Source organism: Methylosinus trichosporium OB3b, assembly GCF_002752655.1.
Classification (GTDB): Bacteria; Pseudomonadota; Alphaproteobacteria; order Rhizobiales; family Beijerinckiaceae; genus Methylosinus; species Methylosinus trichosporium.
This window is the reverse complement of sequence record NZ_CP023737.1, coordinates 2,458,016-2,511,939: the sequence shown is the minus strand read 5'-3', so window position 1 is coordinate 2,511,939 and position 53,924 is coordinate 2,458,016. Positions and strand designations below refer to the sequence as shown.

Genomic DNA, 53,924 nt, shown 5'->3' with positions numbered 1-53,924 from the left:
TGGCCATCAGATGGGCGCGATGCGCCTCCACCGTGCGCACGCTGGCGCCGATCTCGAAGGCGATGATCTTGTTCGAGCGGCCGCCGAGAATGCCTTCGAGCACCTCGCGCTCGCGCATCGTCAGCGTCGCGAGGCGCTCGCGCGCCGCGACCGCCTCGGCGGTCGGCTTGCCATGCCGGGCCAGCGCCCGGCGGACGGCTCCGAGCAGCGCCTCGTCGTCGAATGGCTTTTCCAGCAGGTCGAGCGCTCCGGCCTTCATCGCCCGGACGGCGAGCGGCACATCGGCATGGGCGGTGATGACGATGACCGGCAGGCTCAAGCGCCGCGCCTTCATCTCGGCCAGCAGATCGAAGCCGCTCGCCTCGGGCATGCGGACATCGGTGACGACGCAGCCGGTTTCGTCCGGCGCGACGACGGCGAAGAAATCGCGCACGCCGGCATGGGCGCGCGCCTCTATGTCCTCGGTCAACAGCAGCAGCCTCAGGGAGTCGCGGACCGCGGGATCGTCGTCGACGATATGGACGATCGCCGCGTCGGTCATCGTTCGGGCTCCCTCAAAAGGCGAATGCGGGCGACGACATGGCTCCCCGACGCGCGACCCCGGCCGGAGTCGCGCGCGCGGCGATGCCGCCGGGTCGCCGGGCGATAGGGGCGCCACGATGCGGTTCCGCTTGTTCGAGGCCGCGCCGCGCTCCGGGCGGGCGCCGAATAGTGGATTCGGGCGCGGCCATTGGCAATAGGCGCGTTCGAGCTCGCCAGGCCGGCGCTTCGCGGCAGGGCTCCGAATTCGGGTTAACGGCGGTTAACGGATGGGCTCAGGCGTGATTCCCTATCGGCGGAGTGATTCTGGAGCCGCCGTGATGAGCCTCGCCTTCGCAGTTTTCAAAGAGAAGTCGCGTCTGAAAGCGCTTCTCGACCATTTCTCGATCATTGACGACCCGCGCGAGCCCTGGCGCGTCGCGCATCCGCTTCGCGAGGTGCTGCTGCTCGTCGTCTGCGCCTCCATGGCCGATTGCGATCACTTCGACGCTATTGCATCTTGGGGCAAGGCCAACATCGGCTTCCTGCGCCGCTATTTGCCTTATGAGCACGGCGTGCCGGGCGGACGCTGGCTCACCCTGCTCATGAACCGCGTCGATCCGGCGCTGTTCTCGGCGGCCTTCACTGGCTGGGTGCGCGAGACCTGGCCGGAGCGACCCGAGCTCATCGCCATCGACGGGAAGACCTCGCGTCGCAGCCATGATCGCGCCGAGGACAAAGCCCCGCTGCATCTCGTTTCCGCCTTCGCCACCACGAGCCGCCTCGTGCTCGGCCAGGAGGCGGTCGAGGGCAAGAGCAATGAACTATCGGCCATTCCCGTCCTGCTCGATCGCCTTTCCGAAGGCGGCTCGCTGAAAGGCGCGCTCGTCTCCATCGACGCCATCGCCACCAACGCCAGGATCGCCCAGGCGATCGTGGACAAGGGCGCCGATTATCTGCTGGCGGTCAAAGCCAATCAGCCGACCCTGCGCGCCGAGATCGAGAGCGCTTTTTCCGCCGCGACGCGGATCGACACATGCGTCGATTTCGACAAGGGCCATGGCCGCATCGAGCAGCGCAGCGTGAGCGTCATCACCGAGATCGACTGGCTGAACGGCGAGCGCCGCTTTCCGGGCGAGCTGCGCCTGCCGAACGCCGCGACGATCATTCGCGTCAAATCGCAGGCCGAACTTGCCGACCGCGGCCGCTTCGAGACGCGCTATTACATCTCCTCGGCCCTTCTCCCAGCGAAGCGGGCGGGCGAGGCCGTGCGCGGCCATTGGGGCATAGAGAACCAGCTGCATTGGGTGCTCGACGTCGTCTTCGCCGAAGACCAATCCCGCTTGCGCAAGGGCCATGGCGCGAGAAACATGGCCGTCGTCAGGCATTTCGCCATCAATATGATCCGCACCGCCCCCGAGCCCGAGAACAAGCCCATGAAACCGCAGCGCAAGGCCACAAAGCCCACACGCACCAGCATCAAGCTCCGCAGAAAAATCGCCAGCTGGCGCGAGGATTATCTCGCCATCGCCTTGGAAGCCTCAGCCCGTTAACCCGGATTCAGAGCCCTGCGCTTCGCGGCGGCGATATTGCTTCGCGGGATGAAACCTGTTTAGTCCTGCGGAGAACCCTGAAAGGTGCCCGAGGCGAGGAGCCGCCGGAATTTTTAAAATTCGGGCGAGGAAGATCGGGCCGAGGAAATCCGGGAATGACCGATTCACAGCGGCGGCCGGCGACCGGCGGAGCCGCCCCGGCGTCCGCCGACGCTTCAGCGCCCGTCGATCTCGATCCGCCGGATTGGGAGCGGTTCCGGGCCGAGAGCCATCGCGCGCTCGACCATATGATCGATTATCTCGCCGCTGTGCGGGAGCGCCCCGTCTGGCGCGAGCCGTCTCCACAGGCGCGCGAGCGTTTTCGACGGCCGCTGCCCGCCGAGGGCCGCGGACTAGCGGCCGCGCTCGAGGATTTCGAGCGCTTCGTCGAGCCCTACGCCAATGGCAATATTCACCCTTTGTTCATGGGGTGGGCGCAGGGCGCCGGCACGCCGGCCGGCATGGTGGCGGAGATGCTGGCCGCCGGGCTCAACTCCAATTGCGGCGGCCGCAATCACATCGCCATCGACGTGGAGCGGCAGATCGCCGCCTGGATGGCGGAGGTCTTCGGCTTTCCGGCCGAGGCCAGCGGCATTTTCGTCACCGGAACGTCGATAGCGAATTTCCTGTCGCTGCTGATCGCGCGCGAGCATGCGCTCGGCGAGCGCAATGTGCGCAAGAACGGGCTGCGGGCGCTCGAGCATCAGCTCGTCGCTTATGCCTCGCGCGAGGCGCATAATTGCGTGCGTCAGGCGATGGAGCTCGCCGGCGTCGGCGCGCGCCATCTGCGCCTCATCGAATCCGATGCGGGTCGCGCGCTGCGGCTCGATGCGCTCATCGACGCCATAGCGGATGATCGCGCCGCCGGGCTGCATCCCTTCCTCGTCGTCGGCACGGCGGGCTCGGTCGACACCGGCGCGATCGACGATCTCGACGCGCTCGCCGACATCGCCGAGCGCGAGGATTTGTGGTTCCACATCGACGGCGCCTTCGGGGCGCTCGCCGCTCTGTCGCCGGCGCTGCGGCCGCTGGTGAAGGGGCTCGAGCGCGCCGATTCGGTCGCCTTCGACTTCCACAAATGGCTCCATGTTCCCTATGACGCCGGCTTCTTTCTGGCGCGCGATCCGGATGCGCATCGGCGCGCCTTCGCCGCCAACGCCGCTTACCTCACGCGCGCGCCGCGCGGGCTCGCCGCGGGAGAGACTTGGCCCTGCGATCTCGGCGCCGATCTCTCGCGCGGCTTTCGCGCGCTGAAGACCTGGTTCACGATAGAGGTGTTCGGGACCGAGCGGCTCGCCGCCTGCATCGAGAAGAGCTGCCGGCTGGCGCGGCGGCTCGAGGGGCTGATCGCGGCCTCCGCCAATTTCGAGATGCGCGCGCCGGTGACGCTCAACATCGTCTGCTTCGGCGTCAAGGACGACCCCGGCGGGCAGCTCAATCGCGAGATCGTGATGGAGCTGCACGAGAGCGGCGAGGCGGCGCCCTCGCTCACTGTGCTCGACGGCGTTCCGACCATTCGCGCGGCGATCTTCAATCACCGCACCCGCGAAGCCGACATCGACGCCTTCATCGGCATGCTGGAGCGCGCCGCGCAGCGCGCCCGCGGCGAGCCGCCGCTGGAGCCGCTCGCGTCGCCGCGCGAGGATGGCGAGCCGCTGTCGCTGGACTGACGCGCATCTGCGTGGTCGACGCAATTGCGGCGTGAATCTCACGCTCGCACTCTTCCCGAACGAGCGAATCGACAAGGAGCGAATCGACTCGGCGCATCACGGGGAGAACCGATGAAGCTGACCGCCGCTGTGGCCGCATTGTCCATCGTCGCCGTCGTCGCTCCGGCGCTCGCGGCGGATCTCGGCTCCGCGCCGGTCGTTCTGCCGCCCGCTCCGCCTCCACCGCCGCCCTCCTCCTGGGCGGGCCTTTATGTCGGCCTCAACGCCGGCTGGGCGTGGGGCGGGACGAGCGAGGCGCGCACCTATGGCTATTCCGTCTATGATTGGGCCTCCGGCGCGCTCGGCATGCCCTTCGGTTTCTCGTCGCCCTATGTCTCCGGCCTCGCCTCGTTGCAGCAGGACGGGTTCATCGGCGGCGCGCAGATCGGCTATAATCATGTGGGACCGGCCGGCTTTTTGTTCGGCGTCGAGACCGATTTCGACGGCTCGACGCTGCGTGGCTCGGGCGCTTCCAACGGCTTCGCCTCGCAGGTCGACGCGCACGGGCTGCTGCATCTGCAAGCGGGCCGCGCCGATGTGCGCGCCGGCCTCGGCTGGCTCGGCTCGGTGCGCGGCCGCTTCGGTTACTTCTTCAATCCTGCGCTGCTGTTCTACGGCACGGGCGGCCTCGCCTATGGCGGAACCTTCGGCTCCATCTCGACGCTCGGATTTCATTGGCATCCGCAGGACCCGATCGGCCATCCGGACAATCCGGTGCTGCCGGCCTGGGGAAGTTTCGACGCGGCGCGGGTCGGCTGGATCGCCGGCGGCGGCTTCGAATGGAGCTTCGCGCCGCAATGGAGCGTCAAGACCGAGGCGCTCTATTATGATCTCGGCAGCCGGCGCGTCTCGACGTTCCCGAGCGCGCTCGTCAATCCGGCTGCGCCGTCCTCGATCGCCGTGCTGAATGTCGCGACCACGCGCTTTCGCTATGACGGCGTGATCGCGCGCCTCGGCGTCAATTATCACTTCGCCGCGCCGATGCTCTCGGCGATCGTCGCCAAATATTGAGACGGCCGCGACGGGGCGGCGCGAAGATGCTATGGTCGACGGCATTGTCACGAGTTTCATTGAACGCCGATGTCGCAGACCGCGAATTTGATCGATCGGATTTACGAGGCCGCCGCTGATCCGGAGCTGTGGCCGCGGGTGCTGGAGGATGTCGGCGCCGCCGCCGACGCCGCGGGCGGCGTGATCCTCGCGCGGCGATCGGACGCTTGGCTCGGCTGGCGCTGTTCGGCGGCTCTCGCGCCGGGGCTCGATGATTGGCTTTGCGGCTCCGGACCCGGGCGCAGCCAGGCCACCACGCGTCTCCTCGGCTTCGCCGGCGCGCGCTTCGGCTTCGCCGATTCGATGGAAGCCTTCTCCGAGGAAGAATGGTTCGCCGATCCGCTGATGGCGGAATGGGGCGCGCCGGCCGGACTCGGCCTCGCCGCGGCCACCTGCATCGACACGCCGAGCGGGGACATGGTGATCGTGCACATGAACCGTCGCGTTGGCCAGCCGCGATTTGGGCCGGACGCCATTGCGCGTCTCGACGCGTTTCGGCCGCATCTGGCGCGGGCCGGAATGCTGGCGGCGCGCTGGCGGCTCGCGCAGCTGCGCGCCGCGGCGGAGGCTCTGGCGCTGCTGGGGCTTCCGGCCGCCATCGTCGATCTTTCCGGCCGTGTGCTGGCGGCCAATGCGCTGATCGAGGGCTCGGCGCATGTGCGATGGCTGCCCGGCGACCGCCTCGCGCTCGGCGACGCCGCCGCCAATGCGCTGCTGAAACGCGCCGTCGCCGAGCTGCGCGATCCCGCGGCGGCGGCGGTGCGCTCCTTTCCGGCGAGAGGCGCGGCGGACGAGAAGCTCATCGTCCATCTCGTGCCGGCGACCGGGCGCGCGCGCGATTTGTTCGACGGCGGCTTCGGCGTCGCCATTGTCGCGCCGATCGCCGCGCCCTGCGCGCCCGATGGGGATCTGATCCGCGCATTGTTCGATCTCACCGCGGCCGAGGCGCGGGTGGCGAGCGGCATAGCGGAAGGCGCCACCATGGAGCAGATCGCGGAACAGCGTGGGGGGGCGGTCGAAACCGTTCGCGCCCAGCTCAAATGCGTGTTCGCCAAGACCGGCGTCCGCCGTCAGGCGCAGCTCGCGACGCTGCTGGCGTCGCCGTCGCTGCGCAAGGGCTTCATATTTCCCTCGACATGATCTAAGACCGGCGGCTCGGACAAGAGCCGAGGCTCGTCGGCGCGCGATTCGCGCGGGCGGGAAGATAAGCAAAAAAGCAGAGAGAAAAGATGCGCGCCGAGCCGCTTGCGCTGAAAGAACAGATCGAGCAGTCCATGGGACTGCTGAGGAGGCATCTTTGACGTCGAGACCGCAACGCGCCGTCTCGCCGAGCTGAACGCCCGCGTCGAGGACCCCACCCTCTGGAACGACGCCGACGCCGCGCAGAAGATCATGCGCGAGCGCACGCAGATCGAGGATCAGCTCGGCGCCATCGCGCGCCTCGAGCGCGACCTCGACGACGCGCTGACGCTGGTCGAGCTCGGCGAATCGGAGAATGACGCCGACACCGAGAAGGAAGGGATCGCCCAGCTTGAGGCGCTGCTGAAGGATGCGCGCGAGCGCCAGATCGAGGCGCTGTTCTCGGGCGAGGCCGACGGCAACGACACCTATATCGAGGTGCATTCGGGCGCCGGCGGCACCGAGAGCTGCGACTGGGCGCGCATGCTGTTCCGCATGTACGCCCGCTGGGCCGAGCGCAAGAAATTCAAGGTCGAGGTGATCGAGGAGACGTCCGGCGACGAGGCCGGCATCAAATCGGCCACGCTGCTCATCAAGGGCATGAACGCCCATGGCTGGGCCAAGACCGAGTCCGGCGTGCATCGCCTCGTGCGCATCTCGCCCTTCGACTCCAATGCGCGGCGGCACACGAGCTTCGCCTCGGTCTGGGTCTATCCGGTCGTCGACGACAAGATCGATATCCAGGTCAATGAATCCGATTGCCGCATCGACACCTATCGCTCCTCGGGCGCGGGCGGCCAGCACGTCAACACGACGGACTCGGCGATCCGCATCACCCATATTCCGAGCGGCATCGTCGTCGCCTGTCAGGCCGAGCGCTCTCAGCACAAGAACCGCGCCACCGCCTGGAACATGCTGCGCGCGCGCCTCTATGAGATGGAGCTGAAGAAGCGCGAGGCGGAGGCCAACGCCGTCGAGGCGTCGAAGACCGACATCGGCTGGGGTCATCAGATCCGCAGCTATGTGCTGCAGCCCTATCAGCTGGTGAAGGATCTGCGCACCGGCCACACCTCCGGCACCCCGTCCGAGGTTCTGGACGGCGAGCTCGACGATTTCATGCAGGCCTCGCTGGCGCAGCGCGTGCTCGGCGGCGGACCGGAGAAGGTGGAGGATGTGGAGTAGGGGCTGCGTCGCCGCCTCTCTGCCGACCTGTGGTTGTCGGGCGACCTGAGTCGGTAAAATGTGCGCCGACTCTCGACGCGCGTCCCTTCTCCCGCTTGCGGGAGAAGGGACGCGCGTCAGCGAGGGTCGGATGAGGGTCCTTGAGGTTTCACCCAGGTTTTCGTCGCTTCACATTGACTTCGATCGGGGTTTTCCGGCGCGGACCCTCATCCGACCCGACTTCGTCGGGCCAGCTTCTCCCGCGAGCGGGAGAAGGGAGCGCCCTTTTCGTCGATCGGTCGGCCGTGCGTGAAGTCGGTCTCGATGCGCTTCGACGAGTTACTACCCGGATGGACGTTCGATGTGCAAGCCAAAGATCATAACCACCGAGAATGAGTTTGCGATCGTCACGTCCGAAGGAACCGAGAAAATCTCACTCGATGAGGTGAGCGTCGTCGTCGCCTACAAGATAGACGAACTCACCACCGATCTCGTCTGCTGCGACATCGTGGCAGGGCCTGAGGGCGACGAGCAAATCCGAACTATTCATGAGGAAATTTCAGGCTTTGAGAACCTCATGACGCGCCTCGAGGCCCTACCGGGCTTCGATCGAAAGTGGCGGGAGGCCGTCATCCTCCCACCCTTCGCCGAAAATCGTACGATCATCTATAAACGCCGCGACAACATCTTCTGACACATTCTCGAACGCCCTCTCCTCACCCCTCTTCCTGCTCCCGCGGCGCCGGCAGGTTCGCCCGCCGTTTCTTCAGCTTCTTCAGCTTCACCGAGGCGCGGTCGGTGTGCTTGCGGCGCGCCTCCTCGCCTTTGGGCTGCAGCAGCTTGCGGAACTCGTCCTTCTCGTGGATCGCAGCGGTGCTGCCGGCGCGATCAGGCGGCGGTCCAATCGGTCATGACGAGACCGGGCACGCGGTCGAACTCGCGGCGGTTGCCGGTAACGAGCGCAATACGCCGGCGTCGCGCCTGGGCGGCGATCAACACGTCATAGGGGCCGATCGGCGTTCCTTTCGCTTCGAGAAATGCTCGGATGTCGCCGGCTTCGCGCGCGTCCTCGACGTCGAGTGGAACGATAGCCGCGACGCTGACGAGGAAATCTCCGATCCGCGCGAGGTTTCGCTCGGGATGAGCGCTCTTGCACGCCCCATATTCGAGTTCATAGAGAACGATCGTCGACAGCAGCAACGGCGTCCCGTGCGCGAGTTCGGCCTCGATGCGCGCCACGAGATGGGGCGCGCGGCGCGTCATGACTGCGATCACGACATTCGTATCGAGAAAAAACATCGGCGAGGTCAGTCGAAAGTGACGTCTTCGTCGGGTTCGAGCGGCGGAATCCTTTCGATCTCGGGAAAATCAATGTCCAGATAGGCGTCGAGCTTCGCGCGCCACGCCTTCACGTCGAAGGGCGGCTTTTCCATGGGCTCCAAAATCACCTTGTCGCCGATCCGGCTCACCCGCACCTGGCTGCCCTCGAAGCGGAACTCCTTGGGCAGACGCACGGCCTGACTGCGGCCGTGCATGAACAGCTTGGCCGTCGCTTTGTTCTGCTCGTGCATAACCGTCCCCATTGATAGCTATCAATAATAGATATCACGGAAGGCCGGCGCCGTGCAGCAATTAATTTGCAGCTACGTCCCCTCCCCCTGCTCCCGCGGCGTCGCCGCCGGCAGCCCCGCACGCCGCTTCTTCAGTTCCTTCAGCTTCACCGAGGCGCGGGCGGCGTGCTTGCGGCGGGCGTCCTCGCCGGTCGGCTGCAGCAGCTTGCGGAATTCGTCGCGCTTCTCGTGGATCGAGGCGATCACATAGCCCATGGGCACGCCGACATCGACCAGCACGGTCTCGGCGAGCTGCAGGCTCGCCTCGATCGTCTCGGGGATCGCGTCGGTGGCGCCGAGCTCGTAGAGATGCGTCGCGTGAGAGGCGTCGCGAGCGCGCGCGACGATCGGCATGTCGCCGCGCGCCTCATGGGCGACGCGGACGATCTCCTCCGCCGCCTCGGGCTTCTCCACCGTCACCACCAGCGCGCGCGCCTGGGCGACGCCCGAGCGCAGCAGAAACTCGCGCCGCATGCAATTGCCCCAGAAGATGTCGACGCCGGCGTCGCGCTTCTCGGCGACGAGCGTCACCGAATTGTCGATGGCGACGAAGGGAATCTCGTGACGGCTCAGCATCTCGCCGATCAGCGTCCCGACACGCCCATAGCCGACGATGACGACGCGGCCCGCGGCGACTTCGCCCTCGGGCGCGAGATGGCCGTATTCGGCCTCGATATCCTGCTTGCGCTTGCCGGGGTTCAGCCATTCGCCGAGCCGGCCCAGCGCCGGCACGACGAACATGCCGAGCGTCACCGCCAGCATGGCGTCGCTGCCGAGCCGCTGCGGCACGAGGCCGCCGGCGATGGCGCCCGTCAGAAGAATGAAGGCGAACTCGCCGCCGGGCGCGATCAGCAGCGCCGTCTCCGCCGCGACCGGCGCCTCGAGGCGGAAGGCGCGGCCGAGGCCGAAGGTGATCGCCGCCTTGACCACGATCAGCCCGCCGGCGATGGCGAGCACGGGAACGGGATCGGCCACGAGACGCCCGAGATCGAGACCGGCGCCGACCGACACGAAGAAGAGGCCGAGCAGAAGGCCCTTGAACGGTTCGGTCGTCACCTCGATCTCGCGGCGGAACTCGGTCTCGGCGAGCAGCAGGCCGGCGATGAAGGCGCCGAGGCCCATGGAGAAGCCGTCCGCCGCGCTGGCGACGCCCGAGCCGATGATCACCAGCAGGCAGGCGGCCATGAAGAGTTCGGTCGAATCCGCCGCCGCCACCAGCCGGAACAGCGGCCGCAGCAGCAGGCGTCCGGCGACGATGAGCAGTCCCATGGCGGCGAGCGCCGGCAGAAAGGCCAGCAGCGAGCCGATCCCCTGTCGGCTCGTCTCCGGATCGGCGAGGAAGGAGACGAGGAACAGCAGCGGCGCGACCATCAGGTCCTGCATCAGCAGCACCGCGAAGGAGGCGCGCCCCGCCGCGCGGTTGAGCCGCCGCCGCTCGGCGAGCACCGGAATGACGATCGCGGTCGAAGACATGGCCAGCGCCGCGCCGAGGATGATGGCGGGCGCCGCGCCGAGGCCGCCCGCATAAACCGAGATGGCCGAGAGCGCCGCGCCGCAGGCGAGGACCTGCGCCAGCCCCAGGCCGAACACCAGGACGCGCATGCGCGCGAGGCGCTCCCAGGAGAGCTCCAGCCCGATCGTGAACAACAAGAAGACGAGGCCGAATTCGGCGATCCGTGAAATGCTCTCGACGTCGCTCAGCGTGAAGGCCGCGAGGAACTCATGCTCATGCGCCAAGCGGCCGAGGCCGAACGGACCGAGGGCGGCGCCGGCGGCGAGAAAGCCGAGGATCGGGCTGATGCGCAGACGATGAAACAGCGGCGCGATGATCCCGCCCGTCGCGAGAAACAACAGCGCCTCTCGATACCCCTCCCAGTGGAACGATTCCATTATTGCTCCCGTCTCGGCCAATTTTTTCGAGTCGAGGCCAGCATAGGACAAGGACGGGGAAGATTCCCAATGTAAAACGCGCGGACGCCATCCTTTCCCGAGCGGGAGGGGAGAGCCGCGCTATTGTCGATCCTCCTCGAAGCCTTCGCAGCCTTCGTCGAAGGCGTCGAGGCCGGCTTCGAGATAGCTGGCCAGCAGCGGAATGCCGATCAGATAGCGGGAGGTCGGCCCCTTGCGCCGCTCCTTGGCCTCGATGACCGCCGTGTCCCATTCCTCGGCGGAGAAATCGCCGCGGCCGACCCAGGCGAGCGCCACCAGCTCCGCCTGCTCGTCGACATCCATCGCCTCGATGAATTCGGCGAGCTCGCGCCGGTTCGGCGAATAGCCCGCCTCGGTGAGCACGCTCACGAATTTATCGTCCGACGGATTGGAGGCGTCCGGCTGCATTCCCTCGTCCTCCGCCTCGATCTCCCGCGCCTTGACGATGACGAAACAGACCTTGTCCGTGTTGATCTCCGGCATAGCGTCCTCGCATGTTGGCCCCGACGAAGCGAGCCCGGAGGCTCGCGGTCCACACCGCGCCTGATATGGGGCGCTCTCACGCCTCGATCACCATCACCCCGGCCGCGCGCATCTCCGCGCGCGCACGCGCGCCGCCTTCGGGCGTCACCGGCCGCGTCGCGGCGCGCAGCACATGGGTGGCGAAGCCGAGTCGCGCGGCGTCGATCGCGCTCGCCTTCACGCAGACGTCCTCGGCGAGGCCGACGATGAAGATGCGCTCGACGGAGCGCCGGCGCAGCTCTTCGGCGAGGCCGGTCGCGTCGAAGGTGGAGGCTTGCTCGCGCTCGGCGCGCCGCGCCTTGGCGACGAACAGCGCGCCCTCGGGCAGATGCAAGCCGGGATGCAGCTCCGCCCCGCGCGTGCCGCGCACGCAATGCTGCGGCCAATCGCCGCCGAAAGCGGCGAAGCTCAGATGATCGGCCGGATGCAGATCGCGCGAGACGACGATGAGCGCGCCTCGCGCATGCGCCTCCGCGGCGAGCGCATTGACGATCGGCACGATCTCCTCGGCGCCCGGAACCTCGAGCTTGCCGCCGGCGCAAAAGTCGCGCTGCAGATCGACGATCAATAGAGCGTCGCTCATGCGCAGCCCTATCTTCGATTGCGTCATCACCTCAGCCTCCCGCGGAGCCATGTCCTCGAGCCAGAACAGAGCCGGACTTGCCGATGTCGCGATTGCCGACAAAATTCGGCGCCTCGCGCAGCCTTCGGCCTATGCGCCCGTCCCCGCGCGCGTCGACGTCATGGAGACACATATGTCCTATGTGTTCCTCGCGGGAGAGCGCGTCTATAAGCTGAAGAAGCCAGTGCGCTTCACTTTCCTCGATTTTTCGACGGTTCCTGCGCGCGCGGCCGATTGTCGCGAGGAGCTGCGCCTCAACCGCCGCCTCGCGCCCGGCGTCTATCTCGATGTTATTCCGCTGACGCTCGCGCCATCCGGCGATCTGGCGCTGCGCGGCGAGGGCGCCGTCGTCGACTGGCTCGTCGAGATGCGGCGCCTTCCGGAACGGCTCATGCTCGATCGTCTCATCGTCGAGGGTCGGCTCGAGACAGGGCAGATCGCCGCGCTCGCTGAAACGCTGGCGAGCTTCTACGCCTGCGCGGAACGCACGACGATGACGCCAGCAGAATATGTCGCGAGATTTTTTCGCGAGCACGAGGAGACGCGGCGTGTGCTGACGCTCTGCGAGCCTTCGAGCCCTGCTCTGCTCGATCGTCTGCACGCCATGCTCGCAGCATTCACGCCGACGCTCGAGCAGCGCGTGCGCGCGGGCCGCGTCATCGACGGACATGGCGATCTGCGTCCCGAGCATATTTGCTTCACCGACCCCATCGCCATATTCGATTGTCTCGAGTTCAATCACGACCTGCGTCAGGTCGATCCTTTCGACGAGCTGGCTTTTCTCGACTTGGAATGCGCGCTGCTCGGCGCTGGCGATCTGGGGCCGCGGCTCCTGGAGGCGACGTCGGCGCGGCTCGGCGATGCGCCGGCGCCGGCGCTGGTCGCGCTCTATGGCGCCTGCCGCGCCATGTTGCGCGCGCGGCTCGCGCTCGCGCATCTCTTCGATCCGCATCCGCGCCAAAAAGAGAAATGGGCGCCGCTCGCCGCCCGCTATCTGCAGCTCGCCGCAACCCGCATGGCCGCGATCGGCTGAGAGGATGCGGCGATCTTCGACATCACCTCGCGTTCGTAGCGCGCCAGCGCGCCGCTGATGGTGACCGGATAGGACGAAGGCGAGAGCGCGCGGCAGCCGGCGGGAAGAGTGGCGATCGCCTCGCGCGCATGGGTGCGGATCTGCTCGAGGCTGGGCGACGGCTCCAGCGCTTCGCCCGCGCGCATCGCCTCGCGCAATAGAGCGACGCCGCTCGAGCTCTCGCCTTCACGGGCGATCACGTCGAAAGCGGCGACGCCGTCGTGAAAGCCGCGAAACACCTGCTTGCGGCCGGGCAGGCTGCGCTTGCCCGGCGACAGCTTCATGCAGCCGCGCCCTTCGAATTCCACGAGCTTATAGGCGATGTCGAGCGCCGGCGCGTCGCCCGAGACCGACATGTCTGTGCCGACGCCGAACATGTCGATCGGCGCATTCGCCGCGGCCAGGCGCTCGATGCGCGCTTCATCGAGACCGCCGCTCGCGACGATGCGAATATGCGCGAGGCCAGCGTCGTCGAGCAGCCGGCGCGCCTGCCGCGACAAGGCGTCGAGATCGCCGGAATCGAGGCGGATGGCGCCGATGTCGAAATCCGCGCCCATCTCGCTTGCGAGCGCGATCACGTCGCGCACGCCGCCGATCGTGTCGTAAGTGTCGACGAGCAGAGTCGTGCGCGGAAAGAGCCGCGCATAGGCGCGGAACGCTTCGCTTTGCGACGCGCAGGCTTCGATGAAGCTGTGCGCCATCGTGCCGGCGACGGGAATGTCATGAGCGCGGCCGGCGGCGAGCAGAGAGGTCGCCGCCACTCCGGCGATGTAGAAGGCGCGTGCGCCGTCCAGCGCCGCATCGAAACCCTGCGCGCGGCGTGCGCCGAAATCGACGACCGCGCGGCCGCGCGCCGCCGCGACGACGCGCGCGGCTTTCGAGGCGAGCATCGTCTGCAGGCCGATGCGATTGATGATCAATGTCTCCAGCGCCTGCGCCTGCGCTATGGGCGCCGTCACCTCGACGATCGGCTCTTCGGCGAAGACGGGCGCGCCCTCCGGCATGGCGCGAATATCGCCGGTGAAGCGCAGACGTGCGAGGAAGTTGAGAAAATCATGAGGGAAACCGAGCGAGGCGAGATAGCGCAGCTGCGCGTCGTCATAGCGAAAAGCGGCGATGTCGCGCAGAAGATCGGCGAGGCCGCAGGCGAGAAGGAAGTTGCGCGACGGCGGCAGGCGACGCACGAACAGGCTGAAGGTCGCTGGCCGCTCGGCCATGCCGAGCTCGAAATAGCCGCGCAGCATGGCGATTTCATAGAGATCGATGAACAGCGCACCGGCGCGCGTCACATTGCGCATCATGGTCCTCGCTCCAGCAGATCGTCGATCGAGCCGCCGCCATGCAGCCGTTCGATCGCTCGCGCGAGCAGCGGAGCGACGCCGAGCACGGTGAGCTTCGCGCCGAAAGCCGTCGCGACATCGGCGGCGATCGGAACGCAATCGGTGACGACGATCTCGTCGACCTCGACATCGCGCAGCGTCGCGCCGCCGCGCGCGAACAGGCCATGCGTCGCGGCGAGCAGGATGCGCGCGGCGCCATTGGCGCGGCAGGCGGCGGCCGCGCGCGCCATGGTGCCGCCGCCGCTGATGAGATCGTCGAGAACAATGGCGGTTCGTCCGGCGACGTCGCCGGCGAAAATCTCGCCGCTCACTTGGCCCATGCTGCGATGCTTGTCCATGAAGGCCTTGGCGATCGGGCGCCCGAGCGTCGCCTCGAGCCGCAGGCGGAACAGCTCGGCGCGCTTCTCGCCGCCGAGATCGGGCGAGACGACGGCGGCCGGCGCATCGCCGATGCGTTGAACGAAATGCCGCGCCAGCAGCGCCTGCGCGTCGAGCGCCACGGCCTCGATGCGAAAGGCGTTCTCGAAGGCGGCGACATTATGCGCGTCGATGGTGACGACCGCATCGGCGCCGATCGCCTCGAGCAATTGCGCGACCATGCGCGTCGTGACCGGATCGCGCGGCTTGGTGCGGCGGTCCTTGCGCGCATAGCAGAGATAGGGCGTGATCGCCGTCGTCTTGGCCGCGCCGGCGTCGCGCAAGGCGCCGATGAAGAAGAGGAGACGCAGCAGCTTGTCGGCGCCGGTCTCGCCGGCTTCGCCATGCAGGCTCGTCACGATCTGCACATCGCGGCCGCGCACGTCGGCGAGCGGACGGATCTTGCGCTCGCCGTCCTCGAAGCGCCGCTCCTCATGCGGCGACAGCTCGATTCCAATCTCGCGCGCGACCTGCTCGCCGAGAGTTGCGCTGGAGCCGAGCGCGAACAGAACGAGGCCCGGCTGCGCAGGCGCGCGCATCGGCCGCGCCGGCGCCGGGAAAATAAAGCGGCTGACCGACAGCGCGCCGGCGACGGCGCCGAGCGCGCCATCGGCGAGCGCCAGCGGCGCCGCGATCAGCTCGACGCTGGCTATGTCGCGTCCCTGCTCGACGAGCGTGAAGATGGCGAGCACGGGCTCGCCGATGCGCAGCGCTTCATCGAAGAGACGGCGCAGACGGACGGCGGCGCGGCGATCGGCGCAAGCAGAAAGCCGCGCGCTTTCGCTCGACGACAGCAGCGGCGCCAGCGCCTCCGCGCCGCTCAGCAGCTCATAGTCGCGCTGGCCCTCTCTTTTGCGGAAGACGAAGCCGCCGCGCGGCGACGCGATCCAGGTGGCGAGCGGCGGCGCGACTCCGCGCCGCGCCGCCCGCCATTGCGCGAGCACGCGCTCGGCCTCCGCACCGACCGGTTGCGGCGCGGAGTCGAGACGCTCGAACAAGCGGCGCAGAAACGGCTGCGTCATCGCCAGCGTCGTCATGAGTCCTCGCCGCGTCGCGGCAGCTTCTCGGCGAACCAATCGGCGGCCAGCGCGACGACGCGCTCCAGCGTCCCGGGCTCCTCGAACAAATGCGTCGCGCCGGGCACGACGTCGAGCCGCGAATCGTGCAGGAGTCCCTGTGATTGACGATTGAGCTCCAGCACTTCGTAATCGAGCGCGCCGACGATGAGCAGAGTCGGCGCCGTGACGCGCGCGAGATCCTCGCCGGCGAGATCGGGGCGACCGCCGCGCGAGACGACGGCGCCGACGCGCTCCGGACGCTGCGCGGCGGCGGCGAGAGCGGCGGCCGCGCCCGTGCTGGCGCCGAAGAGGCCGATCGGCAGCTCGGCGAGCGCGGGCTCGGCGATGATCCAGTCGATCGCCTCGACGACGCGCCCGGCGAGCAGTGGAATATCGAACACATTGCGCCGGTCGCGCGCCTCGTTGCGGGTCAGCAAATCCATGAGCAGAGTCGCGAAGCCGCGCGCCAGCAGCGCCTCGGCCACGAAGGCGTTGCGCGGGCTGTAGCGCGACGAGCCGCTGCCATGCGCGAACAGCACGAGGCCGCTCGGATTGTCGGGAAGCTCCAGCGCGCCGCCCAATCGGCGTGAGCCGACGGCGACCTCCGATCTGCGAACCAGCGTCGTCATGGCGCACCCTTTCGCTCGCGGTCGCAGCGACGCGGCGCCGCTGCGAGGCGCCCCTCGCCCGCCCTATCTATCTATTGCGCCGTCCTCGAAACGACGCCGGTTTTTGCGCTTCGGCGCCGCCAAGGTGAATCAATTCGACGCGAGCGAGAAGGGAGGGCCGCCCATGCAGACGACGCCGGAAATCGACTTTCAGGGACTGGAGGCGACGCCTCAGATGCGCGCGCGCATCGAGCGTCATATCGATCAGCTGGAGACGCGCTGCGGCCGCGTCACCGCTTGCCGCGTCGTGGTCAAGGCGCCGGGCGGGCGCCATCGCACCGGCGGACTCTATGAGGTGAACATCCGCCTCGCGCTGCCCGATGGACGCGAGGCGGTCGTCGAGCGCACGCCGCCCGAGGACGAGCGCTTCCAGGATTTCGATTTCGCGCTCGACGATGCGTTCAAGCGCGCGCGGCGGCGGTTGCAGGATCAGGTTCGCCGCATGGAGGGACGCGTCAAGCAGCACGTCGAGCCCGCCGCCGGCGTGGTGCGGCGGCTGATGCGCGAGGACGGCTACGGCTTCCTCGAAGGCTCCGACGGACGCGAGCTGTATTTTCACCGCAATAGCGTCGAAGGCGACGGCTTCGATCGGCTCGATCTCGGCGCGCGCGTCATCTATCGCGAGGAGGAGGCCGACGACGGCCCGCAGGCGTGCGCGGTGAAGCCGCAGGGAGAGCGGGCGCCGTCATGAGCCGGGGCTCTTCGCAAAGGCGGGGGCGGCGCCTATATCGAGCCGGCCATGCCGTTTCGTGACCGAACCGACGCCGGTCTCCGCCTCGCCGATGCGCTCGCCAGCCATCGGGGCGAGGAGGCGGTGGTGTTCGCGCTGCCGCGCGGCGGCGCGCCGGTCGCCGCGAAGATCGCCGAGCGGCTGAATGCGCCGCTCGATCTGGTGCTGGTGCGCAAGATCGGGGTTCCCTTTCAGCCCGAGCTCGCGATGGGCGCCGTCGCCGACGGCGGCGCGCCGACCATCGTGCGCAATGAGGATGTGATCGCGCTCGCCGATATTTCGCCGGGCGCCTTCGACGCCATCCGCGCGCGCGAGCAGGCGGAGATCGAGCGCCGCCGCGCGCTCTATCTCGGCGGCCGGCAGCGCCCCGATGTCGCCGGAAAGCTGGCGATCGTCGTCGACGACGGCGTCGCCACCGGCGCCACCACGCGCGCCGCTCTGCGCGCCGTGCGGGCGCTGCGGCCGAAGAAGCTGCTGCTCGCCGTGCCCGTCGGACCGACCGAGGCGCTGGACGCCTTGCGCGAGGACGCCGACGAGATCCTCTGTCTCGAGCAATATCGCGATTTCGGCGCGATCGGTTTCTTCTATGCGGATTTTCGCCAGATCGACGACGCGGAGGTGATCGCCATTCTCGATCGCTTCACGCCGCGGCGATGAATGGAGGCTCACGATGCGCGTCGGCGCGCCCAAGGAAATCAAGGACAATGAGTTTCGCGTGGCGCTGACGCCGGCCGCCGTCTTCGAGCTGCGCCAGCGCGGCCATGTCGCGCTCGTCGAGCGCGGCGCCGGCGCGGGCGCCGGGCTCTCGGACGCCGATTATGAGGCGGCGGGCGCGATAATGGTCGAGGGGCCGGCGGAGATTTTCGCGACGGCCGATCTCATCGTGAAGGTGAAGGAGCCGCAGCCGAGCGAGCGCGCGCGCCTGCGGCCCGGACAAATCCTCTTCACTTATCTGCATCTCGCCGCCGATCGCGCGCTGACGCTCGATCTCATGCGCTCGCGCGCCGCCTGCATCGCCTATGAGACGGTGACCTCGCCCTTCGGCGGCCTGCCGCTGCTCGCGCCCATGTCGGAGATCGCCGGGCGGCTGGCGCCGCAGGCGGGGGCCCGCACGCTGGAAAAGCTATTCGGCGGGCGTGGCGTGCTGCTCGCCGGCGCGCCGGGCGTGCCGCCGGCCGAGGTGTTCGTGCTCGGCGCCGGCGTTGTCGGGACGCAGGCGGCGATGATCGCGCTCGGCATGGGCGCGAGCGTCACCGTCGCCGACCGCTCCGGCGAGCCGTTGCGCCGGCTGCAGGCGCGCTTCGGCAATGCGGCGAAGACGATCTTCTCGACGCCGACGGCGATCGCCGAGCTGACGAAGCGCGCCGATCTCGTCATCGGCGCGGCGCTGCTGCCGGGCGCGGCGGCGCCGAAGCTGGTGACGCGCGAGATGCTATCCGGCATGAAGCCCGGCGCGGTCATCGTCGATGTGGCGATCGATCAGGGCGGCTGCTGCGAGACCTCGCATCCGACCACCCATTCCGATCCGACTTATGTGGTCGACGGGATCGTGCATTATTGCGTCGCCAACATGCCGGGCGCCGTGCCGCGCACCGCGACCTTCGCGCTCGCCAGCGCGACGCTGCCGCATGTGCTGGCGCTCGCCGATCACGGTCTCGGCGCGTTGCGCGAGGACCCGCATCTTCGCGCCGGGCTCGAGATTTTCGAGGGCGAGATCGTCAACGCCGCGGTGGCGGCGGCGCATGAGCTTCCCTTCGCTCCGGCGGAGCGGGCGCTCGGCGCCGAATAGAGGAGACGCGCGATGCGGCTACGATCGCCGGCTTTCGCCGAGCGGGCGGAGATCCCGAAAAAATTCACCTGCGACGGCGAGAATGTCTCGCCCGCGCTCGAATGGAGCGACGCTCCGGCGCAGACGAAGAGCTTCGTCCTGCTGTGCGACGATCCCGACGCGCCCGCCGGCACATGGCGGCATTGGGCGGTCTATGATCTTTCGCCGGCGAGCTCCGGCCTGCCGGAGGGCTCCGGCCGCGCCGGGCCGGGGCGGGGATATAAGCAGGCGATCAATGATTTCGACCGCTCCGGCTATGGCGGTCCCTGCCCGCCGCCGCGCCACGGCGTGCATCATTATCATTTTCGCCTGCTGGCGCTCTCGGTTCCCACCTTGCGCGTCCCGCGCGCCGATCCGACCTGCGAGGAGGTGGAGCAGGCGGCGGCGAAATCCCTGGTGCTCGCCGAGGCGCTGCTGATCGGGACCTATCAGCGGTGAGATGAGCGATTTGACGGGGTGAAAGAGCGAGCCTGAAGGCTCGCGGTCCAGGCGCGGTCCCCGGACCGCGAGCCTTCAGGCTCGCTCTCGAGGCGCCCGTCAATTGCGCTTGGACTTCGCGTCCTTGTCGCCCTTGGCCTCGCCGGGCGTGAACAGGCTGCGCACGCGCTCGCCCATCATCGTCGCATGGCCGGAGCCGACCTCATAGACGAGCTTGTCGCCCTTGGCGATATTGTCGCCCTGGGTCAGCGTCACATTGCCGGTGAGATAGATCTTGTCCTCGCCGCGGTCGTAGGAGGCGTGGTCGCCGACGCCGATCTGATCCTTGGACACGAGCGTGACCGGGCCTTCGGCGTCGATATGGCGGACGCGGTCGCTTCCGGTCGTCTGCTCGCCCTCCTTCGCCTTGTCGAGCAATATGGTCAGTCGCGAAGCCTTCAGCGTCGAGGGGCCGTTGACGACGATCACGCCGCCCGAATAGACGAGCCGCTGCTCCTTGTCGAAATAATCGAGCTTGCCGGCGTCTATGTCGACCGGGTCCTTGCCGCTCGCGCCCGGCAGAATGCCGCCGGAGCGGCCCTTGGCCAGCGCCGGAACGCCGGCCGCGAGCAGCGCCAGCGCGAGAGCGAGCGGGCGAGCAAAGCCTCGCATAGGGGCGTCTCGCATAGCAGCGGCTTTCATGGGGCGGCGTCTCTCATCGGCGCGTCTGTCTCGGGGGCGTCTCTCACGGGGAACAGCCTTTCGGTCGCCTCGGGCGGCGCATCCTCGTCGCCCGGGAAGGTCGTATGGACGGCGCCGGTGAAGGTGGCGCGCTTCTCGGTCTGCGAAAATTCGCAAGCCTGCGCCGTGACCACCGACTCGTCGAGCATCAGCGTCGTCGGCGTGGTCGAGGTCACGAGCCCGCCGCGGAAATCGATCGTCGCCGCAGCGGTCTTCATGTCGAAGCGCGTCCCGTCATAGATATGAGCGTCGCCGCTGAGCGCCGCCTCGTCCTTGCCCCCGTCATAGACGCCCCTCTGCGAGGTGAGGATGATCACGCCGTCGGAGTCATTGGTGATCCGCACCTCGAGCTCGTTCAATTCATAGATGTCGGGATGATCCAGATCCTGCACGGCGGTGCGCGCCCGGAGCTCATAGGGGCGCCCGTCCTTGCGATAGGCGACGAGCTTCGGACTCTCTATGGTGATGCGCGTCCCCTGCGTCACGATGCGGGAAAAGGACAGATTCACCGGCAGGAAGCTGAGCGAGCGCACGAGCGCGCCGAGGAGCGCCGCGACGACGATTCCGGCGCTGCCCCAGATGAGGAAGCGGCGCAGCCGCGCGACGCGCTGCGTATGGCGCCGCGCTTCCGGAATGGCGTCCGGACGCGCGGCGATGAGGCCGTCGAGCCGGTCGAGACCGGAGGGGGAGACAGCGTCGTCGCTCATGGAAGGCCTCGGGCGAATCGAAACGTCCATGGAGGGATCGCCTCGTGGCGTTTCCGAGGCGTCATTCATGCGAGAAGATGTCGATCTCCGGCCAGCCGGCGAGATCGAGCCGCGCCCGCATCGGCAGGAAGGCGAAGCAGGCCGCGGCGAGGTCGGTGCGATGCTCGCGCGCCAGCATGACGTCGAGCTTCTCGCGCAGCGCATGGAGATAGAGCACGTCGGAGGCGGCGTAGGAGAGCTGCGCGTCGGAGAGCGTATCGGCGCCCCAATCCGACGATTGCTGCTGCTTGGAGATCTCGACGCCGAGCAATTCGCGCACGAGGTCCTTCAGCCCGTGGCGGTCGGTGTAGGTGCGAATGAGCTTGGAGGCGATCTTGGTGCAATAGACCGGCTCGGCCATGACCCCGAAGGTCTTGGCCATGACGGCGATGTCGAAGCGGCCGAAATGGAACAGCTTCAGCACATTAGGGTTCGCCAGCAGCGCCTCGAGATTGGGCGCGCGCGTCTGCCCCGGGGCGATGCGCACGAGATCGGCGTCGCCATTGCCGCCGGAGAGCTGCACGAGGCACAGCCGGTCGCGATGCGGGTTGAGGCCGAGGGTTTCGGTGTCGATGGCGACGACGGGCCCGAGATCGGCGCCGTCCGGCAGATCGCCCTGGTGCAAGCGGATGGTCATCGATTCGGCTGCTCGGCTGGGGTGTGATTCACGGGCGCCAAACTATTCGAGGGCGGCTGGGGGAAGCAAGGGCCGGGGTGAGGGGGGGGTCGGTTTGAACGACCGCCAAGCGCCAGGAGCGGACATTGTTCAATCCTCCGCGAAGTCGCCCAGCGCTGGTCCGGCCACGGAAATGAGCATCGAGCCATATGCGCGCGTCAGCGCGTCGGGCTTGTTCAATTACCCTTGCAAAGTTGAGTTGACGCTACGCGGCTTCTATGGTTCCCCAGGGTGCAGTTAGAGCCTATCAAAGGAACCATTTCATCGGCCTAACAAGAGAACCAAACGCCGCTGCTAGCGCCGCTCAACTCCGAGCGCGTGACTCGCCGGGCTATAGCGGTGCGCGATTGTCGCCAGCGGGCTGCGGCGGAAGTCGTCGAACAGCAGAAGCTGTATATTTTCGGAAGGCGATAGGAGCTTGGATGCGCATCAATTGTTGGAATTGCAATACTCCCGTGCCTGCGGAGAAGCGCGATTGCCAAGCTTGTGGAGAGGATAACGGCGCACCGAATGTCAGGCTCGCTGAGTCCGAATCCGAAAAAGCCGCGCTTTCCCGGCGCGTTCGAGACGCGGCGGTATCATCCAAAGCGAGAGGTTGCGAAGAAATCCTAGCACGCTTTGGTGCGGCGGTTCTCCGCTCTCACGCTGTGATCGCTCGTCCGCTTGGTATTGTTCAGGACCTGGTTGAGGACGGTCGAACGTACACTAGTTACCATAAGCAACTCGCTTCCGGCGCAAGGGTTGCTGAAGAAAATGAATGGGATCTCACGCGCACGCAGGTCGAGGCCGCGCTGTTCCCGAATTTTCACGCGGAAATTGTATTCGCCTCTCTGACTTTGGATGGCGCGGGGATGTCCGGATACGGTGCCTACACCCTGGTGTTGAAGGAGGCCACCATTTCTCGTCGAGCCTCGGTTTTTGAGGGCAATCCCTACGATCTTGCCGAAAGGTTGAATTGGCTGTTAACTAAACCGATCCCGCAAGGGTATCGGGCAATCTGGTCAGAGCGCAATCTTTTGGCCCAGGCAAAGCTTCATGTGGAGCTTACACCCGATACAGCAGACGTTGAGTTCCCGGCAATCCTGGCAAGGGACGGCGGCGGTACAGGGAACAGTGATTTCATCGAAGTCCACATTTACGGGGCATTGAACAAATATGCGGTAGCAAAGGTTCTTGGCCCAAAAGCTGCTACTAGAGAAGACCGTGAAATTCTAAAGCGGCTGGGAAGGAAGCTTATAGAGCTTGGCGCGACACTGGAGCTACGTTGATGGATGCTATGGTTTCAGGCGTCGCCGCTCGGGTCGCCTTCGTCGATGGATCGAACGTCAGTTTCGTGGATGCCGCGCGCCCGGCCGAGCGACACCCAATCTCTCGCGGTTCACTCCCTCGGCTGTTTGGCGACGCTTACGACGTGGAGTACCTCAAAGGTACCACTGAGCAGCAGGCTTTCGAGCGCTTGTTGGTGAAATGGAACATCGATAGGAGCTTTAGGATGCTCCAGATAGCCCTCGACCAGGGCGAGGATCGTGACGCCCGAGTTCGCGCTGCTACTTTCCTTACAGAGCTATCGCGAGACCCAAGCGTCAAAGAAAGCATCGAGAATACGGTTTTCGCCATCGGGCTCCCTGATAACGGCCAGCTCGAAGAGATTGAAGCATTTTTTTCGTCGGAGGGCTGCATTCCTGATGTAGTCCAAAATCTAATAATGCTCCACGAGCAGATTATTTCTGTCCGAAAAGCATGGGAAGAAATACCAGATGACGTATTCCAGGGCAACGCTAATAGGTGCCGCGCCGAGCGTGCGGCAATACTACTTGGATCTTTCAGAGATTTGGTTATTGCGATAAAAGAGCCTGAGAAGGCAAGCATTGCGATTGCAAATTGCTATTTTAATTTAAAAAATCAAGCAAATAGTCGTGAAATTATTCGCAGATGGACTGAACGATTCGTCGACAGAAAAACGCTTAAAAAGGCAAAGAAAACGCACGATAAGCGCGAGGAGGCGCTCGACGATCGCGTTAAAGATGACGTTTACTCGTACCGTCCAGTACATAGCGTCATACTCAGTGTTGATACGCAAAAATCAGCTATCGTCCAACAATTAGAGCGGGGAAATCACGTAAGAGCCCGTGCTTTTGCTGAACAGTTGGTGAAATGGCAGCTGGGCAATGGGAAGCCCGTATTTGCCGCAAAGTCGCTTTGCTCTCTGGCTCAAGAAGCAAGACGTCTGGGAAATCCAATTCTACAGCTAGAGTGGGTGGAGCGCGCGATTCAAATTGCACCCGAGGACGCGTGGGCCCATGGGCAGGCTGGCGATGTCTATTTTTCCCAATACCGATTCAATGACGCCGACCGTGAATACAAGGCTGCGATCAGCTGGGGTTCCGTTCGGCGTGGAAAGAATGGCATCGCTAAGGTCCTCGCCGCTACCGGGTACTTGGAAGAGGCCCTAAACCTAAGTGAGAAAATCGTTCAGGAGCATGCGGATGATCCTGAAATCCCAGGGTCATGGGCATTACAATCAGAAATTCTGCGTAAAATGGGACGTTTAGAAGATGCCCTAAGCTCGTACGAGGAAGCTATAACAAGGTTTCCTGATCAAAGCGTGTTGCGTTGCGGGCGTGCAGCAGTATTGACGGACATGTCTCGCTACGCTGAGGCTTTGGAAGCCTACGACGAGGTGATGAAAAGTTTCGAGAACCAAGTCGTCGCTAGCTCAGGCCGGGCAGACGTTTTGAAAAATTTGGGTCGTCTTGACGAAGCGTTAGCGGCTTACGATCAAGCGATTTTGGAGTTTGATGAGGAACCCGTCCCTGTTTGTGGTAGGGCGGATGTCTTGCGCACGATGGGAAAACTAAACGAAGCGCGTGATGCTTACATCGAAGCCAAAAGGCGATTTCCCTATGAACCGACTGCTTATTGCGGTTTGGGTGACGTATATCGAGAGAAAGGTGACTTAGAGCTCGCGCTTATTACCTACGAAGATGCAGGTAAGCGTTTTCAATACGACGCAAGAATTAGGATTGGGTTCGCGAACACGCTGCGTTCTGCGGGCAGGTTTGAAGACGCACTCCAAGAGTTTGACCGGATCGTCTATGTCTTTAAGTACGACCTTGCTGCATTGAGCGGGAGGGCGAATATACTTAAGTCGCTAGGGTCCTATGATGAAGCGCTAAAAGCTTACGATCGGGTATTAGCAATCAGGCCTGACTACGCGTACGCTCGTTTCGCCAGAGCGGCCATCTTCGCTATAAGAGGAGATTTTAATCAAGCACTGGCATTGCTGCCCACTCGCGCACCGAGTACACTGTCTGAATGGGTCGCGTTTCACATCAGAGGCATGATGCACTTGAAGAGGAGCGAATTTGACGCAGCTCTCAAGATTTTTTCCAAGGGCGCGTCCGAAAGCCCGTTCTATAGAAATAGACAGTATTTCATGAATGCCATGGCGGCCACAAAAGTTCGCATGCAGAGCTTTGATGAGGCAATCTCCCTTATTGGGCAATCAGATAACGTTATCTCACGCTTACTGCTATCACACTCCTACGCGGCCATTGGAAGGGTCGAGCTTGCACTTATCCAGCTTGAATCTGTGAATGATAATGAACTGCCTCCTTTGGTGGAATTGCGAGACGAAATAGCCGCCCAGTTCAGACTCAGCCCTATGTCGGCGCACTACGATCGTGATTGGCTTCTTGATCGTGAGACTGAGGTATTGTTGCAGGCGGCTTAGCGACACACGAATATTCCCCGGCTGACGGCAAAGGATCAAGGTCCGTTTCGGGTCATGTGGGGACGTCCCGACGGCTACAGCTCTTTGCCGCCTCACGAAAACCTCCGCGCCGCGTCGAGCGCGAGGCCCAGGCCGACGCTGCCGAACATGTCGCCCTCGATGATTCGGGATGATTCGGCGGGTTTCCTCGCAGGCGCATCACACATATGATAAAGTATGAACTCCGTTATACAGGAGGCTTGGCTATGGCTGGCGTCGAGCGACTGACCATCACGCTGCCGACCGACATGGCGGCGGCCATCAAGAGCGCGGTCGAAGGCGGCGACTATGCGTCCACGAGCGAAGTCATCCGCGCCGCATTGCGCGATTGGAAGCTGAAGCGCGCCTTGCAGCTTCAGGAACTCGAAGCGCTGAGGGCCGACATCGACAAAGGCCTCGCCGATGTGGCCGCAGGCCGCATGAAGACATTCGACGCCGCCAGCATCATCGCCAGAGGGAGGAAGCTATTAGCCGACCGCTCGACCTCCGCCTGACCGACACGGCGGAAGCCGACCTCGCGGAAATCTGGGCGTATGTCGCGGACGACAGCTCGGAAGCGACAGCGACCCGCTTGCTCGAAAAAATCTACGCCGTCTTTCACCGTTTGCAGGACTTTCCGCTATCGGGCGCCGACCGACGCCAACTCGCCGCTGGGTTGCGAGTGACTTTCCATGGCGGCTATGCCGTCTATTATCTTCCCACGGAAGATCAAATCCTGATTGTGCGGGTGCTGCACGGAGCGCGGGACGCCGCCGCCATCGCCGATGCGGGCGGTTTTCTGACCTGAGCGAGCCTCCGCCTCACAAAAACCGCCGCGCCGCATCGAGCCCCAGGCCGAGCCCGACGCTGCCGAACATGTCGCCCTCGACCACCCTCGCCCGCGGCGCGATCGCCGTCACCGCTTCGCGCACGGCGGGAATGGCGGTCGAGCCGCCGGTGAGGAAGATGGCGTCGATGCGCTCCGCCGCGATCCCGGCTTGCGCCAGGGTTTCGGCGCTCGCCGCGCGCAGCGAGGCGAGGCGGGTCTCCACCGCCGCCTGGAGATCGCCGCGCGTCGTCTCTATGGCGAGACCCGGCTCGATCTCGGAGAGATCGATGGCGCTGCGCTCCTGCGCCGAAAGCGCGATCTTGGCCGCCTCCACGCCGAGCGCCACCGTATGGCCGTGGCGCGCCTCGATCACCTCGCGCAGCCGGCGCAGCAGCTGCGGCGTCAGCGAGCGCTTCTCGAGATCGGCGAGCTCGCGCGCGACCTCCTGCGTGTAGAGCAGATTGATCCGGTGCCAGGTGGCGAGATCGACGAAATAGCCGTTGGGCACGGGCAGGATCTTGCCGCCGAAATGGCTCTTGGTCTCGCTGGCGAGGCCGAAATGCGGCATCACCGCCTTCATGCTCAGCAGCCGGTCGAAATCGGTGCCGCCGATATGCACGCCCTGATTGGCGAGCACATCGGCGCTGCGGTCGGTCCGGGCCGCGCCCTGCGGCGAGACGCGCACGATGGAGAAATCCGAGGTGCCGCCGCCGATGTCGGCGATCAGCGCATATTGCTCCTCGGCGACCGTCCGCTCATAGTCAAGCGCCGCGGCGATCGGCTCATATTGAAACTCCACATGGGCAAAGCCCTGCGCGCGGGCGATGCGCTCCAGCGCGTCCTGCGCCTTGGCGTCGGCGCCCGCATCGTCGTCGACGAAGCGCACCGGCCGGCCCATCACCACATGGGTGACGTCGGCGCCGGCCGCCGCATCGGCGGCGCGCTTCAGATGCGCCACCAGGAGGCCGATAATGTCGCCATAAGTATAGGCCTTGCGCTTGATGCGCACGGTCTCGTCGAGCAGCGGATGGCCGAGCACGCTCTTCAATGAGCGCATCAGCCGCCCGTCGGTCCCTTCGACATAGGCGCGCAGCGCCTCGCGGCCAAAGCGCACGCCGCCCTCCTCGAAATCGAAGAAGATCGAGCTCGGAATGGTGAGCTTGTCGCCCTCGACCGGAACCAGCGCCGATCCGCGCGCGACGGTCGAGTTGGACGTGCCGAAATCGAGGCCACAGAAGGAATTGCGCATCATTTGTCCAGATGGCGGAGCGATGGGGCTGCGCTCCTTCTCCCACTTGAGGGAGAAGGTGGCCCTCGCGTCAGCGAGGGTCGGATGAGGGTCCTCGCCTCATCGCGCGGGCGTCGAGATTGGTGTCGTTCTGCCGGGCCCTCATCCGACCCCGCTTCGCGGGGCTGCGTTCTCCCGCCTTGCGATCGCCTTGCGGGAGAAGGAAGAGCGCCCCTCAGGCCGAGAGCGCGGCCTTCACCGTGGCGCTCGCCTTTCCGAAATCCATGCGGCCGGTATATTTGGCCTTGAGCGCCGCCACCACTTTGCCCATGTCCTTGATCGAGGCGGCGCCGGTCTCGGCGATCGCGTCCTTGATCGCCGCCGCTGCCTCCTCCTCGGAGAGCGGCTGCGGCAGATAGGAGGCGATCACCTCGATCTCGGCGCGCTCCTTCGCGGCGAGATCGGCGCGGCCGGCCTTCTCATAGATGTCGAGCGATTCCTGCCGGCTCTTCACCATCTTCTGCAGCAGCGCGAGAATATCGTCATCCCCGAGCGTCTTGCCCGTGGCGCGCGCCTCGATGTCGCGGTCCTTGAGCCCGGCGGTGATCATCCGGATCGTCTCGACCCGCGATTTGTCGCCGCTCTTCATGGCCGTCTTGAGGTCGGCGGTGAATCGTTCGCGCATTCTTATTTCCACTTCGCAGTGAAATGTTCTAGGGAAGCCGCGGGCGCGCGAGGCGCCCGGCCGGCATGTTGGAGAGAGGCATAGAGCGCGGATGAGCTCGGATCAAGACGCAGCGGGCGGCTGGGCCGCGCCGGTCCACACCGGGGTGCTGGTGCTCGCGAGCGGCGAGGCGATCTTCGGCTTCGGCTTCGGCGCGCAGGGCGCGGCCGTCGGCGAGGTCTGCTTCAACACCGCAATGACCGGCTATCAGGAGATTTTGACCGATCCGTCCTACGCCGGACAGATCGTCACCTTCACCTTCCCCCATATCGGCAATGTCGGCGTCAATGACGAGGATGTCGAGACCGTCGACCTCGCCCATTGCGCCGGCGCGCGCGGCGTCGTCATCGGCGCGCCCTCCGGCGATCCCTCCAATCACCGCGCGCTGCGTCCGCTCGCGCAATGGCTGGAGACGCGCGGAATCATCGGCCTTTGCGGAATCGACACGCGCGCGCTGACGAGCTTGATCCGCGAGAAGGGCATGCCCAACGCGGTGATCGCATTTTCCCCCGACGGCGTTTTCGATCTCCCGAAGCTGCGCGCCGAGGCCGCCGCCTGGCCGGGCATAGACGGAATGGATCTGGTGCCGGCGGTGACCGCCGCCGCGCGCTATGAGTGGGACGAGACGCTGTGGCGCTCCGGCGCCGGCTTCGGCAGGCGCAATGGCGCGAAGCGTCGCGTCGTCGCGATCGACTATGGCGTGAAGCGCAATATTCTGCGTCTGCTCGCCGAGGCCGGCTGCGAGGTGATCGTCGCTCCGGCGACGGTGACGGCGGAAGAAATTTTCGCGCTGGAGCCGGACGGCGTGTTCCTCTCCAACGGCCCGGGCGATCCGGCCGAGACCGGGCGTTACGCCGTGCCGGTGATCCGCGCGCTGCTCGCGCGCGAGATTCCGGTGTTCGGCATTTGCCTCGGCCATCAGATGATGGCGCTCGCCGTCGGCGCGAAGACGATGAAGATGCCGCAGGGCCATCACGGCGCCAATCATCCGGTCAAGGATTTCACCACCGGCAAGGTCGAGATCGTGTCGATGAACCACGGCTTCGCGGTGGATCGCGACAGCCTGCCCGCCAATGCGGTGGAGACGCATCGCTCGCTGTTCGACGGCTCCAATTGCGGCATCGCGCTCACCGACCGCCCGGCCTTCTCGGTGCAGCACCACCCCGAGGCCTCGCCCGGCCCGCAGGACAGCCATTATCTCTTCGCGCGTTTCGTCGAGATGATGGAGAAGGCGAAGCTGGAAAAAGTGTAAAGCGAAATCGCGCTGTTCTCCCTTCTCCCACTTGTGGGAGAAGGTGGCCTCGCGAAGCGAGGTCGGATGAGGGTCCGTCCGCTTCGACAATTTTTACAAACATCCGCGCAGTGAACCGAGGCGCCCTCATCCGACCCGACCATAGCCCGTCGCTTGCGACGGGCGTCCTGACGAACGCCCTATGGTCGGGCCACCTTCTCCCGCGAGCGGGAGAAGGAAGAGCGCGCTTTCTTTCAGTTCTTCTCTTTGGCCAATTGCTTCAGCCAGCGTTTCGCCTGCTTGCGCACATTCTCGGGCGCCGCGCCGCCATAGCTGGTGCGGCTCTTCACCGATTTGTCGACGCCGAGCACGCTGAACACATCTTCTGTGATGCGCGGCTCGACGCTCTGCATCGCTTCCAGCGGAACTTTCTCGAGGCCGATATTGCTCTGCGCCGCGAGCCCGACGATGCGGCCGGTCACATGATGCGCCTCGCGGAACGGAAGACCGAGCGCGCGCACCAGCCAATCGGCGAGATCGGTCGCCGTGGCGTAGCCCGCGCCCGCCGCCTTGCGCAGTCGCGGACGATCGACGCTCATGTCGCGCGCCATGCCCGCCATCGCGGCGACGCAGAGCGCGTAATTGTCGAGCGAGTCGAAGGTCCCTTCCTTGTCCTCCTGCATGTCCTTCGAATAGGCGAGGGGCAGGCCCTTCATCACGATCAGCATCGCCTGCAGCGCGCCGATGATGCGGCCGGTCTTGCCGCGCACCAGCTCCGCCGCATCGGGATTGCGCTTCTGCGGCATGATCGAGGAGCCGGTGGTGAATTTGTCGGACAGCGAGACGAAAGCGAATTGCGACGTCGTCCACAGCACGATCTCTTCGGCGAAACGCGAGAGATGCGTCGCCGAGATCGCCGCCGCGGATAAAGTCTCCAGCACGAAGTCGCGATCGGAGACGCTGTCGAGCGAGTTGGCCGTCGGCCGCGCGAAGCCGAGCGCCTTCGCCGTCATCTCGCGATCGATGGGAAAAGAGGTGCCGGCGAGCGCCGCGGCGCCGAGCGGACATTCGTCGAGCCGCTTGCGCGCGTCCTGGAAACGTCCGCGATCGCGCGCCAGCATCTCGACATAAGCGAGCAGATGATGGCCGAAGGTGACCGGCTGCGCCGATTGCAGATGGGTGAAGCCCGGCATCACGCTGCCGGCTTCCTCCAGCGCCTTCTCGGCGAGGGCGAGCTGCAGATCGGCGAGCGCGGCGTCGATGTCGTCGAGCTGGTCGCGCACGAACAGACGAAAGTCGGTCGCGACCTGATCATTGCGCGAGCGCGCGGTGTGCAGGCGTCCGGCGACGGGGCCGATGATCTCGGCGAGCCTCGACTCGACATTCATATGAATGTCCTCGAGCGCGCGCGAGAAAGCGAAGCTCCCCTCCTCGATCTCGCCACGAATCTGCTCTAGCCCGCGCGTGATGGCGGCGGCGTCCTCCTGCGACACTATGCCCGTGGCGGCGAGCATGGCGACATGAGCGAGCGAGCCGCGCACATCCTGCGGGGCCAGCCGCTTGTCGAAGTCGATGGAGACGTTGATCGCCTCCAGGATCGCGTCGCTTGCGCTCTGGAAGCGGCCACCCCATATTTTGCTCGTCATGAAGCCTCGCGGAAGAACCGACGGATGACCGACAACACAGAAAAATCGAGCCGAGGCCGCCTGCCGACGATCGCCGCGGCCGCGCTTCTCGTCGCCGGCGCCGGCGTTCTATACGTGAACGGCGGCGCGAGCGGCAAGAAGGGTTCGGGCGAAGCCTGCGCCGCCTCGCGTGAGACGTCGCAGCGCGTATCCTCGCTCGCCAAGGGCGAGGTCGCGGCCATGTCGATCGCCAGCGAGCCGGAAATGATGCCGGAGCTGACCTTCACCGGGCCGGACGGCGCGCCGCGCAAGCTCGAGGATTTCAAGGGCAAGACCGTGCTGCTCAACCTCTGGGCCACATGGTGCGTGCCCTGCCGCAGCGAGATGGCGGCGCTCGACCGGCTGCAGAAGGAGGCGGGCTCGGAGAAGTTCGAGGTGGTGACGGTCAATATCGACACGTCGCGGCTCGAGCGGCCCAAGAGCTTTTTGAACGAGATCGGGGCCAAGAGCCTCGCCTTCTACGCCGACCCCAAGGCCGAGATCTTCTTCCAGCTGAAGCAGACCGGCCAGGCGCTCGGCCTGCCGACGACCTTCCTCATCGACGGCAAGGGTTGCCAGATCGGCCTGATGCAGGGGCCGGCCAAATGGGATTCGGAAGAGGGCCGCTCGCTGGTGACGCAGACCGCCGAATTGTCCTCGACGCCCGTCGCTACGCCGATCGCCAGGCCTTGAGCGACGACGACCCGTTGCGGCCCTGGGAGCTGCGCGGCTCCCGGCGGCTGATCCGCGACCGCTGGATCAGCCTGCGCGCCGACCATTGCGTGACGCAGCGCGGCGTCGTGCTCGATCCCTATTATGTGCTGGAATATCGCGACTGGGTCCATGTGGTCGCGCTCGATGAGGCGGACCGGCTGCTGCTGGTGCGCCAATATCGCCATGGCGCCGGCGAAATGTCGCTGGAGCTGCCCGGTGGCGTGATGGACGAGGGCGAGAGCGATCCCTTGGCCGCCGGCGCGCGCGAGCTATTGGAAGAAACCGGACATCGAGCGGCGTCGATCCGACATTTGGCGTGCCTGTCGCCCAATCCGGCCTCGCATGCGAACCGTGTGCATCTGCTCTATGCCGAGGGCGCGCGCCTCGTCGCGCCGCTGAAGCTCGACAACTCCGAGGATATCACCGTCGAGCGCGTGCCCTGGCGCGAGGCGCTTGAGCTGGCGCTCGGCGGCGGCATGATCCACGCCCAGCATGTCGGGCTGCTGGCGATCGCGCTGGCGCAGGTCAAGGGCGTGACGATCGGCGGGTGAAAGGCGAACGGAAAAATTGCAAATCAATGATGCGCGCATTGAGGTGCGCGGCCTCAATGCGCGTCACTCCTCAGGGGTGTAGACACCTTCCAACGGCACGCCCCGCACCCAATAACCTAACCCACTAAGGGTGAGGAAGTGTTGTGGGTGCCTCCAAATAATTGTACCGAGATTCTTATTCTTATCCCTTCCCGCGAGTGGAATCCCCCTTCTTTCCAACTCTTCGACTAATTCTCCTCGCTTCATTGGCTTGCCGAAGTCCATAAGAATCTTCTTAACCGCCAGCGCCACGTCTTCGGGGGGAAGGACGCCGCGCGAGCGTTTAGACCCGATCATGAGAGTAGTCGGCGTTGAGACGTGGTCCATGAAATTCAGCAGGTCCTCTGGACCCAAAACCCTCTTAGCTTCTTCAAGAAGGTTGATGGCCGAATCCAAGCGATGAACGACGTCGGCGGCATTCTCTCTTTGGCGCCGGAGCCGCGCTAGAAGGTCTTCAAACTCAGCCATACGCCCACCCGATGACTCACACTCAGGGACGATCTGGAGCATGTTTACCCCCGTCGCGCGGTCGCGTCACAGGAGGACTCCAAACATCGTTAACGAATCCCTAATGTGGAAACAAGGAGGAAAGCCAGAATTGGCCTCTTGCGAGCTGGCAGACGATTCAGTAGAGTGCCAGGAGCTTAAACGCAAAACGGCTCCTGAGGAGGCTGCAACCTCCAAAGGAGCCGTTGTTTAGGTGACCGGACGGGGCGCATACCACAGAGCCCGTCTAGCGGATTGGTCAGGCTGGTGGCCGTTCCCGCAAGGGACATAACACCAGCCGACCATTTGATCAATCCTGTGGCTTCCGAAAGGAGGCCGAGATGGCGACACGTCGAGTGTGTCATCGTGTGCGCGCCTATGTTCGTGTCCGGTTCGGCCGGATCGAGCATGTGTGTTCGCACTGGCGTTGCTGCGGTCAAGGCGGTTTCGCCTTCTAAAGGCGGTTAGCTTTCGCCTCCAGCGCGTTTAGGGGGCTTTCGTCGCCGCAGGGAAACCCTGCGGCGATTTTTTCGATTTAATCCCTGATGCTTTCGTTAAACTGATCGGTCGGCTGCTCGTCAGTGCGCTAGCGTAGGTCAATGAAGATCAGCGGATAATAACTCACGGAACAATGACGGTTCGCGCATTTCTTCTCCCAGGGGCCATCCGACCTCTGGCGCATCCTTCGAACCGCGCTTCTCGGCGGAGCCCTCATCCGACCTCGCTTCGCGAGGCCACCTTCTCCCGTAAACGGGAGAAGGAGAGAACGTCGAGATTCCGCTTAAATTACGCCTTGGCGGTCGCCTTGTGCGGAATGCCTGCCTTGTCGAAGAGCGCGACCAGCTCGCCCGACTGGAACATCTCGCGGGTGATGTCGCAGCCGCCGATGAACTCGCCCTTCACATAGAGCTGGGGAATGGTCGGCCACTGCGAATAGGCCTTGATGCCCTCGCGGATGGCGCCGTCGGCGAGCACATCGATGCTGTTGAACTCGACGCCGACATGGTTGAGGATCTGACAGACCTGCATCGAGAAGCCACACTGCGGCGCAGCGGGGACGCCTTTCATGAACAGCACGACATCGGCGCTGTCGATCACACTCTTGATGATTTCGGACATTGGATTTCCCTTTCGAGCGGAATTCAAGGTTCCGTTGCAGGAGGCCCGGCGAGCCCGCCGGACGCAGAATGATTTTAGAGCGCGACCGTGGTCAGCGCCAGCGCGTGCAGCTCGCCGCCGAGGCGGTCGCCGAAGGCCTTGTTGACCATCTGGTGCTGCTGCACGCGGCTCTTGCCGCGGAACGCCTCGGACTTCACCTCGGCGGCCCAATGATCGCCGTCGTCGGCGAGAGCTGTGATCTGGATCACGGCGTCCGGAATGGCCGCCTTGATGAGACGCTCGATTTCACTTCTTTCCATCGCCATTTGCGCGTCGACCTCCTCGAGACCAGCTAGAAGGCGCCGTTGTTCCCGGCCATATAGGCCGGCAGCGGCGCTTCATGCGCATGTTGCAAAACGCTTAGCAATATCGGCGCCTCGCCGGGCAGATTCAACGTTGGTCCGCCGGTCGCGCCGAGCTCCAGCGCCGGCACGCCGGCGGCCGCCGCCTCGGCGAGAATTTTCGTCGCCTCCGCCGGCTCGGCGACGATGAGATATCGGCCCTGATCCTCGCCGAAGAGACTGGCATGATCGGGTCCCGCCGGCAGCCGGTCGATGGTGGCGCCGACGCCTCCGGCCATCGCCATTTCGGCGAGCGCGACGGCGAGGCCGCCGTCGGAAAGGTCATGCGCGGCCAGGACGCGACGGCCGACCACCAGCGCGCGGACGAAATCGCCATTGCGCCGCTCGGCGGCGAGATCGACCGGCGGCGGCGCGCCGTCGCGGCGCCCGCAAAGATCGCGCAGATAGGCCGATTGTCCGAGCCAGCCCTTGGTCTCGCCGATGAGGAGGATCGTCTTGCCGCCGTCCGGCAGAGCCAGCGTCGAGGCGACGGCCACATCGGCGATGACGCCGACGCCGCCGATCGCCGGGGTCGGCAGAATGCCGGTCCCCTGCGTCTCATTGTAGAGCGAGACATTGCCGGACACGATCGGGAAGTCGAGCGCGCGCGCCGCCTCGCCGATCCCTTCGAGGCAGCCGACGAGCTGGCCCATGATCTGCGGCTTTTCGGGATTGCCGAAATTGAGATTGTCCGTGAGCGCCAGCGGCGTTCCGCCGCGCACGGAAATATTGCGCCAGGCTTCCGCCACCGCCTGGCGGCCGCCTTCGACCGGATCGGCCGCGCAATAGCGGGCGGTGACGTCGGTGGTCAGCACGAGGCCCTTCGGCCCCTCGCCGATGCGCACCACGGCCGCGTCGCCGCCCGGCGCGCGCACGGTGTTGCCGAGGATGAGATGGTCGTATTGCTCCCATACCCAGCGCTTTGAGCAGAGGTCCGGCGTCGCCAGCAGCGCGACCAGAGCCTCGCTGTCCGAGACGGGCGGCGTGACCGAGGCGGGGTCGAGCACAGGAGCCTTCGGCGTCGCCACATGCGGCCGGTCATAGACCGGCGCCTCGTCGCCGAGCTCCTTGATCGGCAGATCGGCCTCGATGATTCCCTTGTGCTTCACGACGAAGCGCAACGTGTCGGTGGTCACGCCGATGATGGCGAAGTCGAGCCCCCATTTGCGGAAGATCGCCTCGGCCTCTCGCTCCTGCTCCGGCCGCAGCACCATGAGCATGCGCTCCTGGCTCTCCGACAGCATCATCTCATAGGCGGTCATGCCGGTCTCGCGGCAAGGCAGAGCGTCGAGATCGAGCTCGATGCCGAGATTGCCCTTGGCGCCCATCTCCACCGCCGAGGAGGTGAGGCCGGCCGCGCCCATGTCCTGAATGGCGATGACGGCGCCCGAGGCCATCAGCTCGAGACAGGCCTCGAGCAGCAGTTTTTCCGAGAAGGGATCGCCGACCTGCACGGTCGGGCGCTTCTCCTCGGCGTCCGCCTCGAAAGAAGCCGACGCCATCGAGGCGCCGTGAATGCCGTCGCGGCCGGTCTTGGAGCCGAGATAGACGATCGGATTGCCGACTCCGGCGGCGGCCGAATAGAAGATCGCATCGGTCCTGGCGAGGCCGACCGCCATGGCGTTGACGAGGATGTTGCCGTCATAGGAGGCGTCGAACTCGGTCGAGCCGCCGACCGTCGGCACGCCGAAGCTGTTGCCATAGCCGCCGACCCCGGCGACGACGCCGCCGACGAGATGGCGCGTCTTGGGGTGATCCGGACGGCCGAAGCGCAACAGGTTCAGGCAGGCGATCGGCCGCGCGCCCATGGTGAACACATCGCGCAAAATGCCGCCGACCCCGGTCGCCGCGCCCTGATAGGGCTCGATGAAGGAGGGGTGATTATGGCTCTCCATCTTGAACACGCAGGCGTCGCCGTCGCCGATGTCGATGACGCCGGCGTTCTCGCCCGGCCCCTTGATCACCCAGGGCGCCTTGGTCGGCAGCTTGCGCAGATGGATGCGCGAGGATTTATACGAGCAGTGCTCGTTCCACATCGCCGAGAAGACGCCGAGCTCGGTGAGGCTCGGCGCGCGGCCGATGAGCGCGAGGATGCGGTCGTATTCATCGCTCTTCAGCCCATGGGCGAGCGCCGCCGCGCGCATGGCCTCGCTGTCGCTGGTGTCGGTCGGGGCTGTCAAAGGTCGCACCTTCGGAAAATTGCGCGCTCACGCTGAGCTTGCGGTCGAGGCCTGAAGGGCCGGCCTCTCGATTAATGCCCATGTCCGGCGATGGCAACCGGCGCCCCTGTCGGAGCGGGGCTTTCCACCTCGCTGGAAATGACGCAGGAGGGAACCGTCGCCGTTTCGAACGGCGCTTACGATTCGTGGCTCCATGCGCCTTCTCGTCTCCTCTCTCGCTCTGCTACTCCTCGCCCTCGTCGCGGTCGGCGCCTATCGCTTCGTTCGGCGCAGTCCGGCGGCGGGGCCGGCGTTCGTCGCGGCGAGCGTCGCCGGCGCGCCTTTTTCCTATCCGCTCGCTCTCGCGCGTGACGGAACGACGCGCATGGGCGGCGAGGTCGACCATCTCGCCTTTCTCGTCGTCTTTCCCGATTTTGCCGCGGCGCCGTCGGCGAGCGCCGATCCGAAGCTCCGCGCCGCGCAAGAGCAGGATGAAAACCGCCTGTTCATCCTCGTCACGCCCAAGGACGAGGCGATCGATCCGGCCGCGCGGCCGTCGCGGCTCTATGCGCGCTTTCTCGAGGGCGAAGTGCTCGCCGCGCCCGGCAGTCTGATGATGCGCCGCTTCGAGGCCGGCTCGCCCTATGAGCTGGAGCAGCTCTATCTTGCGCCGCCCGACGGCTCCTCGTTCTTCGCGCGCTGTCCGAAGCCGGAGGCCGGCTTCATGGGCGCCGCGCCCTGCCTGTGGGCGCTGCGCCGCGGCGCGTTCGATGTCGAGCTGCGCTTTTCGCCGGCCCTGCTCGAGCATTGGGAGCGGCTGGCGGAAGGGACGCTCGCCTTTCTGCGCAGCGTCGAGGCGCGGGATCAATAATCCTCGAGATCGAAATCGAGAATGGCGATCTGCAGCGTGAAGCTCTGGCGCTTGGCGTCGTCGGCGGAGATGACGCCGAGGAAATCCTCGCCGCTGTTGAGCTCGACCGAATCGGTCTTGCGGCCGTGCGGCGCGAGGGTGAGCTTGTCGTTCTCGAACAGCTTGCGCAGATAGGATTGCAAGGTCTCGCGCCCGACCGGCAGCTTCATCGAGAAGGCGAAAGAGCGGTCGCCGTCCTCGTCGTCCACCGAAATGGCGGCGATCTTTCGCTCGCCGAGATGGACCGCGCCGTCGTCCGGATTCTTGGGATCGGGCGTGACCCTGATCTCTTCATTGCCCAGGGATTGGCGCAAGAACGCCTGCAGCTTGCGCAACTCGCTCTTGTCCAATGCGGCGTCTCCCCCGTTGCGGCGCTTTTTGCGGCCCGCAGCCTGTGCCACGAATCGCCGCCGCGCCGCAAGGGGGCGCTCGCCAGCGGCTCGCAGAAGCGAAAACGCCCGGCGCAGAGCGCGCCGGGCGGTCGACGATCGTCTCTCTCGCTCGCGCTATTCGGCCGATTTCAGGCGCTTGTTGCACTCGCTCCAGAACTTCGGCCAGGTGAGCTTGGGATTGTCCTTGAGCAGCTGGGATTTTTTCGCCTTCCATTCGGCGCCGCATTTTTTCTGGCGCGACGCCTGGGCGGCCTTGGTGTCGGGCTTGGGTTTCGCAGTCTCGGGCTTGGCGGCCGGAGCAGCCTCCTCGGACGGGGGCGCCGCGGCCGGCGGGGGAGCGGGCGGCGCAGGCTCGGCGGCGGTCGGAGCCGGCGCGGCGGACGGAGCCGGAGCAGTTTCGGCCGGAGCAGGCGCCGTCTCGGACGCGGGTTCGGCGATGCGGGCGCGGCAGGCCTTCAGAAAGTCCTGCCAGCTCTTTCCCTTCAATTCATTGGCGGCTTTTGCGGCCTGATATTGCGCGCCGCACTCCTTGAGAACATTCGCCTGCGCTTTCGCTTCGCTCGCGGAGCCGGCGGCGATTCCGACAGCGAGAGCGCCGGCCGCAGCGTAAGAGAAGAGACGGATCGACATAAAATTTCTCCCCTGGTGAGCGCCGTGGCCGAAGAGGTTCATCGACGCGAACGGCTCCCGACGGCCGCGACGCGAGCACGGCCTGTGCCAATTCTCGGCCAACGACACATTGGCCGCAAGCTCGCCGGGCGCACAATGAGGATGTTATGAAACGCTCTTTGGGCGAACGAAAAGGGATGGGAAACGCAAAACATGGTAAAAGAGCGAGAAAATCCGCGCGCCTGGCGAGATGCGGCGGCGCGTCTCCACGCCGACGGACTCGCGCGTTGCCCATGGGCCGGCGCCGATGCGCTCTATGTCGCTTATCATGACGATGAATGGGGACGCCCCGAGCGCGATGCGCGCGCGCTCTATGAAAAGCTGATCCTGGACGGTTTTCAGGCCGGACTCTCCTGGATCACGATCCTGCGCCGGCGCGAGGGCTTTCGCGCCGCATTCGCGGGGTTCGATCCGGCCGTGGTGGCGCGCTTCGACGCCGCCGATGTCGAAGCTCTGATGCGCAATGAGGCAATCATTCGCAATCGCGCCAAGATCCAAGGCGCCGTCGCCTCCGCCCGCGCCTTTCTCGAGATCGAGGAGCGGCAGGGCTTCAGCGATTATCTATGGGGCTTCGTCGATGGTCGGCCGATCGTCAACCGTCCGCGCACGACGGCCGATATAGCGACCGAGACCGAGACCTCGCGTCGGCTCTCGAAAGATTTGAAGTCCCGCGGCTTCGCCTTCTGCGGCCCGACCATCGTCTACGCCTTCATGCAGGCGGTGGGCATGGTCGATGATCATCTCGTCGATTGCCATTGCGCGCAGCGATCGACAGAGCGAGCCTGAAGGCTCGCTCTCGAGACGCCGCGCTCCGTTACGGAATCGGCCCCGGCTCCTCGCCGCCGCTCCGCAGATCGGCGACCAGGCGCTCGACGCGGTTCGCCGTTTCCTCGAGCGCGTCCGCGACCTTCTCTTGCAGAGCGGCCTCCGCCTCGAGCAGCCCGGCCTCGCGGCGTTGCGCGGCGGCGAGTTCGGCCTCCGCCGCTCGCAGCCTCGCATCCGCTGTGTCGGCCTCGTCCGCCAGCGTGAGTGCGGCCATCACGACGATGCGCTGGTCGCCGATGTCGCCGAAGCCCTCCTTCAGCGAGACGATCTTGGCCTCGACGCGCTTGGCCAGCTCGTGCAGGCGCGCCTCCTCGCCGTCCTCGCAGCCCATGCGATAGGTGCGGCCGGCGATCGTCACCACGACATGCGCCATAGCGCGTCTCCTAATCCTCGGACGGGGCGTCGTCGCCGAGCACGGCGCGAATGCCGTCGCTCGTGCGGTCGAGCCGCGTCAGCACCTCGTCCCGCGCCTTCTCGAGCGCGCTCTCATGCGCCAGCGCGGCGTCGAGCTCCAGCGCCAGCCGGCTGCGGTCGTCCTGCATCACGGCGAGCTCCTCCTCGAGATCGGCGTGCGACAGCTCCGCCTCGAGCCGCCGCGCGACCGTCGTCTCGAGCGCGTCCAGCGCAGCCGCCAGCCGCAGCAATGCGTCATCGAGTCGTTTGGAGCTCGTCATATGGAAACCGCGCCGAAAACGATTACTTGGGTCGCCAGCGGGCTGGCCGCGGGCGAGTCGAGGCCGACGTAACTAGCACGAATCGCGCAAATCCCAATCCATGCGGCCGCCGCGCCCGAGGCGTGGCGTCGCGTTGACAGGGGCGCCCGAGCTGTTATCACCCCGACCGGAAATTGCGCATGTCGCCGTCGCGAATGGCGGCGCTCCGAACAATCGACCCTGGGGAGGAACCGCTATGGCCGTGAGAGTGGCGATCAACGGATTCGGGCGCATCGGGCGCAACATCCTGCGTTATATCGTCGAGACCGGCCGCACGGACCTCGAGGTCGTGACCATCAACGATCTCGGCTCGGTCGAGACCAATGCGCATCTCCTGCGCTATGATTCGGTGCATGGCCGCTTCCCCGGCGAGGTGAAGGTCGAGGGCGATGCGATCGACGTCGGGCGGGGGCCGATCAAGGTCACGGCGATCAAAAATCCCGCCGAGCTGCCCTATCGCGATCTTCGCGTCGACATCGCCCTCGAATGCACCGGCCTCTTCACCGCGCGCGACAAGGCGAAGATGCTGCTCGACGCCGGCGCGAAGCGCGTGCTCGTTTCCGCGCCTTCGGAGGGCGCAGACATCACCGTCGTCTATGGCGTCAACGAGGACAAGATCACCAAGGAGCATCTCGTCGTCTCCAACGCCTCCTGCACGACCAATTGCCTCGCCCCCGTCGCCAAGGTGCTGAACGAGGCGATCGGGATCGACAAGGGCTTCATGACGACGATCCATTCCTACACCGGCGACCAGCCGACGCTGGACACTTTTCACAAGGACCTCTACCGCGCCCGCGCCGCGGCGCTGTCGATGATCCCGACCTCGACCGGCGCGGCCAAGGCGGTCGGCCTCGTGCTGCCGGAGCTGAAGGGCAAGCTCGACGGCGCAGCGATCCGCGTGCCGACGCCCAATGTCTCGGCGGTGGATCTCAAATTCGTCGCCAAGAAGCCGACGAGCGTGGAGGAGGTCAATGCGGCGATCATCGCCGCCGCCGACGGACCGCTGAAGGGAATCCTCGCCTACACCAACGACAAGAATGTCTCGATCGACTTCAATCACGACCCGCGCTCCTCGACGTTCCATCTCGACCAGACCAAGGTGGTCGACGGCAGTCTGGTGCGCATCCTGTCGTGGTACGATAATGAATGGGGATTCTCGGGCCGCATGACCGACGTCGCGGCGACGATCGCGAAATTGCTCTGACGCTCTTCGCCCGAGCTCGGCTTTGTCGCGTCCCGCTCGTCGTAGTATGGTCCTGAGAGCGCCGCTCCGGCCACGGAGACGGGGGCGGCGCGCTTTTTAAACAATATTCGTTGAAACTGCTTCCTGGACAGTTGATCGGCATGACAGCGGTTGTACCTATGAGTCCCCGTGGAGCCGGTCCCGGCGGAAGCGGCGGCGGGCCGGAGGATCCGATGCTCGAACAGAGAGTCGCGCGACTGGAATCGGATTTTTCAGAGATCAAATCTTTGCTGGCGCAACTCGGCAAGGACATGGCCGAAGTCCGAGTCGGCGTCGGCAAGATGGAAGGAAAGCTCGACCGTTTCGAGGACCGTTTCGAAGTTATGGATCGTCGATTCGAGGAAGTCGATCGTCGCTTCGCCGGAGTCGACGGCAAGCTCGAGCGGGTCGATGGTCGGGTCGCGCTCCTTCAGGGAGGGCTCGACAAGCTCGAGGGGCGTCTCACCGGTCTCGAGGGATATCTCAAAGGCATCGACGCCCGCATCGCCACCCTGCCGACCGTCTGGACCATGCTCGGCATCGTGTTCACGACCTGGGCGCTGGGCTCTGGCATACTGATCTTCGCAATGAATGTCCTGAAGAGGTGACATGGCCGCCTTCAACACGCTCGACTCCGCCGATCTGAAAGGCAAGCGCGTCCTCTTGCGCGTGGACTTCAACGTGCCGATGGAAAATGGCGTCGTCACCGACAGAACGCGCATCCAGCGCGTCCTGCCGACGATCGAGGAGATTTCGGCCAAGGGCGGCAAGGTCATCCTGCTCGCCCATTTCGGCCGGCCCAAGGGCGAGCGCAAGGAGGACGAGTCGCTGCGCCCGGTGGCGGCGGCGCTCGCCGAGACTCTTCATCGCCCCGTCGCCTTCGCGGAGGACTGCGTCGGCGAGCCGGCGCGCGAGGCGATCGGAAAGCTCGCGGACGGCGATATTCTGCTGCTCGAGAACACGCGCTTCCACAAGGGCGAGGAGAAGAACGATCCGGCCTTCATCGCCGAGGTGGCGAAGCTCGGCGACCTCTATGTCAATGAAGCCTTCTCCGCCGCGCATCGCGCCCATGCGACGACCGAAGGCCTCGCCCATGTGCTGCCCGCCTACGCCGGCCGCACCATGCAGGCGGAACTGCAGGCGCTGGGGCAAGCGCTCGATCATCCCGAGCATCCGGTGATGGCCGTGGTCGGCGGCGCCAAAATCTCCACCAAGCTCGAGCTGCTCGGCAATCTCATCGCCAAGGTCGACGCGCTGGTCATCGGCGGCGGCATGGCCAACACTTTCCTCGCGGCGCAAGGCAAGCCGATCGGCAAATCGCTGTGCGAGCACGATCTGCTCGACAAGGCGCGCGCCATCATGGCCGATGCGAAAGCGGCCGATTGCGAGATCGTGCTGCCGGTGGACGCCACTGTGGCGCAGAAATTCGAGGCGCATGCGCCCTCGCATATCGTCTCGGTCGATCATGTCGGCGAGGCGGACATGATCCTCGATCTCGGGCCGAAATCCGTCGCCCATATCGAGAGCCTCTTGGAGAAGACCAAGACGCTGGTTTGGAACGGCCCGCTCGGCGCCTTCGAGCTGCCGCCCTTCGACGAAGGCACAAACGCCGTGGCCCAGACCGCAGCGCGCCTGACCTGCGAAGGCAGACTGCTTTCGGTCGCCGGCGGCGGCGATACGGTGGCGGCGCTGAACCAAGCCCATGCGGCGCAGGAGTTCACCTATCTCTCGACCGCCGGCGGCGCCTTTCTCGAATGGCTGGAAGGCAAGGAATTGCCGGGCGTCGCGGCGCTGCGGAAGTAGGCCGACTCTCGACGCGCGTCCCTTCTCCCACTCGTGGGGCCCTGCGGGAGAAGGAGCGCTCCTTACTCCTCCACCTTGCCGCGCAGCGCCTTGACGTCGGCGCGAATCTTCTTCCCCTCCAGCCGGCGCAGCTTCGAGCCATAGGTGGGCTTGGTTTCGCGGCGCGGCGGCGGCGGCGGGGCGGCGGCCGCGTGGATCAGCTCCAGCAGGCGCTCGCGCGCATCGGCGCGGTTGCGGTCCTGCGTGCGATGGCGCTGGGCGGTGATGACGATCACGCCGTCCTTGGTCAGCCGCCGTCCGGCGAGCTTCTCCAGCCGCGCCCGCACCGGCGCCGGCAGGCTCGGCGAATGGCGCGCGTCGAAGCGCAACTGCACGGCGGTCTCGACCTTCTGCACATTCTGCCCACCGGCGCCCGAGGAGCGCATGAAGGATTCCTGCAGCTCGCTCTCGTCGAGGAAGATGAAAGGGGTGACGCGGATCATAGAAGGCGGCTCCTGTGCGGCGCCTGAATCCACGGCCCGTCATTCTCGGCCTTGTTCACATCGGGTCCGATCTCGAAGAACTCCAGAAGATCGTCGGCGGCGGGCGCGAGCAGCCGCCGGGCCTCGTCCGCGCTGCGCTCATCCTCGCAATTCAGCCAAAGGTCGAAATCTCGGGCTTCGAGCACCGCCGGCATGCGCTCATGGATCGCCACTGTCGCGCCATTGGCGGAGGTGGTCAGAATGCAGGCGGTGTCGACCTCGCTGCCATCGGCGGAGCTCCAAGTCTCATAGAGCCCGGCGAGGGCGAGCGGCGCGCCATCGGCGCGGCGAAACAAAAAGGGCGCGCCGGCGCGCGAGCGCCGCGGCTCGCGTCGCCATTCGTAATAGGCGTCGGCGATGAACAGGCAGCGCCGACGCTTCAGCGCCGCGCGGAAGCTCGGCTTCTCCGGCGCGCTCTCGGCGCGAGCGTTGAACAGCAGCGGAAACTCTCGCGGGTCTTTGACGAAGCCCGGCAGAAAACCCCAGCGCACGAGCTGAAAGCGGCGCACCGAGCCACCGTCCCGCGCGCGCTCCAGCCGAACGATCGGAACCGGCTGCGTCGGCGCGATGTTGTAGCGCGGCGGAAACTCCGGCTCGTCGACATAGCCGAAGTAATCGCGCGCGGCCGTCGCCGGCAGAGTGATCGCATAGCGCCCGCACATCGCCGCCGCCCGTCCTCCCGCCCCGGCGGAAGCCGAGGAAAAGACGAATGTTCTCTCATTCGTCGCGCACCCGTGGAAATAGATTGTTATCAATTGGGGGTGATAGTGGTCCAGTCACTTCGAGACTCCAAATGACCACTGACGTGCAATTTGCCACTCTCGATCCATTCGCACGCGGCCACTCGGCGCCGGCGGCGACCGCCAAGCCGCTGGTCAATCCCATCTCCGGACTGGCCAATGATTATCTCAATCTCTTCAACGAGCTGGTGATGATGCTCGAGCAGCTGCCGCAAATGCCGGAGCTGATCGACGATCTCCTCGCCTGGCGTCCGGAGACGTATCGGGACTATTTCGAGCGATCGCAGCTCGCCGGCCGCCACAATGCTCTCGCCGCCTATGAGCGGCTCGATCCGAGCTTCCGCCGGCGCTTCGAGGCCTATGTGGTCGAGCTCGACACCATCGCCGTCGCCAGCGTCGCCGCCGTTCGGCTGCATTATCGCAACGGCCCGCCGCAGGACCCGAGCCGCGTCGCCGGCACATGCGCGCGCGCCGGCGAGAAGATGCGGGCGATCCTCATCCGATGCTCGCGCCTCGTGAACTACGGCAATTACGGCGAGGAATAGCCGCTGGCGGCGCTCGAAGAGCGAGCCTTAGAGGCTCACTCTTTCAGCCCCCTCGATCCGGATGGCGCGCATCATCCCTCATCATCCGGCGGATGCTGGGCGAAGAAGGATTCGAGACGCGCGCGGAACTCGCGGGTCGCCAGAGCCGCGGCGAACAGAGCCGCTTCCTCCTCGATGCGCTGCGCTATCGCCGCCGCGTCGCCGCGCAGCAGCCGGCGGGTCGCCGCCAGCCCCGCGCGCGGCTTCTCGGCGAGGCGTCGCGCCGCGTCGAGCGCGATGGCTTCGACATCTTCGCGCGCGCCGAGGCGGTTGACGAGGCCGAGCCGCAGCGCCTCCTCGGCGTCGAAGGCGTCGCACAGCAGCATCAGCTCGCTCGCCTTGGCGAGGCCGATGCGATGCGGCAGCAGCAGCGTCGAGCCTGCCTCTGGCAGCAGGCCGAGATCGACGAAGGGCAGCCGGAAGCGCGCTTCGCGCGACGCATAGACGAGATCGCAATGCAGCAGCAGGGTCACGCCGACGCCGACCGCGTCGCCAGTGACCGCGGCGACGATCGGCGTGTGCAGCGCGGCGAGCGCGCGCACGAAGCGCAGCGCCGGAAACTCCTTCATATTATCGAACGGCTTGCGAAAATCCTCGAGGTCGTTGCCCGCCGTGAAGGTCCCGCCCGCCCCGGTCAGCACGATCGCTCTCACCTCGTCGTCGGCGTCGGCCTGGGCGAGCAGCGCGATCAAGCGCTCATACATGGCCTTGTTCAGCGCATTCCGCTTGCCCGGGCGGTCGATGACGATCCGCATGACGTGACCGTCGCGCAGCGCGACGATTTCGGCGGCTTGCATGAGCTTTCCTTCCCCTCGAGAGGGCGCGCCGCCGCCCGTTCCATCAATTTCGCGCCGCCAGCAGCGGCAGAGCGGCGGCGATCGAATCGCCGCCGGCGACGACCGCCCGCTCCAATCCCTCCGCGCCGCCGGCGATATTGTCGCCGAAGAAACGCGCCAGCACGGTCTTCTCCTCGGCGGCGGCGTCGCCGGCGCGCTGCGCGGCGAGCGCGGCCGCGCCGAGCAGCGTCGCTCCGCGCGCGAGGCCGAACAGCTTCAGATAAGGCGTCGCGGCGCTGAGCGCATCGACGCCGCGCGGCTCGCCGATCGAGAACAGAAAATCGGTCGCGCGCTCGAAGGCTTCGACCGCCGCCGCGGCGCGCTCGCCGATATGGACGAACACCACGCCGCCGCCGGCGAGGGCGTCGAGGTCGGCGCGCATGTCGTCGATCTCCCGCCATATCGCCGCGCCGTCGGAGAGGCGCAGCTTGCGGGTGACGAGGTCGATCGCCTGAATGCCGTTGGTTCCCTCATAGATCGGCGTGATGCGCGCGTCGCGCAGCAGCTGCGCGGCTCCGGTCTCCTCGATGAAGCCCATGCCGCCATGGACCTGAACGCCGAGCGAGGCGGTTTCGACGCCGATATCGGTGGAATAGGCCTTGGCGAGCGGCGTCAGCAGGCCGGCGCGCTCCTCCGCCTCGCGCGCCGCCTCGCCACTCTGGCGCCGCGCGCGGTCGAGCGAAGCGGCGGTGAGAAACGAGATCGCCCGCGCCGCCGCGGTCTGCGCCTTCATCGTCAGCAACATGCGGGCGACGTCCGGATGCGCGACGATCGGCGAGGGATCGGGGCCGCCGGGCGCGCGCCCCTGCAACCGCTCGCGCGCATAAGCGAGCGCCGCCTGCGTCGCCCGCTCGGCGAGCGCCACGCCCTGCAGCCCGACCGACAGGCGCGCATTGTTCATCATGGTGAACATGCAGGCGAGGCCGGCGTTCTCCTCGCCGACGAGAAAGGCGCGTGCGCCGCCATTGTCGCCATAGGCCATGGTGCAGGTCGGCGCGGCGTGGATGCCGAGCTTGCGCTCGACGCCGGCGCAGCGCAGATCATTGCGCTCGCCCGGTCGTCCATCGGCGTCGGGCAGGAATTTCGGCGCGAGGAACAGCGAGATCCCGCGCGTGCCGGGGGGCGCGTCGGGCAGCCGCGCCAGCACGAAATGCAGGATGTTCTCGGAAAGGTCGTGCTCGCCATAGGTGATGAAGATTTTTTGCCCGGTGAGCCGATAGGAGCCGTCGCCGACCCGCTCGGCGCGGGTGCGCAGCAGCGCGAGATCGGAGCCCGCCTGCGGCTCGGTGAGGTTCATCGTCGCCGTCCATTCGCCGGAGATCATCTTCGGCAGATAGACGGCCTTCAACGCCTCGCTCGCATGCGCCTCCATCGCCTCGATCGCGCCCTGGCCGAGCAGCGGACAGAGCGCGAAGGAGATGTTGGCGGCGTTCCAGATTTCCGTGCAGGCGGCGGCGAGCAGCAGCGGCAGGCCCATGCCGCCGTGAGCGGGGCCGGCGGCGAGCGCGTTCCAGCCGCCCTCGACCCATTGGCGATAAGCGTCGCGCCAGCCCGGCGCCGTCGTCACCTCGCCGCCGGCAAAGCGCAACCCTTCGCGATCGCCGATGCGATCGAGCGGCAAAAGGACGCCCTCGGCGAATTTCGCCGCCTCCGCGAGGGTGGCGCGCGCGGTCTCGGCGTCGCAATCGTCATAGAGCCCGCCGGGCGCGAAAGCGCTCTCTCCGGCCGCCCGACGCATGGCGAAGAGAAGGTCGTCGAGCGGGGCGCGATAGGCCATCAGGGTCTCCAGACGAATCTCTCGCAGTTTAGCGCAGCCGCGGGCGGGCGCCAGCGCTCCTGCCGCATGATCTTTCGCCCACAGAGCGAATGATCACGCGCCAGCGTCGTTTCTATCCTATCATGGCGCGTTCCGAGCTCTTGTCGCTGTGGGGAGGGCCATGCCATGCCGATTTCACGCCTTTTCGCCGCGAGCGTCGCGCTCGCCTTCGTGGCGACCGTCGCCTGCGCCGAATCCTCGATGAGAGGTCGGCGCGCCGAAGCGCCGCCGGCCGCGGACGGCTATTATGTTCCCTATGTCGCCAGCCCCGGCGGCCAGAAGCGCCATGTGATGGAGATCCCTGGCAGCGTCTCCGTGGTCTCGCGCAAGCTGATGGACGACACTCAGGCGACCTCGCTCGGCGACGCGCTGCGCTTCGTTCCCGGCGTCACCATCGGGCGCTGACGAGGGAGCCAGCGCCGAAACGATGAATGGTGAACGAAACATTGACGCGACCGTGCCGATTGTCTCCTTTTGGCGCACGAAAATGAAAGGCGCATGCTGGATCTTGGGCGTCACGATCACGCTTTCGGGAGACGCTCATGCCCCTTTCCGTATTCGGCTCGGCCGCCGCTTCGGCGCGCGCGCCGCTCGAGCCGGTGCCGCGGCTATCGCCGCTGACGGCCGAGTCCGGCGGCTTGAAGTCGCAGCCCCAGCCCACACAAGCGGCCGGGGCCGCGATCGACAGGCTGAACCAAGCGACCGCAAGTCCCGACTCAGACGAGGCCTGGGACCGTATCGACTCGCTGCTCGGGCAGCTGCGGCAGCTGACGCTCGGCGGCGCCGAGACCGCCGCCGCCTCGGCGACGACGACCGCGCAGGCGATCTCCGCCTACGCTGAGCATTCCGTGGCGGGCGCTTCGGCCTGAGCGCCGCTCAGGTCGGCGACGGAAAGCGCAGCTCGCAACGCGTGCCCGCGGAGCCGGCCTCTATCGTGAGAGCGCCGCCGAGCTGTTGCGCGAGCGAGCGCACGAGCTTTTGACCGAAGCCTGTTCCCGGCGACGTCGTCGCGGCGGGATGGCCGACGCCGTCGTCCATGACGAGCAGGCGAAGCGCGCCGGCCTCGCGCGTCAGCCGGACCGTCACAGTTCCAGAACGGTCCTCCGGAAAGGCATGCTTGAGCGCATTGGTGACGAGCTCGTTGACGATCAACGCGATCGAACGCGCCGCGTCGAGCGGCAGCAGACCCGTTGTGACCTCCGCCCTGAGCGCGATCGGCCGCAGGCCGATCAACGAGATGCGGAGATCGGCGCAGAGCTCGTCGAACAGCGGCTGCATCTCGACGCGATCGGAGCCGCTGTGCTGAAGCAGCGAATGAACGCGGCCCACCACTGTCATGCGGCTCGCGGCGGCGAGAAGCGAGGCGCGCCCGCGTCCCTCCTCGAGCGCGCGTCCCTCGATCTGCAGCATGGAGGAGAGAAACTGCAGATCATTCTTGGTCCGATGCGACATCTCCTGGAGCAGGAGATCTTTCAGCCGCCCCGCTTCGCCGAGGCGCCCGAGCTCGTCTCGCGCCGTTGCGGCGGCGTGGCCGGTCCGGCGCAGCTCCTGGAAGAGCTCGTCGACGACGAAGACGAGCAGCAGCGCCGTGGCGATGAACAGCACCAGCGCCATTGCGTCGATGCGGTCGCCGATCGCGAAGCCCTGTGGCTCGAGCAGAAAATAGCCGGTCGAGCCGGCGCTCAGCGCGATCGACCATGTCGCCGGATTGCCGCCGAACAGGACCGCGGAGAACAGGGTCGCGGGGAGCGACAGCAAGAAGAAATGCGGCGGAATCTCCTGTCTCAGCGCCAGCTGGACGAAGAAGCCGAGCAGCGACAGCGCGGTCGCGCCGGCATAGCGCGTCCATAACGGCCACGCGCGGCTCCGCCACGCCGCCGTGAGGATCACGCCCATTCCGCCATCGGTCCGCGCCGGCTCGCGAGCGCCCCTCACGTCGGCCCGTCGATCGGCATCGCCAGCTCGAAGATCGCGCCCTGCTGCGGCTGCGAGCAGGCGGTGAGCGTCCAGCCGTGACGATCGGCGATGGTCTTGCAGATCGCGAGGCCGATGCCCGTGCCGGGGAATTGCGCCTTGCTGTGCAGACGCTTGAACGGCTCGAAAATCGCGTGCGCATATTTCGTCTCGAAGCCGACGCCTTCGTCCGACACCGAGAGCCGCAGCATGCCGTCGGCGATGCGCGAGGAGATGGCGATCCGCGGCGTCTCGCCCGGGCGGCGGAACTTTATGGCGTTGCTGACGAGATTATGCATGAGCCGCGCGAATTGCGGCGGATCGACCGAGAACTCGATATTCGGCGCGTCGAGATGAATATCGGCCTTCGATTCCTCGATCAGCTCGGACAGATCCGTCAGCGCCGACTGGATCTCGACGCGCAGATCGCGCCGCTGCAGCTTCAGCGGCGCGTCGGTCAGCCGCGAATAGACCAGCAGATCGTCGACGAGCTCGCGCGCGCGGAGCGCCGACCGCCGCATCACCTCGCCCGCATGCGCCACATCGGCGTAATCGGCCGCGGCCACGGCGGCGTCGAGCATTTGCGAGAAGGCGACGACCTTGCGCAGCGGCTCCTGCAGATCATGCGAGGCGACATAGGCGAAACGGGCGAGGCGCTCATTGGCGCGCTCGAGCTCGACGATGCGCTGCTCGAGCGCCCTTTCGGCGTCGCGCCGCGCCGTCTCGTCGAGCTTGCGCTCGGTGACGTCCTGCGCATAGCCGTGCCAGACGACGGCGCCATCCGCCTGACGCACCGGCCGCGCCTGCGTCTCCAGCGAGATGCGGCCCTTCGTCGGATGGTCGAAACGGAACGCCTCGCGCAGCATGGTCATATGCGCGGCCGAGGCGGCGAAGCTCGCGCGCAAGCGCTCCGCATCCTCCGGATCGATGCGGCGCAGCAGCGGCGCGGCGTCGCCCTCGATCTCCTGCGGCTCGACGCCTAGAACCGTCCGCACATTCTCGGCGAGATAGGGGCAGGAGCCGAAGCCCGTGGCGTCGAGACGGAAGGAGAAGACGACGCCCGGCGCCGCTCGCGCCACATTGCCGAACTGCTCGGCCAGCATCGCATTCTGCGCGGCGAGCCGCTCCATCGCGTGACGCGTCTCGAGATTGTCGACATGGGTCAAGGTGCGCTGGAAGGCTTCGCCGACGAAGATGATGGCGCCATTGGTCGCGAGAAATGTCAGCAGCGCCAGCGCGTCCTGCATCCCCTGCATCGGCGCGAGCCAGAATTGCGCGGCGACGGCGCCGAGCAGCAGCGCCAGCGCGCCGGACATGGCCCCGCCGGCGAAGGATGCGACGAGAACCGGCAGATAAAATGCGGTGTAGGCGTAGGCGCCCGGATCGCCGCCCATGAGTAGCCGCCACAGCACGCCGGCGAGCGCAGCGACGACGCCGAAGACGAGGCGCCAGGACAGCGGCGAGCGATACCATCTCGCGAGCCGGGCGGAGAGGGCGGCGGCGAGCGCGCGCATGCGGCCCTTCCCCTCTCTCAGGAGCTGCGGAGGCGCAGCCACGGAGCTTTCCCTTCTTTCGACATGTGACATGCGGGCGGTCCCGTCCGACGCGGCGACGCGCCGGCGCGATTTGTGCTCCCGCTGATCTATGACCGCCGTGCGGGTTCTTGTAGAGCGCTGACGCAGAAAGCGCCTTTGTCAGACCGCTCGCGATCCCGGCGTCTGGTCTTTTGCATATTGGGTGCCGAAGACATAGTCCCACCAGATCGCATGCACGCCGAAGCCGCGCTCGGGGTCGCGGAAATGATGCAGCATATGCAGGCGGCGCACGAGATGGCCGAGCTTGGATTTGGGCTGGCCGTGATGCGTCCAGAAATGCACGCAGTCATAGAGGACATAGCCCGCGATGAAGCCGGCGAGCATCGGCCAGGCGAAGGCGCCGCCGACGATGAGGCGGATCAGCGTCAGCGCGATCAGCATGATCGGGGCCGAGAGCAGCGGCGGCATGACCAGCCGCAGCGGATCGCTCGGATAGATGTGATGCACGCCGTGAATGAGGAACTGGAAGCGCGGCCCGAGCCCGAAGGGCAGCGGAAACACGGTGTGGAACAGGAATCGGTGACCGAAATATTCGGTCAGCGTCCATGCCACATAGCCGAGGACGAAGGCCAGAGCGATCTCGCCCGCGCCCGCGTAATTGCTGGCGTAGGCGACGAGCCAGAGGATGATCGGGCCATAGACGAGCGGCGGCGTCAGATGGTGAACGCGCGAGAGCTTGTCGAGAATGTCGCTCTCGAAGAGGCGGGGAGAGGCGGCGAGCGCGTCGGTTTCTGTCGCTGTCGTGTCGGTCATGGTCGGTCGCTGTCGGGCCTATTCTGCGGGAAGGGGAATCGCCTGCGCCGCGCTCGCGCGCTCCACATTCTCGGAGCGGGTCGAGAGCGAATAGCGCGGGTCGAAGACGAAGGTGACGAGCAGGGCCACCCAGGAGCGATGGCAGGCGAGCGGCTCGTAGAATTCGGGCGCCATTCGGGTGAGCTCCGGCAGGCGCCGCCAGGGGATCTCGTGAAAGTCGTGGTGCTCGTTATGGTAGCCGATGTTGAGCGCGAGCGTGTTGAGCGGGCCGTAATAGTCGAAGGTGCCCTGGTTCGGCCCGAAGGCGAAATGCTCCTGCAGCCAGCGCGCGCTCAAAGGATGCAGTCCGCCGACCGAGAACCAGAAGGACAGGATGAGATAGAGCAGCGCATTGGGGCCGAAGGCCCATAGCACGAAAGCATCGAAGGCGGCGATGACGGCGATGTTCACATAGGTCCAGAGGCCCATGATCGGCACCGTGCCCTTGAGCCGCGACAGGCGCGCGAGCTGCACGGCGGGGAAGAAGAACAGCCAGACGGCCTTGCGCCATGTGCTGCCGCCGACCCATTCCGTCTCCCAGCGGCTCGGAATATCGGCGTCGTAGTCATAGGCCGAAAGATGCGAATGATGCTTGATGTGATAGCAGCGAAAGCCCATCGCGGTCGGAAAGGCGTTGGGGAGATCGGCGAGCAGCGCCGTGAGCTTGTTGGCGAAGGTGCTCTCGAACACGCAATTATGGATCGCGTCATGGATGACGACGAAATTGGCGTGATTGGCGAAGGCGCCGACGCAAATCGCCATCAGCAGGGCGAGCGGCCAATAGGCGAGGCCGAGCCAGCCGAGAATGGCGGCGATCAGCAATTGCCCAGCGAAAATCCCCGCGGTGATCTTGAAGGTGACGTCGTCCTTGCCGAAGAGCTTTCTCACTTCGGGATGCGCCTCGAGAATGAGGCGGCGCCGCTCGACATGCGAGCGGTCGGCGGCGGATGTCGCGGAAATGGAGATGACATTCATGACGTCGCCTCTTGCGTGACGGGCAAGGAAGTCTCGGCCGCGCCGGAAAGGCGCTTCTCATAGATGCGATGAATCTTGTCGATCTGGCCGCCGAACATCTCGATCGGCTTGCGCATGCCCATATTGTCCTCGAGCACCCAGCCGGCCTCGAATTGCACGATCTGCGCATTGCGGCCGCGCTGGCGCATCTCCTCGATCATCGACAGCAGAATGGCGCCGCCGGTGGCGCTGTTCTGCAGCGTCTTGCGCGTGCCGAGCAAAACCAGCCGCGCGGTGCGGAACTGGTGACGACGGAAGCGTGAGATCAGGCGCGGCAGATTGAAGGGCAGCAGACGACCGTCGAAATCGGCAATGATCTCGTGCAGATTGGGCAAGGTGATGGCGAAGGATTGCGGCACGTCGTCGAGCTCGACGACGATGCCGAACTCCGGCGGCATGATGTATTTGAGCACGTCGGCCGAAGAGTCGAACTCCTCCTTCAGGAAGGGAACGAAGCCCCAATTGTCGCGCCAGCCGTCGTTGAACAGCTCCGCCATCAACTGCGTCTCGCCCTTTTTCAGCTCGTCGAGCTTCAGCTGCCTCACCTTCAGCCGGTTGCGCCATTCGCGCCGCTCGGCGATGCGAAGCCGGTCTTTGAAATCCTGCTCCGCGGTGATGTAGCGATAGGAGATGAGATCGCGCGCCTTCTCATAGCCGAGCGCCTCGACATGGCGGGAGAGATAGGGCGGATGCCAGGGCATGAAGATCATCGGCGTCGCGTCATAGCCTTCGACCAGCATGCCGCATTCGGCGTTGATCGACGGCGAGAACGGGCCGCTGATGCGGCTCGCGCCGCGCGCGCCGAGCCAGTTTTCCGCCGCCGCGGTCAATGCGCGGACGACCTCGAGATCGTCGATCGCGTCGAGCGAGCCCCATTGCGCGCGCGAGGCGCCGACCGGCTCGACCGGCCGCTTGTAGATTTGCGCCGAGATGCGGCCGACCCATGCGCCGCCGCGTCGCGCCAGAAACTCCTGCGCCTCGACCATCTTGAAATGCGGATTGAGCTTATGGCCGTAGACGGTCCAGCGCTCGACGTCGAGCGAGGGCGTGAAGCCCTTCTCGCCCTTGTAGAGGAGAC

58 protein-coding genes (2 of these 58 running past the window's edge) are annotated in these 53,924 nt (G+C 66.0%); 26 read left to right on the top strand and 32 right to left on the bottom strand.

What is annotated here, in order from left to right:
* Positions 1-541, bottom strand: partial view of a response regulator transcription factor gene (locus CQW49_RS12135; protein ID WP_003613305.1) — the 5' portion only. The gene continues 71 nt to the left of window position 1, outside the view; 541 of the gene's 612 nt are visible here — the first part of the coding sequence; its start codon is at positions 539-541; its stop codon lies off the left edge, out of view.
* A gap of 319 nt (positions 542-860) precedes the next feature.
* On the opposite strand from CQW49_RS12135, the gene CQW49_RS12130 reads away from it, so the two are divergent.
* From CQW49_RS12130 to CQW49_RS12105, 6 genes are all read left to right on the top strand, one after another.
* On the top strand, positions 861-2,072 hold the full coding sequence (locus CQW49_RS12130; protein WP_024749405.1) for an ISAs1 family transposase: 1,212 nt from the start codon (positions 861-863) through the stop codon (positions 2,070-2,072).
* A gap of 155 nt (positions 2,073-2,227) precedes the next feature.
* The gene (locus CQW49_RS12125; protein WP_003612257.1) at positions 2,228-3,781 is read left to right on the top strand and encodes a pyridoxal phosphate-dependent decarboxylase family protein; all 1,554 of its coding nucleotides are present in this window, start codon (positions 2,228-2,230) and stop codon (positions 3,779-3,781) included.
* A 111-nt stretch (positions 3,782-3,892) separates the two neighbouring features.
* Entirely contained in the window at positions 3,893-4,831 is a 939-nt protein-coding gene (locus tag CQW49_RS12120) for an outer membrane protein (protein ID WP_003612258.1), read from the top strand.
* Between the two features lie 69 nt (positions 4,832-4,900).
* Positions 4,901-6,010, top strand: coding sequence for a helix-turn-helix transcriptional regulator (locus CQW49_RS12115; RefSeq protein WP_003612259.1), 1,110 nt, complete (start codon positions 4,901-4,903; stop codon positions 6,008-6,010).
* 89 nt (positions 6,011-6,099) lie between these two features.
* Positions 6,100-7,231 (top strand): peptide chain release factor 2 gene (gene prfB / locus CQW49_RS12110; RefSeq protein ID WP_099831788.1). Its coding sequence is split into 2 segments (ribosomal slippage): positions 6,100-6,168 and positions 6,170-7,231, totalling 1,131 coding nucleotides; the frame shifts between segments, so codons are not numbered across the junction.
* Between the two features lie 340 nt (positions 7,232-7,571).
* A complete protein-coding gene (locus tag CQW49_RS12105; RefSeq protein WP_003612261.1) occupies positions 7,572-7,904 on the top strand; it encodes a hypothetical protein in 333 nt (110 codons plus the stop codon).
* Between the two features lie 194 nt (positions 7,905-8,098).
* On the opposite strand, the gene CQW49_RS12100 is transcribed toward CQW49_RS12105, so the two are convergent.
* From CQW49_RS12100 to CQW49_RS12080, 5 genes are all read right to left on the bottom strand, one after another.
* Entirely contained in the window at positions 8,099-8,509 is a 411-nt protein-coding gene (locus tag CQW49_RS12100) for a type II toxin-antitoxin system VapC family toxin (RefSeq protein WP_003612262.1), read from the bottom strand.
* 8 nt (positions 8,510-8,517) lie between these two features.
* Positions 8,518-8,793: an antitoxin gene (locus tag CQW49_RS12095; RefSeq protein ID WP_244441313.1), complete on the bottom strand. Its 276-nt coding sequence runs from the start codon at positions 8,791-8,793 to the stop codon at positions 8,518-8,520.
* Positions 8,794-8,853: 60 nt separating this feature from the next.
* Entirely contained in the window at positions 8,854-10,710 is a 1,857-nt protein-coding gene (locus tag CQW49_RS12090) for a cation:proton antiporter domain-containing protein (RefSeq protein WP_003612264.1), read from the bottom strand.
* 120 nt (positions 10,711-10,830) lie between these two features.
* Positions 10,831-11,232 carry a DUF3775 domain-containing protein gene (locus CQW49_RS12085; RefSeq protein WP_003612265.1) on the bottom strand — a complete coding sequence of 134 codons (402 nt, stop codon included), beginning with the start codon at positions 11,230-11,232 and terminating at the stop codon, positions 10,831-10,833.
* Between the two features lie 76 nt (positions 11,233-11,308).
* Positions 11,309-11,881, bottom strand: coding sequence for an isochorismatase family protein (locus CQW49_RS12080; RefSeq protein WP_003612266.1), 573 nt, complete (start codon positions 11,879-11,881; stop codon positions 11,309-11,311).
* 22 nt (positions 11,882-11,903) lie between these two features.
* Between CQW49_RS12080 and CQW49_RS12075 the strand changes: the two genes are divergently transcribed.
* The gene (locus CQW49_RS12075) at positions 11,904-12,926 is read left to right on the top strand and encodes a hypothetical protein (RefSeq protein ID WP_024749740.1); all 1,023 of its coding nucleotides are present in this window, start codon (positions 11,904-11,906) and stop codon (positions 12,924-12,926) included.
* Here the strand turns inward: CQW49_RS12075 and CQW49_RS12070 are convergent.
* The 3 genes from CQW49_RS12070 to CQW49_RS12060 are packed head-to-tail and all read right to left on the bottom strand — an operon-like array spanning position 12,884 to position 16,409.
* Complete coding sequence (locus CQW49_RS12070; RefSeq protein WP_003612269.1) at positions 12,884-14,266, bottom strand: nicotinate phosphoribosyltransferase; 1,383 nt, start codon at positions 14,264-14,266, stop codon at positions 12,884-12,886. The genes CQW49_RS12075 and CQW49_RS12070 overlap by 43 nt on opposite strands.
* A complete protein-coding gene (locus tag CQW49_RS12065; RefSeq protein WP_003612270.1) occupies positions 14,263-15,759 on the bottom strand; it encodes a ribose-phosphate diphosphokinase in 1,497 nt (498 codons plus the stop codon). Before CQW49_RS12065 ends, CQW49_RS12070 begins: the two co-directional genes overlap by 4 nt.
* Positions 15,756-16,409 carry a dienelactone hydrolase family protein gene (locus CQW49_RS12060; RefSeq protein WP_003612271.1) on the bottom strand — a complete coding sequence of 218 codons (654 nt, stop codon included), beginning with the start codon at positions 16,407-16,409 and terminating at the stop codon, positions 15,756-15,758. Before CQW49_RS12060 ends, CQW49_RS12065 begins: the two co-directional genes overlap by 4 nt.
* 163 nt (positions 16,410-16,572) lie before the next feature.
* Between CQW49_RS12060 and CQW49_RS12055 the strand changes: the two genes are divergently transcribed.
* Genes CQW49_RS12055 through CQW49_RS12040 form a run of 4 tightly spaced genes read left to right on the top strand, consistent with a single transcriptional unit; the run spans position 16,573 to position 19,444 of the window.
* Positions 16,573-17,139: an HPF/RaiA family ribosome-associated protein gene (locus CQW49_RS12055; RefSeq protein WP_003612272.1), complete on the top strand. Its 567-nt coding sequence runs from the start codon at positions 16,573-16,575 to the stop codon at positions 17,137-17,139.
* A 48-nt stretch (positions 17,140-17,187) separates the two neighbouring features.
* Positions 17,188-17,835, top strand: coding sequence for a phosphoribosyltransferase (locus CQW49_RS12050; RefSeq protein WP_003612273.1), 648 nt, complete (start codon positions 17,188-17,190; stop codon positions 17,833-17,835).
* 13 nt (positions 17,836-17,848) lie between these two features.
* A complete protein-coding gene (gene ald / locus CQW49_RS12045; protein WP_003612274.1) occupies positions 17,849-18,967 on the top strand; it encodes an alanine dehydrogenase in 1,119 nt (372 codons plus the stop codon).
* Between the two features lie 12 nt (positions 18,968-18,979).
* Positions 18,980-19,444 (top strand): YbhB/YbcL family Raf kinase inhibitor-like protein, encoded by a 465-nt coding sequence (locus tag CQW49_RS12040; RefSeq protein WP_003612276.1) that lies wholly within the window; start codon positions 18,980-18,982, stop codon positions 19,442-19,444.
* Positions 19,445-19,543: 99 nt separating this feature from the next.
* Here CQW49_RS12040 and CQW49_RS12035 read toward each other — a convergent pair whose 3' ends face one another.
* The 3 genes from CQW49_RS12035 to CQW49_RS12025 all read right to left on the bottom strand — a co-directional run bounded on the left by CQW49_RS12035 (position 19,544) and on the right by CQW49_RS12025 (position 21,547).
* On the bottom strand, positions 19,544-20,095 hold the full coding sequence (locus CQW49_RS12035; protein ID WP_003612279.1) for an LptA/OstA family protein: 552 nt from the start codon (positions 20,093-20,095) through the stop codon (positions 19,544-19,546).
* Positions 20,096-20,121: 26 nt separating this feature from the next.
* Positions 20,122-20,871 (bottom strand): LPS export ABC transporter periplasmic protein LptC, encoded by a 750-nt coding sequence (lptC, locus tag CQW49_RS12030; protein WP_003612281.1) that lies wholly within the window; start codon positions 20,869-20,871, stop codon positions 20,122-20,124.
* Positions 20,872-20,932: 61 nt separating this feature from the next.
* Positions 20,933-21,547, bottom strand: coding sequence for a ribonuclease D (locus CQW49_RS12025; RefSeq protein WP_003612283.1), 615 nt, complete (start codon positions 21,545-21,547; stop codon positions 20,933-20,935).
* A gap of 461 nt (positions 21,548-22,008) precedes the next feature.
* Here CQW49_RS12025 and CQW49_RS12020 point away from each other — a divergent pair, with 461 nt between their 5' ends.
* The 4 genes from CQW49_RS12020 (at position 22,009) to CQW49_RS25585 (ending at position 26,145) form a co-directional block, all read left to right on the top strand.
* On the top strand, positions 22,009-22,854 hold the full coding sequence (locus tag CQW49_RS12020) for a hypothetical protein (protein ID WP_003612284.1): 846 nt from the start codon (positions 22,009-22,011) through the stop codon (positions 22,852-22,854).
* Positions 22,854-25,319: a tetratricopeptide repeat protein gene (locus CQW49_RS12015; RefSeq protein ID WP_003612286.1), complete on the top strand. Its 2,466-nt coding sequence runs from the start codon at positions 22,854-22,856 to the stop codon at positions 25,317-25,319. The genes CQW49_RS12020 and CQW49_RS12015 overlap by 1 nt, the downstream gene beginning before the upstream one ends.
* Positions 25,320-25,564: 245 nt before the next feature.
* Positions 25,565-25,852, top strand: a complete 288-nt coding sequence (locus CQW49_RS12010; RefSeq protein WP_003612288.1) for a ribbon-helix-helix domain-containing protein — start codon at positions 25,565-25,567, stop codon at positions 25,850-25,852.
* On the top strand, positions 25,786-26,145 hold the full coding sequence (locus CQW49_RS25585) for a type II toxin-antitoxin system RelE/ParE family toxin (protein ID WP_244593410.1): 360 nt from the start codon (positions 25,786-25,788) through the stop codon (positions 26,143-26,145). The genes CQW49_RS12010 and CQW49_RS25585 overlap by 67 nt, the downstream gene beginning before the upstream one ends.
* A gap of 13 nt (positions 26,146-26,158) precedes the next feature.
* On the opposite strand, the gene CQW49_RS12000 is transcribed toward CQW49_RS25585, so the two are convergent.
* Entirely contained in the window at positions 26,159-27,415 is a 1,257-nt protein-coding gene (locus CQW49_RS12000; protein WP_003612289.1) for an Hsp70 family protein, read from the bottom strand.
* 214 nt (positions 27,416-27,629) lie between these two features.
* Positions 27,630-28,079 (bottom strand): GatB/YqeY domain-containing protein, encoded by a 450-nt coding sequence (locus CQW49_RS11995; RefSeq protein ID WP_003612290.1) that lies wholly within the window; start codon positions 28,077-28,079, stop codon positions 27,630-27,632.
* 91 nt (positions 28,080-28,170) lie between these two features.
* Between CQW49_RS11995 and carA the strand changes: the two genes are divergently transcribed.
* Positions 28,171-29,370, top strand: coding sequence for a glutamine-hydrolyzing carbamoyl-phosphate synthase small subunit (carA, locus tag CQW49_RS11990; RefSeq protein WP_003612291.1), 1,200 nt, complete (start codon positions 28,171-28,173; stop codon positions 29,368-29,370).
* Positions 29,371-29,603: 233 nt separating this feature from the next.
* Here carA and argH read toward each other — a convergent pair whose 3' ends face one another.
* Entirely contained in the window at positions 29,604-30,995 is a 1,392-nt protein-coding gene (gene argH / locus CQW49_RS11985; protein WP_003612292.1) for an argininosuccinate lyase, read from the bottom strand.
* Between the two features lie 24 nt (positions 30,996-31,019).
* Between argH and tlpA the strand changes: the two genes are divergently transcribed.
* Together tlpA and CQW49_RS11975 are read left to right on the top strand one after the other, a co-directional pair.
* Positions 31,020-31,706 (top strand): thiol:disulfide interchange protein TlpA, encoded by a 687-nt coding sequence (tlpA, locus tag CQW49_RS11980; protein WP_003612293.1) that lies wholly within the window; start codon positions 31,020-31,022, stop codon positions 31,704-31,706.
* Positions 31,703-32,278: an NUDIX hydrolase gene (locus CQW49_RS11975; RefSeq protein ID WP_003612294.1), complete on the top strand. Its 576-nt coding sequence runs from the start codon at positions 31,703-31,705 to the stop codon at positions 32,276-32,278. The genes tlpA and CQW49_RS11975 overlap by 4 nt, the downstream gene beginning before the upstream one ends.
* 63 nt (positions 32,279-32,341) lie before the next feature.
* Here CQW49_RS11975 and CQW49_RS11970 read toward each other — a convergent pair whose 3' ends face one another.
* From CQW49_RS11970 to purL, 4 genes are all read right to left on the bottom strand, one after another.
* Entirely contained in the window at positions 32,342-32,827 is a 486-nt protein-coding gene (locus CQW49_RS11970) for an amidohydrolase family protein (protein WP_024749744.1), read from the bottom strand.
* Positions 32,828-33,589: 762 nt separating this feature from the next.
* Complete coding sequence (grxD, locus tag CQW49_RS11965; protein WP_003612295.1) at positions 33,590-33,922, bottom strand: Grx4 family monothiol glutaredoxin; 333 nt, start codon at positions 33,920-33,922, stop codon at positions 33,590-33,592.
* A gap of 74 nt (positions 33,923-33,996) precedes the next feature.
* Positions 33,997-34,227 (bottom strand): BolA/IbaG family iron-sulfur metabolism protein, encoded by a 231-nt coding sequence (locus tag CQW49_RS11960; protein WP_003612296.1) that lies wholly within the window; start codon positions 34,225-34,227, stop codon positions 33,997-33,999.
* Positions 34,228-34,253: 26 nt separating this feature from the next.
* Positions 34,254-36,446: a phosphoribosylformylglycinamidine synthase subunit PurL gene (purL, locus tag CQW49_RS11955; protein ID WP_040566468.1), complete on the bottom strand. Its 2,193-nt coding sequence runs from the start codon at positions 36,444-36,446 to the stop codon at positions 34,254-34,256.
* Between the two features lie 229 nt (positions 36,447-36,675).
* Here purL and CQW49_RS11950 point away from each other — a divergent pair, with 229 nt between their 5' ends.
* The gene (locus tag CQW49_RS11950; RefSeq protein WP_003612299.1) at positions 36,676-37,332 is read left to right on the top strand and encodes a hypothetical protein; all 657 of its coding nucleotides are present in this window, start codon (positions 36,676-36,678) and stop codon (positions 37,330-37,332) included.
* On the opposite strand, the gene CQW49_RS11945 is transcribed toward CQW49_RS11950, so the two are convergent.
* Together CQW49_RS11945 and CQW49_RS11940 are read right to left on the bottom strand one after the other, a co-directional pair.
* Positions 37,326-37,721 carry a DUF3126 family protein gene (locus CQW49_RS11945; protein WP_003612300.1) on the bottom strand — a complete coding sequence of 132 codons (396 nt, stop codon included), beginning with the start codon at positions 37,719-37,721 and terminating at the stop codon, positions 37,326-37,328. The two genes, CQW49_RS11950 and CQW49_RS11945, sit on opposite strands and share 7 nt — an antisense overlap.
* 156 nt (positions 37,722-37,877) lie before the next feature.
* Positions 37,878-38,393, bottom strand: coding sequence for a hypothetical protein (locus tag CQW49_RS11940; RefSeq protein ID WP_003612301.1), 516 nt, complete (start codon positions 38,391-38,393; stop codon positions 37,878-37,880).
* Positions 38,394-38,585: 192 nt separating this feature from the next.
* Here CQW49_RS11940 and CQW49_RS11935 point away from each other — a divergent pair, with 192 nt between their 5' ends.
* On the top strand, positions 38,586-39,218 hold the full coding sequence (locus tag CQW49_RS11935; protein WP_003612302.1) for a DNA-3-methyladenine glycosylase I: 633 nt from the start codon (positions 38,586-38,588) through the stop codon (positions 39,216-39,218).
* Positions 39,219-39,246: 28 nt separating this feature from the next.
* Here CQW49_RS11935 and CQW49_RS11930 read toward each other — a convergent pair whose 3' ends face one another.
* On the bottom strand, positions 39,247-39,630 hold the full coding sequence (locus CQW49_RS11930) for a cell division protein ZapA (RefSeq protein ID WP_003612303.1): 384 nt from the start codon (positions 39,628-39,630) through the stop codon (positions 39,247-39,249).
* A gap of 10 nt (positions 39,631-39,640) precedes the next feature.
* Positions 39,641-39,931, bottom strand: a complete 291-nt coding sequence (locus CQW49_RS11925) for a DUF4164 family protein (RefSeq protein ID WP_003612304.1) — start codon at positions 39,929-39,931, stop codon at positions 39,641-39,643.
* Between the two features lie 235 nt (positions 39,932-40,166).
* Between CQW49_RS11925 and gap the strand changes: the two genes are divergently transcribed.
* From gap to CQW49_RS11910, 3 genes are all read left to right on the top strand, one after another.
* Positions 40,167-41,174 carry a type I glyceraldehyde-3-phosphate dehydrogenase gene (gene gap / locus CQW49_RS11920; protein WP_003612305.1) on the top strand — a complete coding sequence of 336 codons (1,008 nt, stop codon included), beginning with the start codon at positions 40,167-40,169 and terminating at the stop codon, positions 41,172-41,174.
* A 110-nt stretch (positions 41,175-41,284) separates the two neighbouring features.
* The gene (locus CQW49_RS25125) at positions 41,285-41,800 is read left to right on the top strand and encodes a hypothetical protein (RefSeq protein WP_155931273.1); all 516 of its coding nucleotides are present in this window, start codon (positions 41,285-41,287) and stop codon (positions 41,798-41,800) included.
* Between the two features lies 1 nt (position 41,801).
* Positions 41,802-42,995 (top strand): phosphoglycerate kinase, encoded by a 1,194-nt coding sequence (locus CQW49_RS11910; RefSeq protein ID WP_003612307.1) that lies wholly within the window; start codon positions 41,802-41,804, stop codon positions 42,993-42,995.
* 62 nt (positions 42,996-43,057) lie between these two features.
* Here CQW49_RS11910 and arfB read toward each other — a convergent pair whose 3' ends face one another.
* Complete coding sequence (gene arfB, locus CQW49_RS11905; protein ID WP_003612308.1) at positions 43,058-43,477, bottom strand: alternative ribosome rescue aminoacyl-tRNA hydrolase ArfB; 420 nt, start codon at positions 43,475-43,477, stop codon at positions 43,058-43,060.
* Entirely contained in the window at positions 43,474-44,178 is a 705-nt protein-coding gene (locus CQW49_RS11900) for an SOS response-associated peptidase (protein ID WP_003612310.1), read from the bottom strand. Before CQW49_RS11900 ends, arfB begins: the two co-directional genes overlap by 4 nt.
* Before the next feature lie 131 nt (positions 44,179-44,309).
* Here CQW49_RS11900 and CQW49_RS11895 point away from each other — a divergent pair, with 131 nt between their 5' ends.
* Positions 44,310-44,801, top strand: coding sequence for a hypothetical protein (locus tag CQW49_RS11895; protein WP_003612312.1), 492 nt, complete (start codon positions 44,310-44,312; stop codon positions 44,799-44,801).
* A gap of 71 nt (positions 44,802-44,872) precedes the next feature.
* Here CQW49_RS11895 and CQW49_RS11890 read toward each other — a convergent pair whose 3' ends face one another.
* A complete protein-coding gene (locus CQW49_RS11890; protein WP_003612315.1) occupies positions 44,873-45,637 on the bottom strand; it encodes an enoyl-CoA hydratase-related protein in 765 nt (254 codons plus the stop codon).
* A gap of 43 nt (positions 45,638-45,680) precedes the next feature.
* Positions 45,681-47,453 carry an acyl-CoA dehydrogenase family protein gene (locus tag CQW49_RS11885; RefSeq protein ID WP_003612318.1) on the bottom strand — a complete coding sequence of 591 codons (1,773 nt, stop codon included), beginning with the start codon at positions 47,451-47,453 and terminating at the stop codon, positions 45,681-45,683.
* A 165-nt stretch (positions 47,454-47,618) separates the two neighbouring features.
* On the opposite strand from CQW49_RS11885, the gene CQW49_RS11880 reads away from it, so the two are divergent.
* Positions 47,619-47,897, top strand: coding sequence for a TonB-dependent receptor plug domain-containing protein (locus CQW49_RS11880; RefSeq protein WP_003612320.1), 279 nt, complete (start codon positions 47,619-47,621; stop codon positions 47,895-47,897).
* A 137-nt stretch (positions 47,898-48,034) separates the two neighbouring features.
* The gene (locus tag CQW49_RS11875; RefSeq protein ID WP_003612321.1) at positions 48,035-48,361 is read left to right on the top strand and encodes a hypothetical protein; all 327 of its coding nucleotides are present in this window, start codon (positions 48,035-48,037) and stop codon (positions 48,359-48,361) included.
* Between the two features lie 7 nt (positions 48,362-48,368).
* Here CQW49_RS11875 and CQW49_RS11870 read toward each other — a convergent pair whose 3' ends face one another.
* The 5 genes from CQW49_RS11870 to CQW49_RS11850 form a co-directional block, all read right to left on the bottom strand.
* On the bottom strand, positions 48,369-49,388 hold the full coding sequence (locus CQW49_RS11870; RefSeq protein ID WP_003612322.1) for a sensor histidine kinase: 1,020 nt from the start codon (positions 49,386-49,388) through the stop codon (positions 48,369-48,371).
* Positions 49,389-49,423: 35 nt separating this feature from the next.
* Positions 49,424-51,001: a sensor histidine kinase gene (locus CQW49_RS11865; protein ID WP_040566470.1), complete on the bottom strand. Its 1,578-nt coding sequence runs from the start codon at positions 50,999-51,001 to the stop codon at positions 49,424-49,426.
* Positions 51,002-51,139: 138 nt separating this feature from the next.
* Positions 51,140-51,793 carry a sterol desaturase family protein gene (locus tag CQW49_RS11860; protein WP_003612324.1) on the bottom strand — a complete coding sequence of 218 codons (654 nt, stop codon included), beginning with the start codon at positions 51,791-51,793 and terminating at the stop codon, positions 51,140-51,142.
* An 18-nt stretch (positions 51,794-51,811) separates the two neighbouring features.
* Complete coding sequence (locus CQW49_RS11855; protein WP_003612325.1) at positions 51,812-52,807, bottom strand: fatty acid desaturase; 996 nt, start codon at positions 52,805-52,807, stop codon at positions 51,812-51,814.
* Positions 52,804-53,924 carry the 3' portion of a hypothetical protein gene (locus CQW49_RS11850; protein ID WP_338065170.1) on the bottom strand. 22 nt of this gene lie beyond the right edge of the window, so the window shows 1,121 of its 1,143 coding nt (coding positions 23-1,143); its start codon lies off the right edge, out of view; it ends in the stop codon at positions 52,804-52,806. Before CQW49_RS11850 ends, CQW49_RS11855 begins: the two co-directional genes overlap by 4 nt.

What these genes read in the sequence shown, in the direction of transcription:
- CQW49_RS11910 (WP_003612307.1), top strand. Translation starts at nt 41,802, where the DNA reads ATGGCCGCCTTCAACACGCTCGACTCCGCCGATCTGAAAGGCAAGCGC.
- CQW49_RS12080 (WP_003612266.1), bottom strand. Translation starts at nt 11,881, where the DNA reads ATGACGCAATCGAAGATAGGGCTGCGCATGAGCGACGCTCTATTGATC.
- CQW49_RS11930 (WP_003612303.1), bottom strand. Translation starts at nt 39,630, where the DNA reads ATGGCGCATGTCGTGGTGACGATCGCCGGCCGCACCTATCGCATGGGC.
- CQW49_RS12015 (WP_003612286.1), top strand. Translation starts at nt 22,854, where the DNA reads ATGGATGCTATGGTTTCAGGCGTCGCCGCTCGGGTCGCCTTCGTCGAT.
- CQW49_RS12115 (WP_003612259.1), top strand. Translation starts at nt 4,901, where the DNA reads ATGTCGCAGACCGCGAATTTGATCGATCGGATTTACGAGGCCGCCGCT.
- CQW49_RS12060 (WP_003612271.1), bottom strand. Translation starts at nt 16,409, where the DNA reads ATGACGACGCTGGTTCGCAGATCGGAGGTCGCCGTCGGCTCACGCCGA.
- CQW49_RS11940 (WP_003612301.1), bottom strand. Translation starts at nt 38,393, where the DNA reads ATGTCGATCCGTCTCTTCTCTTACGCTGCGGCCGGCGCTCTCGCTGTC.
- carA (WP_003612291.1), top strand. Translation starts at nt 28,171, where the DNA reads ATGAGCTCGGATCAAGACGCAGCGGGCGGCTGGGCCGCGCCGGTCCAC.
- lptC (WP_003612281.1), bottom strand. Translation starts at nt 20,871, where the DNA reads ATGAGCGACGACGCTGTCTCCCCCTCCGGTCTCGACCGGCTCGACGGC.
- CQW49_RS12085 (WP_003612265.1), bottom strand. Translation starts at nt 11,232, where the DNA reads ATGCCGGAGATCAACACGGACAAGGTCTGTTTCGTCATCGTCAAGGCG.
- CQW49_RS12050 (WP_003612273.1), top strand. Translation starts at nt 17,188, where the DNA reads ATGCCGTTTCGTGACCGAACCGACGCCGGTCTCCGCCTCGCCGATGCG.
- CQW49_RS11885 (WP_003612318.1), bottom strand. Translation starts at nt 47,453, where the DNA reads ATGGCCTATCGCGCCCCGCTCGACGACCTTCTCTTCGCCATGCGTCGG.
- CQW49_RS11875 (WP_003612321.1), top strand. Translation starts at nt 48,035, where the DNA reads ATGCCCCTTTCCGTATTCGGCTCGGCCGCCGCTTCGGCGCGCGCGCCG.
- CQW49_RS12010 (WP_003612288.1), top strand. Translation starts at nt 25,565, where the DNA reads ATGGCTGGCGTCGAGCGACTGACCATCACGCTGCCGACCGACATGGCG.
- CQW49_RS11960 (WP_003612296.1), bottom strand. Translation starts at nt 34,227, where the DNA reads ATGGCGATGGAAAGAAGTGAAATCGAGCGTCTCATCAAGGCGGCCATT.
- CQW49_RS11855 (WP_003612325.1), bottom strand. Translation starts at nt 52,807, where the DNA reads ATGAATGTCATCTCCATTTCCGCGACATCCGCCGCCGACCGCTCGCAT.
- CQW49_RS12025 (WP_003612283.1), bottom strand. Translation starts at nt 21,547, where the DNA reads ATGACCATCCGCTTGCACCAGGGCGATCTGCCGGACGGCGCCGATCTC.
- arfB (WP_003612308.1), bottom strand. Translation starts at nt 43,477, where the DNA reads ATGATCCGCGTCACCCCTTTCATCTTCCTCGACGAGAGCGAGCTGCAG.
- CQW49_RS12035 (WP_003612279.1), bottom strand. Translation starts at nt 20,095, where the DNA reads ATGCGAGGCTTTGCTCGCCCGCTCGCTCTCGCGCTGGCGCTGCTCGCG.
- CQW49_RS12000 (WP_003612289.1), bottom strand. Translation starts at nt 27,415, where the DNA reads ATGCGCAATTCCTTCTGTGGCCTCGATTTCGGCACGTCCAACTCGACC.
- purL (WP_040566468.1), bottom strand. Translation starts at nt 36,446, where the DNA reads ATGCGCGCGGCGGCGCTCGCCCATGGGCTGAAGAGCGATGAATACGAC.
- CQW49_RS12065 (WP_003612270.1), bottom strand. Translation starts at nt 15,759, where the DNA reads ATGACGACGCTGGCGATGACGCAGCCGTTTCTGCGCCGCTTGTTCGAG.
- CQW49_RS12055 (WP_003612272.1), top strand. Translation starts at nt 16,573, where the DNA reads ATGCAGACGACGCCGGAAATCGACTTTCAGGGACTGGAGGCGACGCCT.
- grxD (WP_003612295.1), bottom strand. Translation starts at nt 33,922, where the DNA reads ATGTCCGAAATCATCAAGAGTGTGATCGACAGCGCCGATGTCGTGCTG.
- CQW49_RS11935 (WP_003612302.1), top strand. Translation starts at nt 38,586, where the DNA reads ATGGTAAAAGAGCGAGAAAATCCGCGCGCCTGGCGAGATGCGGCGGCG.
- CQW49_RS12100 (WP_003612262.1), bottom strand. Translation starts at nt 8,509, where the DNA reads ATGTTTTTTCTCGATACGAATGTCGTGATCGCAGTCATGACGCGCCGC.
- CQW49_RS11890 (WP_003612315.1), bottom strand. Translation starts at nt 45,637, where the DNA reads ATGCAAGCCGCCGAAATCGTCGCGCTGCGCGACGGTCACGTCATGCGG.
- gap (WP_003612305.1), top strand. Translation starts at nt 40,167, where the DNA reads ATGGCCGTGAGAGTGGCGATCAACGGATTCGGGCGCATCGGGCGCAAC.
- argH (WP_003612292.1), bottom strand. Translation starts at nt 30,995, where the DNA reads ATGACGAGCAAAATATGGGGTGGCCGCTTCCAGAGCGCAAGCGACGCG.
- tlpA (WP_003612293.1), top strand. Translation starts at nt 31,020, where the DNA reads ATGACCGACAACACAGAAAAATCGAGCCGAGGCCGCCTGCCGACGATC.
- CQW49_RS11880 (WP_003612320.1), top strand. Translation starts at nt 47,619, where the DNA reads ATGCCGATTTCACGCCTTTTCGCCGCGAGCGTCGCGCTCGCCTTCGTG.
- CQW49_RS11860 (WP_003612324.1), bottom strand. Translation starts at nt 51,793, where the DNA reads ATGACCGACACGACAGCGACAGAAACCGACGCGCTCGCCGCCTCTCCC.
- CQW49_RS11895 (WP_003612312.1), top strand. Translation starts at nt 44,310, where the DNA reads ATGACCACTGACGTGCAATTTGCCACTCTCGATCCATTCGCACGCGGC.
- CQW49_RS12125 (WP_003612257.1), top strand. Translation starts at nt 2,228, where the DNA reads ATGACCGATTCACAGCGGCGGCCGGCGACCGGCGGAGCCGCCCCGGCG.
- CQW49_RS12120 (WP_003612258.1), top strand. Translation starts at nt 3,893, where the DNA reads ATGAAGCTGACCGCCGCTGTGGCCGCATTGTCCATCGTCGCCGTCGTC.
- CQW49_RS11995 (WP_003612290.1), bottom strand. Translation starts at nt 28,079, where the DNA reads ATGCGCGAACGATTCACCGCCGACCTCAAGACGGCCATGAAGAGCGGC.
- CQW49_RS12020 (WP_003612284.1), top strand. Translation starts at nt 22,009, where the DNA reads ATGCGCATCAATTGTTGGAATTGCAATACTCCCGTGCCTGCGGAGAAG.
- CQW49_RS11950 (WP_003612299.1), top strand. Translation starts at nt 36,676, where the DNA reads ATGCGCCTTCTCGTCTCCTCTCTCGCTCTGCTACTCCTCGCCCTCGTC.
- CQW49_RS11900 (WP_003612310.1), bottom strand. Translation starts at nt 44,178, where the DNA reads ATGTGCGGGCGCTATGCGATCACTCTGCCGGCGACGGCCGCGCGCGAT.
- CQW49_RS12105 (WP_003612261.1), top strand. Translation starts at nt 7,572, where the DNA reads ATGTGCAAGCCAAAGATCATAACCACCGAGAATGAGTTTGCGATCGTC.
- CQW49_RS12075 (WP_024749740.1), top strand. Translation starts at nt 11,904, where the DNA reads ATGTCCTCGAGCCAGAACAGAGCCGGACTTGCCGATGTCGCGATTGCC.
- CQW49_RS12040 (WP_003612276.1), top strand. Translation starts at nt 18,980, where the DNA reads ATGCGGCTACGATCGCCGGCTTTCGCCGAGCGGGCGGAGATCCCGAAA.
- CQW49_RS12070 (WP_003612269.1), bottom strand. Translation starts at nt 14,266, where the DNA reads ATGATGCGCAATGTGACGCGCGCCGGTGCGCTGTTCATCGATCTCTAT.
- CQW49_RS11925 (WP_003612304.1), bottom strand. Translation starts at nt 39,931, where the DNA reads ATGACGAGCTCCAAACGACTCGATGACGCATTGCTGCGGCTGGCGGCT.
- ald (WP_003612274.1), top strand. Translation starts at nt 17,849, where the DNA reads ATGCGCGTCGGCGCGCCCAAGGAAATCAAGGACAATGAGTTTCGCGTG.
- CQW49_RS12130 (WP_024749405.1), top strand. Translation starts at nt 861, where the DNA reads ATGAGCCTCGCCTTCGCAGTTTTCAAAGAGAAGTCGCGTCTGAAAGCG.
- CQW49_RS11970 (WP_024749744.1), bottom strand. Translation starts at nt 32,827, where the DNA reads ATGCTCCAGATCGTCCCTGAGTGTGAGTCATCGGGTGGGCGTATGGCT.
- CQW49_RS12095 (WP_244441313.1), bottom strand. Translation starts at nt 8,793, where the DNA reads ATGGGGACGGTTATGCACGAGCAGAACAAAGCGACGGCCAAGCTGTTC.
- CQW49_RS11870 (WP_003612322.1), bottom strand. Translation starts at nt 49,388, where the DNA reads ATGGGCGTGATCCTCACGGCGGCGTGGCGGAGCCGCGCGTGGCCGTTA.
- CQW49_RS12090 (WP_003612264.1), bottom strand. Translation starts at nt 10,710, where the DNA reads ATGGAATCGTTCCACTGGGAGGGGTATCGAGAGGCGCTGTTGTTTCTC.